The organism is Mammaliicoccus sp. D-M19, from assembly GCF_022386695.1.
Lineage (GTDB): Bacteria > Bacillota > Bacilli > Staphylococcales > Staphylococcaceae > Mammaliicoccus > Mammaliicoccus sciuri.
This window is the reverse complement of sequence record NZ_JAJNHW010000004.1, coordinates 57,672-115,342: the sequence shown is the minus strand read 5'-3', so window position 1 is coordinate 115,342 and position 57,671 is coordinate 57,672. Positions and strand designations below refer to the sequence as shown.

55 protein-coding genes, 1 pseudogene and 1 riboswitch are annotated in these 57,671 nt (G+C 33.2%); of the genes and pseudogenes, 37 read left to right on the top strand and 19 right to left on the bottom strand.

What is annotated here, in order from left to right:
- Positions 1-110: 110 nt before the first annotated feature.
- From LQ675_RS10210 to LQ675_RS10200, 3 genes are all read right to left on the bottom strand, one after another.
- Positions 111-1,241, bottom strand: a complete 1,131-nt coding sequence (locus tag LQ675_RS10210) for a zinc-dependent alcohol dehydrogenase family protein (protein WP_048540792.1) — start codon at positions 1,239-1,241, stop codon at positions 111-113.
- 26 nt (positions 1,242-1,267) lie between these two features.
- Entirely contained in the window at positions 1,268-2,116 is an 849-nt protein-coding gene (ahlS, locus tag LQ675_RS10205; protein ID WP_048540794.1) for an AhlS family quorum-quenching N-acyl homoserine lactonase, read from the bottom strand.
- A gap of 381 nt (positions 2,117-2,497) precedes the next feature.
- Complete coding sequence (locus LQ675_RS10200) at positions 2,498-3,133, bottom strand: FMN-dependent NADH-azoreductase (RefSeq protein WP_025906904.1); 636 nt, start codon at positions 3,131-3,133, stop codon at positions 2,498-2,500.
- A gap of 171 nt (positions 3,134-3,304) precedes the next feature.
- On the opposite strand from LQ675_RS10200, the gene LQ675_RS10195 reads away from it, so the two are divergent.
- Positions 3,305-3,895 (top strand): histidine phosphatase family protein, encoded by a 591-nt coding sequence (locus LQ675_RS10195; RefSeq protein WP_239727894.1) that lies wholly within the window; start codon positions 3,305-3,307, stop codon positions 3,893-3,895.
- A gap of 42 nt (positions 3,896-3,937) precedes the next feature.
- Here the strand turns inward: LQ675_RS10195 and LQ675_RS10190 are convergent, their stop codons facing one another.
- Complete coding sequence (locus tag LQ675_RS10190; protein WP_048540796.1) at positions 3,938-4,639, bottom strand: GntR family transcriptional regulator; 702 nt, start codon at positions 4,637-4,639, stop codon at positions 3,938-3,940.
- A gap of 154 nt (positions 4,640-4,793) precedes the next feature.
- On the opposite strand from LQ675_RS10190, the pseudogene LQ675_RS10185 reads away from it, so the two are divergent.
- From LQ675_RS10185 to LQ675_RS10145, 9 genes and pseudogenes are all read left to right on the top strand, one after another.
- Positions 4,794-6,683 (top strand): annotated as a pseudogene (locus LQ675_RS10185) (beta-glucoside-specific PTS transporter subunit IIABC).
- A 13-nt stretch (positions 6,684-6,696) separates the two neighbouring features.
- Entirely contained in the window at positions 6,697-8,139 is a 1,443-nt protein-coding gene (locus tag LQ675_RS10180) for a 6-phospho-beta-glucosidase (protein WP_239727893.1), read from the top strand.
- 281 nt (positions 8,140-8,420) lie between these two features.
- Positions 8,421-9,137 carry a YSIRK-type signal peptide-containing protein gene (locus LQ675_RS10175; RefSeq protein ID WP_239753251.1) on the top strand — a complete coding sequence of 239 codons (717 nt, stop codon included), beginning with the start codon at positions 8,421-8,423 and terminating at the stop codon, positions 9,135-9,137.
- 164 nt (positions 9,138-9,301) lie between these two features.
- Complete coding sequence (locus LQ675_RS10170; protein ID WP_088592162.1) at positions 9,302-9,697, top strand: acyl-CoA thioesterase; 396 nt, start codon at positions 9,302-9,304, stop codon at positions 9,695-9,697.
- Positions 9,698-9,712: 15 nt separating this feature from the next.
- On the top strand, positions 9,713-10,519 hold the full coding sequence (locus LQ675_RS10165) for a glutamate racemase (protein WP_107601813.1): 807 nt from the start codon (positions 9,713-9,715) through the stop codon (positions 10,517-10,519).
- 68 nt (positions 10,520-10,587) lie between these two features.
- On the top strand, positions 10,588-11,214 hold the full coding sequence (locus LQ675_RS10160; protein WP_048540705.1) for a LysE family translocator: 627 nt from the start codon (positions 10,588-10,590) through the stop codon (positions 11,212-11,214).
- A 635-nt stretch (positions 11,215-11,849) separates the two neighbouring features.
- Positions 11,850-13,640: an ABC transporter transmembrane domain-containing protein gene (locus LQ675_RS10155; protein ID WP_239727878.1), complete on the top strand. Its 1,791-nt coding sequence runs from the start codon at positions 11,850-11,852 to the stop codon at positions 13,638-13,640.
- Positions 13,624-15,387, top strand: coding sequence for an ABC transporter ATP-binding protein (locus LQ675_RS10150; protein ID WP_075578392.1), 1,764 nt, complete (start codon positions 13,624-13,626; stop codon positions 15,385-15,387). Before LQ675_RS10155 ends, LQ675_RS10150 begins: the two co-directional genes overlap by 17 nt.
- A gap of 94 nt (positions 15,388-15,481) precedes the next feature.
- Positions 15,482-17,482 carry a CocE/NonD family hydrolase gene (locus tag LQ675_RS10145; protein WP_075578393.1) on the top strand — a complete coding sequence of 667 codons (2,001 nt, stop codon included), beginning with the start codon at positions 15,482-15,484 and terminating at the stop codon, positions 17,480-17,482.
- A 142-nt stretch (positions 17,483-17,624) separates the two neighbouring features.
- Here LQ675_RS10145 and LQ675_RS10140 read toward each other — a convergent pair whose 3' ends face one another.
- Positions 17,625-19,580 carry a fructose-bisphosphatase class III gene (locus LQ675_RS10140; protein WP_048540709.1) on the bottom strand — a complete coding sequence of 652 codons (1,956 nt, stop codon included), beginning with the start codon at positions 19,578-19,580 and terminating at the stop codon, positions 17,625-17,627.
- A gap of 149 nt (positions 19,581-19,729) precedes the next feature.
- Between LQ675_RS10140 and LQ675_RS10135 the strand changes: the two genes are divergently transcribed.
- Positions 19,730-20,083 carry a DUF488 domain-containing protein gene (locus LQ675_RS10135; protein WP_107601815.1) on the top strand — a complete coding sequence of 118 codons (354 nt, stop codon included), beginning with the start codon at positions 19,730-19,732 and terminating at the stop codon, positions 20,081-20,083.
- 490 nt (positions 20,084-20,573) lie between these two features.
- Here LQ675_RS10135 and LQ675_RS10130 read toward each other — a convergent pair whose 3' ends face one another.
- From LQ675_RS10130 to LQ675_RS10110, 5 genes are read right to left on the bottom strand one after another with little or no spacing between them, the layout of a single operon-like run.
- Positions 20,574-21,572 carry a ThiF family adenylyltransferase gene (locus tag LQ675_RS10130; protein WP_239727866.1) on the bottom strand — a complete coding sequence of 333 codons (999 nt, stop codon included), beginning with the start codon at positions 21,570-21,572 and terminating at the stop codon, positions 20,574-20,576.
- Positions 21,572-22,339 (bottom strand): thiazole synthase, encoded by a 768-nt coding sequence (locus LQ675_RS10125; RefSeq protein WP_239727855.1) that lies wholly within the window; start codon positions 22,337-22,339, stop codon positions 21,572-21,574. Before LQ675_RS10125 ends, LQ675_RS10130 begins: the two co-directional genes overlap by 1 nt.
- A gap of 1 nt (position 22,340) precedes the next feature.
- A complete protein-coding gene (gene thiS, locus LQ675_RS10120; protein WP_025905802.1) occupies positions 22,341-22,541 on the bottom strand; it encodes a sulfur carrier protein ThiS in 201 nt (66 codons plus the stop codon).
- Positions 22,538-23,647, bottom strand: a complete 1,110-nt coding sequence (gene thiO, locus LQ675_RS10115) for a glycine oxidase ThiO (protein ID WP_048540713.1) — start codon at positions 23,645-23,647, stop codon at positions 22,538-22,540. Before thiO ends, thiS begins: the two co-directional genes overlap by 4 nt.
- Positions 23,640-24,224 carry a thiamine phosphate synthase gene (locus LQ675_RS10110; RefSeq protein WP_275590064.1) on the bottom strand — a complete coding sequence of 195 codons (585 nt, stop codon included), beginning with the start codon at positions 24,222-24,224 and terminating at the stop codon, positions 23,640-23,642. Before LQ675_RS10110 ends, thiO begins: the two co-directional genes overlap by 8 nt.
- Positions 24,225-24,300: 76 nt before the next feature.
- Positions 24,301-24,409: riboswitch (TPP riboswitch) on the bottom strand.
- A 230-nt stretch (positions 24,410-24,639) separates the two neighbouring features.
- Between LQ675_RS10110 and isdC the strand changes: the two genes are divergently transcribed.
- The 8 genes from isdC to LQ675_RS10070 all read left to right on the top strand — a co-directional run bounded on the left by isdC (position 24,640) and on the right by LQ675_RS10070 (position 31,240).
- Positions 24,640-25,335, top strand: coding sequence for a heme uptake protein IsdC (isdC, locus tag LQ675_RS10105; RefSeq protein WP_239727853.1), 696 nt, complete (start codon positions 24,640-24,642; stop codon positions 25,333-25,335).
- Positions 25,319-26,878 carry an NEAT domain-containing protein gene (locus tag LQ675_RS10100; RefSeq protein WP_239727841.1) on the top strand — a complete coding sequence of 520 codons (1,560 nt, stop codon included), beginning with the start codon at positions 25,319-25,321 and terminating at the stop codon, positions 26,876-26,878. The genes isdC and LQ675_RS10100 overlap by 17 nt, the downstream gene beginning before the upstream one ends.
- Positions 26,875-27,759: a heme ABC transporter substrate-binding protein IsdE gene (isdE, locus tag LQ675_RS10095; protein WP_048540717.1), complete on the top strand. Its 885-nt coding sequence runs from the start codon at positions 26,875-26,877 to the stop codon at positions 27,757-27,759. Before LQ675_RS10100 ends, isdE begins: the two co-directional genes overlap by 4 nt.
- A gap of 12 nt (positions 27,760-27,771) precedes the next feature.
- A complete protein-coding gene (locus LQ675_RS10090) occupies positions 27,772-28,746 on the top strand; it encodes a FecCD family ABC transporter permease (protein ID WP_075578398.1) in 975 nt (324 codons plus the stop codon).
- Positions 28,727-29,512, top strand: a complete 786-nt coding sequence (locus LQ675_RS10085) for an ABC transporter ATP-binding protein (protein WP_239727832.1) — start codon at positions 28,727-28,729, stop codon at positions 29,510-29,512. The genes LQ675_RS10090 and LQ675_RS10085 overlap by 20 nt, the downstream gene beginning before the upstream one ends.
- A complete protein-coding gene (srtB, locus tag LQ675_RS10080; RefSeq protein ID WP_048540720.1) occupies positions 29,496-30,215 on the top strand; it encodes a class B sortase in 720 nt (239 codons plus the stop codon). Before LQ675_RS10085 ends, srtB begins: the two co-directional genes overlap by 17 nt.
- Before the next feature lie 20 nt (positions 30,216-30,235).
- Positions 30,236-30,586 (top strand): antibiotic biosynthesis monooxygenase, encoded by a 351-nt coding sequence (locus LQ675_RS10075; RefSeq protein WP_239727830.1) that lies wholly within the window; start codon positions 30,236-30,238, stop codon positions 30,584-30,586.
- A 318-nt stretch (positions 30,587-30,904) separates the two neighbouring features.
- Positions 30,905-31,240 (top strand): hypothetical protein, encoded by a 336-nt coding sequence (locus LQ675_RS10070; RefSeq protein ID WP_058592234.1) that lies wholly within the window; start codon positions 30,905-30,907, stop codon positions 31,238-31,240.
- A 431-nt stretch (positions 31,241-31,671) separates the two neighbouring features.
- Here the strand turns inward: LQ675_RS10070 and LQ675_RS10065 are convergent, their stop codons facing one another.
- The 4 genes from LQ675_RS10065 to LQ675_RS10050 form a co-directional block, all read right to left on the bottom strand.
- Positions 31,672-32,055 (bottom strand): DUF3021 domain-containing protein, encoded by a 384-nt coding sequence (locus LQ675_RS10065; protein WP_048539982.1) that lies wholly within the window; start codon positions 32,053-32,055, stop codon positions 31,672-31,674.
- 13 nt (positions 32,056-32,068) lie between these two features.
- Positions 32,069-32,524 carry a LytTR family DNA-binding domain-containing protein gene (locus tag LQ675_RS10060; protein WP_239727828.1) on the bottom strand — a complete coding sequence of 152 codons (456 nt, stop codon included), beginning with the start codon at positions 32,522-32,524 and terminating at the stop codon, positions 32,069-32,071.
- A gap of 158 nt (positions 32,525-32,682) precedes the next feature.
- Entirely contained in the window at positions 32,683-33,237 is a 555-nt protein-coding gene (locus LQ675_RS10055) for a DUF4256 domain-containing protein (protein ID WP_048539983.1), read from the bottom strand.
- Positions 33,238-33,297: 60 nt separating this feature from the next.
- On the bottom strand, positions 33,298-33,651 hold the full coding sequence (locus LQ675_RS10050) for a winged helix-turn-helix transcriptional regulator (RefSeq protein WP_037589866.1): 354 nt from the start codon (positions 33,649-33,651) through the stop codon (positions 33,298-33,300).
- Positions 33,652-33,763: 112 nt separating this feature from the next.
- Between LQ675_RS10050 and hxlA the strand changes: the two genes are divergently transcribed.
- Positions 33,764-34,396, top strand: a complete 633-nt coding sequence (hxlA, locus tag LQ675_RS10045) for a 3-hexulose-6-phosphate synthase (RefSeq protein WP_025905795.1) — start codon at positions 33,764-33,766, stop codon at positions 34,394-34,396.
- A 1-nt stretch (position 34,397) separates the two neighbouring features.
- Entirely contained in the window at positions 34,398-34,937 is a 540-nt protein-coding gene (hxlB, locus tag LQ675_RS10040; RefSeq protein WP_048539985.1) for a 6-phospho-3-hexuloisomerase, read from the top strand.
- Positions 34,938-35,438: 501 nt separating this feature from the next.
- Here hxlB and LQ675_RS10035 read toward each other — a convergent pair.
- Positions 35,439-36,122, bottom strand: coding sequence for an LrgB family protein (locus LQ675_RS10035; RefSeq protein ID WP_048539987.1), 684 nt, complete (start codon positions 36,120-36,122; stop codon positions 35,439-35,441).
- The gene (locus LQ675_RS10030; protein WP_048539989.1) at positions 36,119-36,505 is read right to left on the bottom strand and encodes a CidA/LrgA family protein; all 387 of its coding nucleotides are present in this window, start codon (positions 36,503-36,505) and stop codon (positions 36,119-36,121) included. Before LQ675_RS10030 ends, LQ675_RS10035 begins: the two co-directional genes overlap by 4 nt.
- A gap of 150 nt (positions 36,506-36,655) precedes the next feature.
- Here LQ675_RS10030 and LQ675_RS10025 point away from each other — a divergent pair, with 150 nt between their 5' ends.
- The 6 genes from LQ675_RS10025 to pruA all read left to right on the top strand — a co-directional run bounded on the left by LQ675_RS10025 (position 36,656) and on the right by pruA (position 42,653).
- Positions 36,656-37,342 (top strand): 2,3-diphosphoglycerate-dependent phosphoglycerate mutase, encoded by a 687-nt coding sequence (locus LQ675_RS10025; protein WP_048539991.1) that lies wholly within the window; start codon positions 36,656-36,658, stop codon positions 37,340-37,342.
- Between the two features lie 205 nt (positions 37,343-37,547).
- Positions 37,548-37,748, top strand: a complete 201-nt coding sequence (locus LQ675_RS10020) for a cold-shock protein (protein ID WP_025905033.1) — start codon at positions 37,548-37,550, stop codon at positions 37,746-37,748.
- 149 nt (positions 37,749-37,897) lie between these two features.
- On the top strand, positions 37,898-38,410 hold the full coding sequence (locus tag LQ675_RS10015) for a thioredoxin domain-containing protein (protein WP_048539993.1): 513 nt from the start codon (positions 37,898-37,900) through the stop codon (positions 38,408-38,410).
- A 248-nt stretch (positions 38,411-38,658) separates the two neighbouring features.
- The gene (locus LQ675_RS10010; protein WP_048540109.1) at positions 38,659-39,987 is read left to right on the top strand and encodes an amino acid permease; all 1,329 of its coding nucleotides are present in this window, start codon (positions 38,659-38,661) and stop codon (positions 39,985-39,987) included.
- Positions 39,971-40,873 (top strand): homocysteine S-methyltransferase, encoded by a 903-nt coding sequence (gene mmuM / locus LQ675_RS10005; RefSeq protein WP_048539994.1) that lies wholly within the window; start codon positions 39,971-39,973, stop codon positions 40,871-40,873. Before LQ675_RS10010 ends, mmuM begins: the two co-directional genes overlap by 17 nt.
- 229 nt (positions 40,874-41,102) lie before the next feature.
- A complete protein-coding gene (gene pruA / locus LQ675_RS10000) occupies positions 41,103-42,653 on the top strand; it encodes an L-glutamate gamma-semialdehyde dehydrogenase (RefSeq protein ID WP_037589857.1) in 1,551 nt (516 codons plus the stop codon).
- A gap of 237 nt (positions 42,654-42,890) precedes the next feature.
- On the opposite strand, the gene LQ675_RS09995 is transcribed toward pruA, so the two are convergent.
- Positions 42,891-43,886: an LLM class flavin-dependent oxidoreductase gene (locus tag LQ675_RS09995; protein ID WP_048539996.1), complete on the bottom strand. Its 996-nt coding sequence runs from the start codon at positions 43,884-43,886 to the stop codon at positions 42,891-42,893.
- A 13-nt stretch (positions 43,887-43,899) separates the two neighbouring features.
- Positions 43,900-44,391, bottom strand: a complete 492-nt coding sequence (locus LQ675_RS09990) for a GNAT family N-acetyltransferase (protein ID WP_239727826.1) — start codon at positions 44,389-44,391, stop codon at positions 43,900-43,902.
- Positions 44,392-44,496: 105 nt separating this feature from the next.
- On the opposite strand from LQ675_RS09990, the gene LQ675_RS09985 reads away from it, so the two are divergent.
- The 10 genes from LQ675_RS09985 (at position 44,497) to LQ675_RS09940 (ending at position 56,862) form a co-directional block, all read left to right on the top strand.
- Positions 44,497-45,465: an ABC transporter substrate-binding protein gene (locus LQ675_RS09985; RefSeq protein WP_075578410.1), complete on the top strand. Its 969-nt coding sequence runs from the start codon at positions 44,497-44,499 to the stop codon at positions 45,463-45,465.
- Positions 45,466-45,587: 122 nt separating this feature from the next.
- On the top strand, positions 45,588-46,472 hold the full coding sequence (locus LQ675_RS09980) for a 5'-nucleotidase, lipoprotein e(P4) family (RefSeq protein WP_048540001.1): 885 nt from the start codon (positions 45,588-45,590) through the stop codon (positions 46,470-46,472).
- A gap of 168 nt (positions 46,473-46,640) precedes the next feature.
- Positions 46,641-47,861, top strand: coding sequence for a helix-turn-helix domain-containing protein (locus tag LQ675_RS15050; RefSeq protein ID WP_158259172.1), 1,221 nt, complete (start codon positions 46,641-46,643; stop codon positions 47,859-47,861).
- Positions 47,862-48,256: 395 nt separating this feature from the next.
- On the top strand, positions 48,257-49,579 hold the full coding sequence (locus LQ675_RS09970; protein ID WP_081359403.1) for a glycoside-pentoside-hexuronide (GPH):cation symporter: 1,323 nt from the start codon (positions 48,257-48,259) through the stop codon (positions 49,577-49,579).
- Positions 49,580-49,603: 24 nt separating this feature from the next.
- Entirely contained in the window at positions 49,604-51,400 is a 1,797-nt protein-coding gene (gene uidA, locus LQ675_RS09965) for a beta-glucuronidase (protein WP_075578412.1), read from the top strand.
- Between the two features lie 294 nt (positions 51,401-51,694).
- Positions 51,695-53,779 carry a BglG family transcription antiterminator gene (locus LQ675_RS09960; RefSeq protein ID WP_075578413.1) on the top strand — a complete coding sequence of 695 codons (2,085 nt, stop codon included), beginning with the start codon at positions 51,695-51,697 and terminating at the stop codon, positions 53,777-53,779.
- Positions 53,776-54,081, top strand: coding sequence for a PTS sugar transporter subunit IIB (locus LQ675_RS09955; protein ID WP_048540009.1), 306 nt, complete (start codon positions 53,776-53,778; stop codon positions 54,079-54,081). Before LQ675_RS09960 ends, LQ675_RS09955 begins: the two co-directional genes overlap by 4 nt.
- 15 nt (positions 54,082-54,096) lie before the next feature.
- Entirely contained in the window at positions 54,097-55,386 is a 1,290-nt protein-coding gene (locus tag LQ675_RS09950; protein ID WP_048540010.1) for a PTS sugar transporter subunit IIC, read from the top strand.
- Between the two features lie 13 nt (positions 55,387-55,399).
- Positions 55,400-56,257, top strand: coding sequence for a class II fructose-bisphosphate aldolase (locus tag LQ675_RS09945; RefSeq protein ID WP_075578414.1), 858 nt, complete (start codon positions 55,400-55,402; stop codon positions 56,255-56,257).
- The gene (locus LQ675_RS09940; RefSeq protein WP_075578415.1) at positions 56,254-56,862 is read left to right on the top strand and encodes an AAA family ATPase; all 609 of its coding nucleotides are present in this window, start codon (positions 56,254-56,256) and stop codon (positions 56,860-56,862) included. The genes LQ675_RS09945 and LQ675_RS09940 overlap by 4 nt, the downstream gene beginning before the upstream one ends.
- Positions 56,863-57,013: 151 nt before the next feature.
- Here the strand turns inward: LQ675_RS09940 and LQ675_RS09935 are convergent, their stop codons facing one another.
- Positions 57,014-57,370, bottom strand: a complete 357-nt coding sequence (locus LQ675_RS09935; RefSeq protein WP_075578416.1) for a transcriptional regulator, SarA/Rot family — start codon at positions 57,368-57,370, stop codon at positions 57,014-57,016.
- Positions 57,371-57,671 lie beyond the last annotated feature (301 nt).

Genomic DNA, 57,671 nt, shown 5'->3' with positions numbered 1-57,671 from the left:
TAGCGACCCGAAAATGGAGTTTCTGGACCGATAAAAATAAATACCGGTCCAGAAACGATAAATATGGACCGATACGAAAAATTATCGGTCCATATTTCTTATCTCAGTTATCAATTATTCATTTTGACTACTAATCTTGCGGCGTCTCCTTTTGCTAGTCGGTCGAATCCTTCATTAATTTCATCTAGAGGCAAAGTGTCTGTTAGTAATGAATCAATATCTAAGCGACCTTGTTTATAAAGCGCGATAAATCTTGGGATATCTCTCATTGGTACACAGCTACCTACATATGAACCTTTAATGGTTCTTTCTTCTGCTGCTAAAGTAACTTGTGGAAATGAAAATTCATGTTTAGGGTCTGGTAATCCTGTTGTTACTGTTGATCCACCACGTTTAGTGATTTTGTAAGCAACCTCCATTGCTGGCACTACACCGGCAGTTTCAAATGCATATTCAACGCCACCTTTTACATATTCTTTAACTTGTTCAACAACATCATCGTCTCCTGAATTAAAAGTTGCAGTTGCACCGAGTTTTTTAGCTAATTCAAATTTGCCTGGATTAATATCTAATGCAATGATTTCTCCTGCTCCAGCTAATTTAGCGCCTAAAATTGCATTCAAACCGATACCGCCTAATCCAACAACTGCAACTGAGCTGCCAGGTTTTACTTGTGCTGTATTAATAACTGCACCTATACCTGTAATAACAGCACATCCAAATATGGCTACTTTTTCAAAAGGAATGTCTTTATCAACTTTAACGATAGAGTGTTGCGAAACAACAGCATAATCTGCAAAGCCAGAAACGCCTAAGTGATGATGCATATTATCTTCATCATTATGTAGTCTTATGCCACCATCAAGTAGTTCTCCTTGCTCATTAGAAGCGGCGCCATTCTCACATAGTGCAGGTCTACCTTCACTACATGGTAGACAATGACCGCAGTTTGGAATAAATGTACAGACAACATGATCACCAACTTCAAAGTTTGTTACGTTGTCTCCAATTTCAATGATTTCTCCTGCCGCTTCATGTCCAAGTGCCATAGGAGTAGGGCGTGGTCTACTTCCATTAATAACAGATAAATCTGAATGACATAAACCTGCCGCTCCAATTTTAATGAGCACTTCATTTTGATTCGGTTTATTTAATTCAAGTGTTTCAATTTTTAATGGTTTACTTTCTGAGTATGGACTAGGTAAACCCATTTCGTGCAATACCGCTGCTCGTGTCTTCATTAGCTTTCACTCCTATATGATTAACATTATTCGTAATATCCATCTGTTGATTTTCTAAAGCCTTCAAATTGATTGCCATCATGGCCGAACCAAATTTGTGCATTTTTCTCTTTAGCGAGTTTTTTAATCTTTTCAACAGATCTTGCCCAACCAATAGAATCATATAAAATACCAGGTGGCTTTAAAATGTCTCCCATACTTTCAGCTGTGTAAATAGCATCTGAAGCCAATATCAGTGTTCCGAGTTCCTGAGTTTCTACTTCTAATCCAATCATGCCCCATGCATGACCACTACCAAAATTCAGTACTTTAACTCCTTTAACAATTTCTAAATTATCTTCATAAGGTTTAATCGTTTTCCATGTTAAATCATTTTTAATCCAAGCATCAATATCCGCCCAAATATAAGCACCAGCTTTTTGGTTACGCGCATAAGTCTGCATCGTTCCATTAAGTTCATCATCGTGCACAATTACAGTTGCGTTTGTAAAATATTCAAGACAACCCGCATGATCTAAATGAAGGTGAGAAGCTACGACATAATCAACTTCGCTTGGATCGACATTAATTTGTTCAAGTCTATTAGGTAAGTAGCAAGATTCATCAGCAGTATACGGGAATGCTTTTTGAGTTTGGTTAATCCATCTACCGTTTTCCCCCATAGAGTTAGGATTACAAGCTGTGTCGAACAAAATCTTTGCTTCAGGATGATCAATAAATACGGTGTAAATAGGGAATTCAAACATTTCATTAGGTGCATTAGGATTATCCAAAGTAGCTTGATTAGACCCAGCAATCATTAGATTCTTGTCCATTCTCATACGACCATTATCGAGCACATAAAGCTTTATTCCTTGATTATTTACATTTACCATAAATCATCACCTCAATCTTTAGTGTATAATTACATTATAGTTGTAATCGTTTTCAAGAACAATCAAAAAGACAAGTGTAAAAGAGATTGAATAGGGTGATGAGGTTGGAATACGGACCGATAAAAAAATTTATCGACCCGAAAAAAGGATTACCAGGCCGATAAAAAAATTTATCGACCCGAAAAAAGGATTACCGGACCGATAAAAAAATTTATCGACCCGAAAACAAGATTACCGGACCGATAAAATAAAATATCGACCCGAAAAAAGGATTTTCAGGCCGATAAAAAAATTTATCGACCCGAAAACGAGCTTTACAGGCCGATAAATGAAAACCTGAGTCATCGCATGATGACTCAGGTTCAATATTACAATATTAAATTAGAATGTTTGTCCTAATGCTTTTGCGCGTTCGATTGCGTCTGCTTTGATTTCTTCTGCTTTTTCTGGGTTAGCATTATGGCCTTCAACAATTAAACCGTCAAAGTCAGTAATTCCGTAGAAGTTCATCATTTGTCCGATGTAACGGTGACCCATTTCTAAGTCAGCTGCTGGACCTTCACTATAGTATCCACCACGTGCTTGAATGTGTAATGCTTTTTTATCTGGTAATAAACCAACTGGACCTTCAGCTGTGTATTTGAATGTTTTGCCAGCTACTGATACTGAATCTAAGTAAGCTTTCATAACTGGTGGGAATGAGAAGTTCCAGAATGGTGTAACGAATACATATTTGTCTGCATTAACAAATTGATCACTTAATTCGTTTAAGCGACGTACTTTACCTTGTTCGCCTTCTGAAAGTTCTTCGAAGCCTTGTCCTGATTGTAATTTACCCCAACCAGCAAATACATCTGCATCAATTTGTGGAATGTATGAATTGTATAAATCGATATGAACGACTTCATCATTTGGGTTTGAAGCTTTATAACTTTCGATAAATGATTTAGCTGTTGCCATTGAAAAAGAAACAGTTTCATCATGTGGATGAGCTGTAATAAATAATACTTGTGACATAATAATATTTCTCCTCTGTGATAAAAATTAAACTAACTATAATTATTATACTTAAATTTTTAAGCAAAGCAATAGGAATGCTCATGAAAATAAATGTTATTTTACACTTAAGTTTTAATAATGGTAGGATAAATGTAATGAAAGATAATTTGATAAGAGGGATGATGGTTTTTGAGTAAGAAATTATACTTAATGAGACATGGACAAACATTATTTAATGAGAAGAAAAAAATTCAAGGTGCATCTGATTCACCTTTAACACAATTAGGAATTGAACAAGCACGTATGGCAAAAATATATTTCGATGAATCGAATATTACATTTGAATCGTTATACTCATCTACACAAGAACGCGCGAGTGATACGCTTGAAATTATATGTCCAGAAAGGCCATATATAAGATTAAAAGGATTGAAAGAATGGAACTTTGGGCTTTATGAAGCTGAAAGTGAGACATTAAATCCACCACATAAGCCGGGTGAAAATTCTTATGGAGACTTCTTTGTTGATTATGGCGGTGAGTCTAGTGAAGAACTGCAAAGTAGGATGAATGAAACATTAACAGAAATTATGAATATAGACGAAGCCAATACAATTTTAGCAGTAAGTCATGGGGGAGCATTATATATGTTTTTACAATTATGGTTACCATTTGAAAAAGTTAAAGAAGTGAAATTCTCCAATTGTTGCATACTAGAATTTGAATTTGAAGACAATACATTTAAATTTGTACAAGCCATTAATCCGACAGAAATGGCATAAAAAACCGGGACAGCCATCGTACATGATGACTGTCCCGTTCTATTATTTAATTGAAGGTATATAGAATCTAGAATTTTCATAATGGAATATGATTTTAGAGTAGTCGAAAGGAATACCTGTGCTAGTGTAGAATATTTGTTCATATTCTAACGAAGGATCACCTTCATTTAGTTCTAAGTGTGTCGCATCTTCTTTATTTAATTTACCAATATTGAAATATATATCAGTGAATCCTACTTTGACTTTTAAGTTATTTTCAATGTAATGAAAGATCGAACCATTGGCAATTTCTTCATTCATGTATAAGACAACATTCTTACTAAAATAAGAAGTTTCAATACAGAATACCTCTCCATCAAGATATCTAACGCGATCTACAAGATAAACAGTATCATTGTCTTTTAACTTTAATTGTTGTTTAATATCATCTTCAGGTTGAATTTCCGCGACTTTTAAGATTTTACTCGTTACATCGTGCCCTTTAAATTCATCTGAAAATCCATCAGCAGTAAACAAGTTAACAAATCCATCTCTTTTCGGATTTCTTACATAGATGCCACTGCCTCTAGCTTGATAGATTAAACCTGTTTTTTCTAGATTTTTGAGAGCATTGATAATCGTACTCTTGCTCACGTTAAATTCACTTCTTAAAACTTCAACACTCGGTAATTTATCTCCAGCTTCATAATGCCCATTATTGATAAGCGACTCAATACGTTCAGCAATAAGCTCGTACTTAAGCATATTAATCCCCACTTTATGATAGATATTACCCATATTATAGCACTTGTTAAATTAATAACACCAACTAAATCTATACCTATCTTTACAAATTGTACCGGTATAATTATAATGTAAGTGTATACAAAATAGAATATAAATTAATTGAGGTGTAATTATGTCAAACAAGAACGAAAGAATTGCTAAAGAAATTCTTGATGTTATTGGTGGGGAAGATAACGTTCTTAAAAGTACTCATTGTGCGACACGACTAAGACTCGTACTAAAAAGATCAGATCCAACTGCTAAAGAAAAAGTTAAGAAAATAGAAGGTGTTGTGACTGTTGTTGAAAATAATGGTCAATTTCAAATTGTTATTGGAAATAATGTAAGTGATGTATATAAATCATTTGAAAAATTATTAGGTAACGCAAATAACCAGCAAAATAATGAAGCACCGGAAGAAAAAGGTAGTGTTCTAAATAGAATCATTGCCACAATGTCAGCAGTATTTGCGCCATTTATTTATATTTTAGCTGCTGCAGGTATATTACAAGGTTTACTTATCTTAATAAATTTGATTGTGCCTTCATTTGCTAAAACGGGAACTTATGAAGTATTTAACTTTATATCATGGGCACCATTTACATTTTTACCTATTTTTATTGCAATAACGGCTTCAAAACATTTTAACGTAAACATGTACATAGCTATTGCATGTTCGGCTGCTTTAGTCAGTCCTGATTTCTCAGCAATTCTTGAAAGAATCGGTGATGGGGAAACAGTGAGATTGTTTGGTATGCCACTAACTGAAACAGCATACACATAATCTGTACTACCACCATTACTTCTTGTTTGGATTTTATCTTACTTAGAAAAATTCCTTAATAAGACGATACATGAAGTAGTTAGACCATTGTTTGTACCATTTCTTTCAATAATTATTATGGTACCTGTGACATTGTTAGTAATTGGTCCTATTTCAACTTTAGCGGCACATGGTATTGCAAATGGTTATAATTCATTGGTAGAAATTGCGCCTTGGCTTGCCGGAGCAATTATAGGTGGTGTATGGCAAGTATTTGTAATATTTGGCGTGCATTGGGGTATTACACCAGTGGTACTTGCTAACTTTGAACAATACGGAAGTGATTCATTCCAAGCTTACCAAACAATTGCTGTTATAGCGCAAGTAGGAGCAGTTGTAGGGGTAGTCATTAAAGCGAAGACTCAAGAAGTAAAGAGAGTGGCATCATCTGCAGGTATAACAGGTATATTTGGTATAACAGAACCAGCAATTTATGGTGTTAACTTAAGATTTAAGAAACCATTTATTATTGCCTGTATTAGTGGTGCAATAGGAGCGTTTGTGGCAAGTTTCTTTAATCCGAAATATTACGCATACGCTGGATTACCAGGGCCATTAACAATTGTAAATGGTTATAGTGCTGATAATGCATCATCTATATGGGGAATTTTAATAGGTACTGCAATTGCGATTGTTCTACCTATAATATTAATTCAGATTTTTGGTTATGGTGAAGATACGACAGAACAAGTTGAAGATGCAGATGCTAATCAATCTAATGTAGTTGCTCAAAATGAAGAACTAGAACTAGATATTAATGCTCCAGTTGAAGGAAATCTTGTACAACTTGAAGATGTTCCAGACCCTGTGTTCTCAGAGGGGTTAATGGGTAAAGGTATTGCAATAGAACCAGCTAATAATACTGTCTGTAGCCCTGTTGATGGAAAGATTAGTATGATTGCACCATCTAAACACGCAATTGGAATAAATACTTTAGATGGAGTAGAAATATTGATTCATATTGGTTTAGAAACAGTAGAACTTAATGGTAAAGGATTCGAAGTATTAGTGTCAGAAGGCGAAACAATTTCAACAGGAACACCACTTATAGAATTTGATAAATTATCATTAGAAGAGCAAGGTTATAACACAATAACGCCAATTATAGTGACAAATAGTGCAGAATTTAGTGAAGTAATACCATCTACAAAATCAAAAATCGATAAAGACGATATTATTTTAAATATTATTAAAAAATAAAGGAGCGTTTCAAATGGCTAAATTAAACAAAGACTTTTTATGGGGTGGCGCTTTAGCGGCTAATCAATTCGAAGGTGGATATGATCAAGGTGGTAAAGGGTTAAGTGTTCATGATGTGATGACTGCTGGTGAGCATGGTAAAGCACGTGAAATTACTGAAAAGGTTGAAGCGGACAAATATTATCCTAATCATGAAGGTATTGATTTTTACAATAGATATAAAGAAGATATTGGTTTGTTCAATGAAATGGGATTAAAGTGTTTAAGAACATCTATTGCATGGACGCGTATCTTTCCAAATGGTGATGAAACAGAGCCGAATGAAGAAGGTCTAAAGTTCTATGATAATGTGATAGATGAGCTTTTAAAATATAACATTGAACCTGTATTAACGTTATCTCATTTTGAAATGCCATTACATTTAGCAAGAGAATATGGTGGCTTTAGAAATCGTAAAGTTGTAGACTTTTTCGTGCATTTTGCTGAAACTGTCTTCAATCGTTATAAAGATAAAGTGAAATATTGGATGACATTTAATGAGATTAATAACCAAATGGATACAAGTAATCCAATATTCTTATGGACGAATTCTGGTGTCACTTTAACAGAAGAAGATGATGCTGAAGAAGTATTATATCAAGTTGCGCATAACGAATTAATCGCAAGTGCACTTGCTGTATCAAAAGGTAAAGAAATTAATCCAAACTTTGTTATTGGGAACATGATTTCTCACGTACCTATTTATCCATATTCATGTAATCCTAAAGATATTTTAGAAGCGGAAGTTGCAAGTCGTTTGAGATATTTCTTCCCAGATGTTCAAGTAAGAGGATATTACCCAGGTTATGCATTAAAAATGTTCGAGAAAAAAGGTTACGACATTAAGTGGCAAGAAGGCGATGATGAAATCTTAAGAAATGGTACGGTTGATTATATCGGCTTCAGTTACTATATGTCTACAGTCGTTAAACATGATGCAGAACAAAGTGTTGATGGTAATGTTGTGAATGGTGGATTACCAAATTCAGTAGAGAATCCTTACATTAAAGTTAGTCAATGGGGTTGGGCAATAGATCCAATTGGTTTACGATATACTTTAAATGCTTTGTACAATCGCTATCAGTTACCATTATTTATCGTTGAAAATGGCTTCGGTACAACAGATGAATTTAAAGAAGACGGTACGATAGATGACCAAGAAAGAATCGATTACTTGAGAGAACATATAGAAGCGTCTATAGAAGCGGTTGATGAAGATGGTGTTGAATTAATGGGTTATACACCATGGGGCGTTATTGATATCGTGTCATTTACAACTGGTGAAATGAAAAAACGATATGGCTTAATTCACGTAGATCGTGATAATGCAGGAAAAGGAACATTAAAACGTACTAAGAAGAACTCATTCTATTGGTATAAAAATGTCATCGATACAAACGGTGAAGAACTTAAATAATAAAATAGTTTAATGAATTAATCTCTTGTTATATTAAATGACAAGAGATTTTTTTATGTTGTAAACAGGAAATTTTGTAAATATGTTCATACTTAAATTTATAAGGAAAATATATGTTGTATTAAACAACGTTGTACAACACAAATATTATATATAAATAATATGTTTTAAATTAAAGTATTGAATCATTTAAATTTACAAAATATAATATTTTGTGATAAGTGCTCAAATATATAAATGACTTATCAATAATTAAATTGATATATTAGGAGGAATGTAGAATGAAAAAGAAACCAAAATCAGGGAGCGGAAAAATAGATTTTATTTCTAATAGACTTAATAAATATTCTATTAGAAAATTTACTGTTGGTACTGCTTCAATTTTGGTTGGTGCAACATTATTATTTGGATTAGCTGATGAAGCGAAAGCAAGTGAGCAAACAAGTGAGAATTCAGTACTAGCACAATCAAAAAACAATGTAAATGATGGGGAAAATAGTGAAATAAGCATAGAAAGTCCATCATTATCAACAGAAAAACCAAGTTTAAAAGATGGAACGGTTGATAGACAAACAGAAGAAAAAGCACCAGAAGCTGAGTCAACAGAAGAAGTGAGCACAGAAAAAGCACCAGAAGCTAAAACAACAGAAGAAGCGAGCACAGAAAAAGCACCTGAAGCTGAAGCAACAGAAGAAGCGAGCACAGAAAAAGCACCAGAAGCTAAAACAACAGAAGAAGTAAGTACAGAAGAAAAGGCACAAGAAGTTAAAACAACAGAAGAAGTGAGCACAGAAGAAAAAGCGCCAGAAGCTCAAACAACAGAAGAAGTGAGCACAGAAGAAAAAGCGCCAGAAGCTCAAATAACAGAAGAAGCATCAGCAGTTGAAGACACAAATGCTAAGGGCAATTCAAATGTTCAACCAGCAGAAAATGAGAGAACTCAAGTTGTAGATACAGTTGCTAAAGATTTATATAATAAATCTGATGTTACAGAGTAAGAATAGATGATATTGAACACTATTTATCAGGGTATGTTCAATACCAAAAAGTATTTAAAGATTCCTAGTATTGCTAAAGGTTGATTTAATGAATAACTTTAAGTGATAATATGTATAAAGTTATTTTGAAATAATAAAATATGATGTATGAAGGAGTCTTTTTAATGCAAGAGAGAAAATTAGTCGCTGAAAAAGAAATCGAAATTAATGTTTATGATATTGATGCTATGGGCATTGTGAGTAATATTGTCTATGTAAGATGGTTTGAAGATTTAAGAACGGCTTTTATCAACCAATATATGACTTACTCAGAAATGATGAGATTTAATATATCACCAATATTGATGAGGACTGAGGCAGACTACAAAGTACCATTGACGATTCATGACAAACCGGTTGGTAGATGTTGGTTAGTTAAAGTGAGTAGAATGAAGTGGGAACTAGAATTCGAAATTGCTACTGAGGACAAAGTGCATTGTACAGGATATCAAAAAGGTGGATTTTATAATGTGGTGGATGAGAAAATAGCACAAACACCGAAAGTATTTTTAGAAATTTAAGTTAGGGTGGCATATATGACAAATAATCAAGATACGTTATTTCAACCTATTGCAGTTTTTGATGCGGGAATTGGCAGTTATTCAATTGTAGAATTGTTAAAAAAGACATACCCAAATCAAGATTTAATATATTTGGCAGATCGCAATCAGTTTCCTTATGGTCAAAAATCTATCGATGAATTAAAAACTTTGATTACGGAAACCATTCATTATTTAGAAAAGTGGAATCCTCGTTTGATTGTCGTGGCATCTAATGTACCAACGATTACAATTCTAGATGGTTTGAAAGATGAATTTGATACTGAAATCATAGGTGTGTATCCACCAGTGAAAGAAGCATTAGAAAAATCTTTTACTAAACAAATAGGTATTTTAGGTGTTCAATCTTTAATTGAAAGTGATGCATTAAATGAATTTATAGCCAATGAAGTTTCTTCAGGAAATGTATATCAATTTAATGCTTCTTCTTTAGTTGAATTAGTTGAAGACGGATCATTTATATCAGATAAATACCATACTTTAATAACTGTGAAGAATTTTATGGATGATATTTTAGACCAACATGAAGAAATTGATATATTCACATTATCTTCTACACATCTACCGTGGTTGTATAGTTATTTTAAGGAATTATATCCACATATCATGTTTATTGATCCTGCTCAAACTGTTATTGAACAAGCAGAATCATACACTTCCAACGGCCATGGAACGATTAAGACATTAGTAACCGAAAATGAGAACTATACTATAGAAGGTTTTGAATCCATACTTGAAAAGTTAAATATAGACTTGGACATTGAAAAAATTGAAATAAATTAAAATTTTCATTTTACAACTTTAGATTATATGTTAGTATATCTTAACGATTAATTTAAAGGGGGTAAATGATGTTTGATATCGTATCTTTTCAACTGTTTTTAATCACAGTGCTAATCATCTGTATCACACCCGGTATTGATATGATGTTTATACTAAATAGAAGTATTTCACAAGGTAGAGATGCAGGTATATATTCAGCATTAGGTGTTTCGGTAGGTGCAGTCGTTCATACTATACTGTCAGGATTAGGCTTGTCCGTTATCTTACAAACTTCCGTTGTTTTGTTCACGATTATTAAAATTGTCGGAGCAGTTTATTTAATTTATCTAGGTATACAAATGTTTATAAGTAAACAATCTTCAATCTCTATAAATAAGACCGTGTATCAGTCTCGTAGAAAATTATTTGTACAAGGTGTGATCACGAACGTTACGAATCCTAAAGTAGCACTATTCTTTATTTCCTTTATTCCACAGTTTATTTCAGTGGATAATCAGTATGGACCAATACCATTTTTAATATTGGGCAGTATTTTTGCAGTAATGGGTGCGATAACATCATTTATCATTGCTATCTTTTCAAGTAGTTTAACAACAAAATTAAGAGATAATATCGTAGCAGAAAAAATTATTAATAAAATAAGTGGAGCAGTATTTGTCATATTAGGAATAAGTCTATTCGGTACAAAATCATAAAGATGAATAAAATGGCTCGGGACATTGAATGATGTCCCGGCCATTTTTTTATATTGAGGAATAGTAGGTGGAATGAAGGGGCTTGTATTTATCAAGACGAGTGAAATAAGATAAATAGGAGGCTTGTATTTATCAAGACGAGTGAAACAAGATAAATAGGAGGCTTGTATTTATCAAGACATGTGAAACAAGATAAATAGAGGCATTGTATTTATCAAGACGAGTGAAACAAGATAAATAGGAGGCTTGTATTTATCAAGACATGTGAAACAAGATAAATAGGAGCCGTGAACATTGCAAGCGAGGCACGACTAGCAACATTGGAGCCTTGAACATTGCAAGTGGGACGTAACTAGCAACATTGGAGCCTTGAATATTGCAAGTGAGGCATGACTAGCAACATTGGAGCTGTGAATGTTGCAAGACTCCCGAAACAAGCTACATACCTCCTCCAAACCGCCGAACCCCCGAACCTCAGAACCCTCGCCACTTCATCTCCCTCACCTCTAAAATCTCGTATACGCCATTCGGATGATTTTTATATAAATGTATGAAAATTACGAACTTTCAATTTTTATATGAATTTTTTGTGCTAAAATTTTAAATGTGTAGTTATAAGGGGAGTGTGGACGATTATGAAGGTATTTGCAAAATTGGGCTGGTTTATTAAACAAGAACGGAAAAATTATATTTTTGGCATTCTCATTTTATTACTTGTTGCGCTGATTGATTTGTTGCCTCCACAAATTATTGGTCGTGTAATTGATGGTATTAGCTTTAATACTTTAACGGGAAAGACGCTTCTTATTTATCTCATCATTTTATTTCTTGCTGCTGTATTAACATATGTATTTCGATACTATTGGCGCATTATGATATTCGGGGCGAGTATGAGATTAGGGAAGATATTAAGAGAGCGACTGTATCACAAGTATACGTCGATGAGTCCTTCTTTTTTCCAAGAAAGACGCACTGGGGATTTAATGGCACATGCTACAAATGATATTAGAGCTGTTCAGAATACTGCAGGGGGTGGCGTTCTTACAATTGCTGATTCACTAATGTCTGGAGGTGCTGTTCTGATTACTATGGCGATTACAGTTGATTGGCGTTTAACTTTAATTGTTATGATTCCACTTCCTATTATGATTGTATTAACGAGTTATTATGGAAAGTTGCTTAACCGCGGTTTCAAAAAAGCACAAGCTGCGTTTAGTCAATTGAATGATAAGACTCAAGAGAGTATTGCTGGGATAAAAGTCACAAAGACATTCGGTTATGAAAAAGATGATCAAGCAGATTTTAAGCAACTTAGTGATGATGTCGTATACAAAAATTTAAAAGTTTCTAAAATTGATGCGTTGTTTGATCCAACCATTATGTCAGTAATTGGTGTCAGTTATTTTTTAGCAATATTCTTTGGCGCAAGAATGGTGATTCAAGATGATATTACAATTGGACAACTTGTTACATTTACAACTTATTTAGGGATGATGGTTTGGCCACTGCTCGCACTTGGATTATTCTTTAATATTGTTCAAAGAGGTCATGCATCATATGAAAGAATTAATGAAATTACCAATGTTCAAAATGATGTCGATATGGAAGTTAAGACTGATATGATTCCTGAAGGGGATATTCACGTCGACATTCAATCTTTTAAATTTCCAAACGATGATAATGTGGCATTACATGACATTCATTTCACGATTGAAAAAAGTACTACATTAGGCATTGTCGGTCGAACAGGATCAGGTAAAAGTGCAATCATTCGTTTATTATTACGCGAATTTGATACGAAAGAAGCAGATGAAATCATATACGGTCGTCATCCATTGAGTTATTTTGATATTCGTCATTTAAGAGCGCAATTCGGTTATGTACCTCAAGACCACTTTTTATTTTCGACTTCGATAAGAAATAACATTGCTTTTAGCGATCCTACTATCGATGATGACATCATTCATAACGCAAGTAATATTAGTTATATTCACCAAGATATATTAAGCTTTCCTGAAGGATACGATACAGTTGTCGGTGAGAGAGGTGTATCATTATCAGGTGGTCAGAAGCAAAGGATATCTATCGCAAGGGCATTAATTATGAATCCACCTGTACTGATATTAGATGATTCATTATCAGCAGTAGATGCAGAAACTGAAGAACATATACTTGAAAATATGCAGAACGTTAGACAAGGTAAGACCAATATTATTACAGCTCATAGAATGAGTGCTGTCAGTCATGCTGATATGATTATCGTGATGGATGAAGGCACAATCATTGAACGAGGTACACATCACGAGTTGATGAATCTTAAAGGTTGGTATTATGACACGTATCAATCACAAGCGTTACATGAAAAGCTTGCGAGTAGTCTAGATGAATTGGCAAAGGGGGATGACAACGATGGCACAAAATCATAATTTAACTGCCAAAGATCAGTTTGATGTACTCAAAAGATTAATTAAATATACGTTCCCCTTTAAAGGTATCATTGCACTTGCTTTCTTGATGCTGACGATTTCGACAGTTGCAAGTGTCGCAACACCTTATTTAGTAAAAGTATTTATCGATGATTATTTAACACCGCGTGTATTTCCAGAATCTGATATGACATTACTTATTGTGATATTCTTTGTCGTTCAAATCATCGGTGCTGTAACAACATATTGGAATGTATACTTATTTCAATATTTAGCTTTTAAAGTCATTCAACAATTAAGAATTGATGCTTTTGATAAAATTGGCCAACTAGGCATGCGCTATTTTGATAAAGAGCCAGGTGGTAGTATTGTATCAAGGTTAACGAATGATACGGAAGCCATTGTAGAAATGTTTATTGGTGTATTTTCATCATTTTTAATGGCATTATTTATGGTTATTTCAAGTTATGTCATGATGTTTATTTTAGATTTTAAATTGGCTTTAATGGCACTTGTATTTGTACCCATTATAGTTGTCATATTAGCACTTTATAGAAAATATTCTGCTATATACTTTTCTCAAGCGAGACAGCTTTTATCAGATTTAAATGCGAAGTTAGCTGAATCTATCGAAGGTATGAGGATTATTCAAGTATTTAATCAAGAAAAGAGATTACAAAAAGAATTTAATGAAATTAACGATGATCACTATGAATTTAATATGAAGACTGTCAAAATTGATGGCTTACTTTTGAGACCGGCAATCAGTATGATTTCTGTATTTGCGGTCATTATGATCTTAAGTTACTTCGGTATATTGAGCTTTTCTGGTGGCATTACAGCAGGTGTTGTATTTGCATTCGTACAATATATGGAGCGTTTCTTTGAACCGATTAACCAAGTCAGTCAAAATTTAAACGTACTTCAACAAGCACTCGTATCAGCGAGTCGTGTATTTAAACTTATCGATAATGATATGCTTGAACCCGAGCAACAAGAGTGTCAAGATTTTCATATTACTGATGGTAAAATTGAATTTAAAGGTGTAACATTTAGTTACGATGGCCAAAAAGATGTATTAAAAAATATATCATTTACCGCAAACCCAGGTGAAACAGTTGCACTTGTTGGGCATACAGGTTCCGGGAAAAGTTCAATTATTAATTTGTTTATGAGATTTTATGAATTTGAACAAGGTGATATTTTAATCGATCAACAATCGATTAAGCAAATACCAAAAAAGGAAATGAAATCTAATATTGGGCTTGTGCTTCAAGATGCATTTATTTTCTATGGAACGATTACATCAAATATAAAATTGTATCACCCGACGATGACTTTTGAAAAAGTGCAAGAAGCGGCTGAATTTGTAAATGCAGATCAATTTATCAATAAATTACCTGGGAAATATGAACATAAAGTAATCGAAAAAGGTAGTGCATTTTCAAGTGGAGAAAGACAATTGTTAGCATTTGCAAGAACAATCGCAAGTGATCCAAAAATATTAATACTGGATGAAGCAACAGCTAATATTGATTCAGAAACAGAAGCGCAAATTCAAGCATCTTTAGAAAAAATGAGAAAAGGCAGAACAACATTAGCGATTGCGCATAGACTATCAACTATTCAAGATGCCGATCAAATACTTGTATTGAATAAAGGTGAAATTGTTGAAAAAGGCACACATGACGAGTTGATTAAACAAGACGGTATTTATCACAAAATGTATTTACTTCAAAATGGATAAAAGCACGAACTGATCAGACGAAAGTGTCTGGTCAGTTTTTATATATGTAATTATGTATAATAAACAGTAATAGATAAATAGAGGAGGATTTTACATGGGTGTTTTTGATGTAGATTATAATAAAATAACTGAGCGAACACAATTTCCATATGAAATCGAAGTGATTCATCACACTTGGATAACGATGCAAGATGGTACGAAATTATCAGCTAAAATCTGGCAACCTAAGACTGACACTAAGACTAAAGGTGCGGTATTAGAATATTTACCATATAGAAAAGATGAATTTACAGCTTTACGGGATGAAATTAGACATAAATATTTTGCGGGGTTTGGGTATACTGCTATTCGAGTTGATATAAGAGGAACTGGGGATTCTGAAGGTATTATCGAAGACGAATATCCGTTACAAGAACAAGATGATGCATTGGACATTATAGATTGGATAACAAACCAAGAATGGTCAAATGGCTCAGTAGCAATGATCGGTAAATCGTGGGGAGGATTTAACGGATTACAGGTTGCTACGAGACAACCAGAAGCATTGAAGACCATTATCTCATTATGTTCAACGGATGATCGATACGCGGATGACGTTCATTATAAAGGCGGAACGCTTATGGCTTCTGATATGCTTTGGTGGGCTTCAACGATGTTTGCATATAATGCACGACCAGCTTTTCCGAAATATTTCGGTGATAATTGGTATGAAAATTGGTTAGATCGTTTAGAACATACACCACCGTTTGTGGAAGAATGGGTTAGTCATCAAACAAGAGATGATTATTGGAAGCACGGTTCTATCAATGAAGACTATTCAAACATTTCCATTCCGGTATTAACGATGAGTGGTTGGGCTGACGGCTACACAAATGCTGTGTTTCGTTTAATGCGTCATTTGAATGTTCCAAAGAAAGGTATTATAGGACCTTGGGCACATGAATTTCCAGATGTCGCAATTCCTGGACCTCAATTTGGATATTTACAAGAAGTTGTCGCATGGTTAGACAAATGGATGGAAGCGGATGAACATATTAACCATAAAGATGAATTTCTTGTTTATGTTCAAGATAGTGTAGAACCACAAACTTCATACGACTATCGAGAAGGAAAATGGCTAGATTTATTAAAAGAAGATATCAAGTCGAAAGATATTTTTAGTAGTATGACGCAAGAAATCACATTGAAAAATAATCAACAACATGGTCTTTATTCAGGCGTGTTCTGTCCTTTTGGCCAAGAAGGGGACTTACCTGATGATCAAACAATCGATAATGCTTTAGCATGCTCATTTATGGTTGAAACGTATGGTGAAACATTGAATGTCATTGGACAACCTGTCGCAAAGCTTCACGTTAAATCAGATTGTGCTTATGGCAATATACATGTGCGTATTTCCGACGTGCATCCTAACGGCAAGAAGACATTGATTACGAAAGGTCAGCTGAATCTAAATCACTATAAGAGTCATGAAACACCAGAGACACTACCGATTAACGAGTATATCAATGCAGAAGTACCACTAGATGTTATAGGCTATCAAGTACCAGCAGGACATAAAATAGAAGTGTCTATCTCACCTACATATTGGCCACAAATTTGGCCAAGCAAAGAGATAGCAAATATAAAATTGGATTTAGAGTATTCACAATTGATATTACCTTTAGTTAATCATTTTGAAGAAGTTCAATTAGATTATCCTTTATCAGAAACAGCCCGGCCTCTAGAAAAAATCATTCATAGAGAAGGGTCTCGAACGAGAGATGTGACGAAGCGGTTAACGACCAATGAATGGGAATTAAGAGATTATTCAGATGAAGGATTGAGAACGTTAAAAGATAGTCATATCACATATGGAACAGAGAACTTAAATATCTACACAATTAAAGAAGACGATCCATTATCAGCCAAAGTCCAATGTGATTGGAAAGTGATCGTTAAAGATGATGATATAGATACTGAAGTAGAAACATTTAGTACAATGACATGCGATGAAGACTATTATTACTTATATAATAAAGTCGTAGCTTATAATGAAGGCGAACAATGCTTCTCAAAAACATGGAAAAAGAAAATAGAACGGGACTTTACTTGAAGATGAAATTTGAATAGAAGAATAACGCACGAAGACTGAGAGATATCGTGCGCTAATATTTGAAAAGTCATATGTTCTTTTTCAAATAACATATAAGAAAAACCGCGAAAACTAACAGCTTACGTAAGTTTTCGCGGTTTTTTTAATCTATATAACGATATGACATTAATTCTTGTAACATTTGAATTTCTTCTTGGAGTTTGGCGCCGATGTTTGTATCTCGAACTTTCTTTCTTTCGAGTTCTTCATCTACAACACGTCGAACGGATAGTTCGTCAGCACCGTTGAGTAGTACATTTTCTTTTGTACCAAAGTGTTTGTGGGCAACGAGTTGCATACCAAATGAATTATACAATAATGTATAGCCTGCGATACCTGTTGTAGATTGATAAGCTTTTGAAAATCCACCGTCTATAACAATCATCTTGCCATTTGCTTTAATTGGATTTTCACCATCAATTTCTTTAACAGGTGTGTGACCGTTGATAATACGACCTTGTTCAGGGTCTAAATCAAATTCTTCTAACATTTTGCGACACATATCGCTATCTTCTCTTAAATAATAATAAGGGTTTTTTTCTTCTTTATGTGATACTTTATCTTTTATAAAATATCTTTCGAACGTTGTCATGGCACGTTTACCAAATAATGAAGAATATTTACCTGTCCATAAATACCAAATTAAATCTGTAGATAAATCATCTGTTTCATGTTTACGACTAAATGAATTTCTAATATGATATTCGAATTGGTCTAATAACTCTCGCCCATTATAGACTTTACCGTCAATTTCCATTTCTTCCATATTACCTTGTTCATCTACGGGTATACAGCCATGGATAAGTAAATTGCCATTATATTTTAAGTATAAGTTACCTTTTTTCATTAAAAAGTTCATATGACGTTTCAGTTTTTCGGATTCTTGTACAGAAAGTAGAAGTTTATTAATAACTTCCTCTTCTTCTTCGTTTAGTTGTGCTGGATTTGTTGGATCAACTGTTTCAAAGCATGTATTTTCTAACTGATACGTTTGACCGTAAATAGTAATCTTATTGTTATCGTAGTTTACTTTTTCGAGTAGAAGTCTTTCTTCCATATCAAATGAAGGACGACGTTTAATAATTGGACTTTCTAGTTTAAATTGAATGATGGCGATTGCTTGATGAATCTTAGTGATTTGAAGTTTTTCTTCTTCTGATAGTTCTTTGTCGGCATGTTTTTTTGGATGAAATGCAGTATTGTCGCCGTAATATTTTTCAGCTAAATTAACTAATGGTCGCAAATTAATTCCATATGCATCTTCAATGATATCTAAATTATCATAACGTGCGCATATTCTTAAAATGTTAGCTAAACATACTTTTGAACCAGCATAAGCGCCAATCCACAATACGTCATGGTTACCCCATTGGATATCAACAGAATGATAATTGATTAACGTCTCCATAATTTTATCGGGTTCAGGACCACGATCATAAATATCTCCTACAACATGTAAATGGTCAACGACTAATCTTTGAATCGTGTATGCTAAACCAATAATCAGTTTATCTGATTGGCCTAGTGAAATGATTTTTTGAACAATTGTTTCGTAGTAAGTCGTTTTATTGTTATAAACATTACTTTTATATAGTAACTCTTCGATTATGTATACGAATTGTTTTGGTAAAGCTTTACGTAACTTAGAACGTGTATACTTACTTGAAGCGTATGAAATAAGATGAATCATCTGTTGAATTGTTTCAATATACCATTCATTTAGTTCCGATTTCGATGCAAATTGATTTTTAACAAGTTTCAATTTTTCTTCTGGATAATAAACGAGTGCAGCAAGGTCGCTAATATGTTCTTCAGAATGTGTATCTTTAAATATGTCATTAATTTTAGCTCTCACATTACCAGAACCATTTCTTAAAACATGTTGGAATGCATGATATTCACCATGTAAGTCACTTACGAAATGTTCTGTGCCTTTAGGTAAGTCTAAAATAGATTGTAAATTAATAATTTCAGTTGCTACTTTTTCTTCTTCATCAAACTTTTCTGCTAATAAATTTAAGTATTTTGCTTTTAAATTCTGGATGTCGTATTGAGTCATAAAAAAATTCACTCCGTTCATCATTTCGAGATTTTTTATTTAGAAATTAAACCTACCATTTAAGATATAGTATAACACATTAAGCGTTTTCTTTTATGGTTTAAGATTCACTTCTATAGTCTAAATATATATAAAGGAGTCGATCATTCATGGTATGTAAAATAGATAGAATTTATAATAATCTTGATGAAAGAGGTATAAGAGTATTAGTGGACCGAGTATGGCCGAGAGGGCTATCTAAAGACAAAGCAAATTTAGATTATTGGTTAAAAGACATCGCGCCATCTAGTGAATTAAGAAAATGGTTCAATCACGAACCAAGTAAATTTGAAGCATTTAAAGAAAAATATAAACAAGAACTCGAATCAGGAGATCAACAAGAAGCTTTAAATAAACTAAAAGAAATTTATAAAGAAAATAAACAAACACTCATCATACTGTATGGCGCCAAAGACGAAAAACACAATCAAGCAATCGTGTTGAAAGAAATATTGGATGGGTGAGTCTTCGCTTAAGTACTAAATATAGCCAAGAGATAGGGTAAGTCATGGCTTAAGTACTGAATAAAGCCAAGAGATGACTCAAGTCATGCCTTAAGTACTGAATAAAGCCAAGAGATGACTCAAGTCATGGCTTAAGTACTGAGTAAAGCCAAGAGATAGGGTAAGTCATGGCTTAAGTACTGAATAAAGCCAAGAGAAAGCCCAAGTCATGGCTTAAGTACTGAATAAAGCCAGGAGATGCCCGAAGTCATGGCTTAAGTACTGAGTAAAGCCAAAGAGATAGTCCAAGTCATGGCTTAATGTCCGAGTAAAGCCAAGAGATAGTCCAAGTCATGGCTTAAGTACCGAGTAAAGCCAAGAGAAAGCCCAAGTCATGGCTTAAGTACCGAATAAAGCCAGGAGATGCCCGAAGTCATGGCTTAAGTACCGAATAAAGCCAAGACTTCACCCGCAATTGCCTCCTAGTCTTGGTCCAACTCCATCTTTCTCCCTACTTTATACACCTATTAAACTGTTGATATATATCTACTGCGGTTTCTTGTGATTCTATACCGCGTACGTTCATACGACCGTCTTTGAATAAGGTCATGGTCATATCATCATATTCTATAAATTTTACATATGCGTTTTCTTTAGCAATTTGTCCTGGAAAATGATGTGCTAATTCAAATGCGTGTTGTTTAAATCTAAACAGGAACGTATCTCCACATAATGCTTCTATTGATGAAAGGGGTGGTGTGTTTAATGCTTGATATATCCCTTGTTCACATACAACGCAGTCATTGTCTTTTAATAAATTGATATTTGTTGACCGTATGTTCATTTCAAATGTATCTATTGTTATGAGCTTTTTAGAAAAAGATTTTCCTGCAACATATCTGAGTAATTCTGACACTTCGTAACTGGCTACTTGTTGAACGACTGGTGGTAGCACGCCGTTTATAGCACAACTTTCTCCAGTTTGAGGTACGCTTTGCAAAATACATCTTAAGCAAGGTCCACTATAATCAATTGCATAAACGGTCCCTTTACTTCCGACTGCAGCGCCATATATCCATGGTATATTTAATTTATGGCAAACTTCATTGATTAAAAAGCGCATATCAAATTGATCCATGCCATCGATTACAATATCTGGTTGGACATTTTTAATAATGGTTTCAATGTTTTGTGTCGTTAATTCTTGGTTGATAGCATTCAATTCAACATGATGATTAATTTGTGTAACTTTCCTTTTTAAAGCAACGACTTTAGGGAGCATTTCCTGTGCATCATGTTCATCATAGAGTGCTTGACGATGTAAATTAGAAAGCTCAACAATATCCATGTCGATTATCGTTAATTGATGGGCGCCCATGCGAGCAAGTAGTTCTGCAACATGACTGCCTAATGCACCTGCACCCAATATCATTATACTGGTATTCTGCAATTTTTCTTGACTATGCTCGCCGAACTGTTGAAACTTCATTTGTCGCCCGTAACGTTCCATTACAAGAATCCTAATCCTTCAGTTGGGCTTGATGCTTGTGCTGTATATTTAACAGGAATTCTTCCTGCTTCATAACTCAATAGACCGGCTTCAATACCTAATTTCATCGCTTCAGCCATTTTTACAGGGTCTTTCGCACTAGAAATGGCAGTATTCAATAAAATTGCATCTGCGCCAAGTTCCATCGCGAAACAAGCATCTTTCGGTGAACCAATACCAGCATCCACGATAACGGGAATGTTAGATTGTTCAATGATATATCTTAAATTAAGTGGGTTATTAATGCCTATGCCTGTTCCAATTGGAGAAGCTAGTGGCATAATCGCGTGAACACCTAATGCTTCAAGTCGTTTAGCTAACACAACATCACACGAAATATAAGGACAGACAATATAGCCTTTATCTAATAATATTTCACATGCTTTATAAGTTTCGATTGGGTCTGGCAGTAAAGTTTTATCATCTCCAATGACTTCTACTTTAATTAAGTTGCAAAGCCCAGCATGATTGGCAATTTCTGCAATACGTACAGCTTCTTCTGCAGTATGTGCACCAGCAGTATTAGGAAAAGTAATAAAGCGATTTAAATCAACATTTGCTAATGGGTTAGGTAATGATTTGTCATATAAATTCATTCTTCTAACAGCAAAAGTCAGCACTTCTGCGCCTGATGCTTGGATTGCTTTAGATTGTATTTCTTCATCTTTAAATTTACCAGTACCTAATAATAATCTTGAGTTGAGTTCATATGGTCCTATTTTTAACATTTTATCCGCCTCCAACAAATTCTAGTAGTTCTAATCTATCTGATTCTCTAACAGTAATATCATTAAATTGTTCACTTTTAATGAGTGTATCGTTCCACTCGACGATGATTCTATCTTTATCTAATTCCAGAGAGTCTAGTAAATCTGACAACGTTAACGCATCTTCAAAATTAAATTCATCACCATTAATGATACATTTCATAAATGGACACACCTCCTCACTTTAAACGCTTCTAATAACGTAGGTCTTACTTCATAAACAATCCATTCAGCCATTAATTTGCCGATTATAGGTGACAGTAATATGCCATTACGATAATGGCCCGTAACAATATATAAATCTTCATCGATTTCATCCATAATGGGCCACTCATTATCAGTGTATGGTCTAATGCCCGACCATTTATGAATGAGTCGACTACTTGATAATAATGGAATGTATTTACATGCCTGACGCATTAACCAATTTTCTCCTTCAACTGATGTGCCAACAGTATAGTCATCTACATAACTCGTTGCACCCACTAAAAATCGATTGCCACGTTTCGGCACAATGTAACAGCCATTCGTCATGAAAAGTGTTTGTTCTAATTTTAAGTCTGGATGTTCTAACAGTAGAACTTCGCCTTTAACACCTGTTACTTTTGGCTCAATTTCATAGTCTGCTAATAACTGATGACTCCATGCACCTCCAGCAACAATGACCTTTTTGGAAAGTAAAATTTGATTTGCAGTGAGCACTTTAAACGAATCGTTTAAGCGATGTATGGATTTAACTTCAGTATGATAAATGCGTTCAATTCCTTTATACTCAATAGATTTCAATAAAGCTTTAGCATATTGATTGGCATTAATTTGGCCATCAAATGGAATATAAATCGCTTTATGATTATAGGAAATCGTATGATTTGAAAGGTGACGAAGTGATTGACTATTTAATGTAGTAACTGAACGATCACGTTTATTTAAAAAACGATATTGCTCAGTTAAGCTGTCGATATCATCTCGTGATGCGGCCATTTTAATTAAACCGTGTGCTTGATAATCAATATTGATATTCGTCTCTTTATATAACGTGTGACTGAGTGATTCGAAATAATCTCTCGAACGTAATGCAAGTTGATAAAGGGGTGTATCTTCAATAAATTCATTTTGTGCACCTAACATCCCACCAGCTTTATAAGATGCGTGTAATCCAGGAACATCTCGATCTATCACAGCGATAGACAACGAATCATTTTTAAGGGCTAATTCACGCGCAATAGACATCCCCATGACGCCAGAGCCAACAATTAACATGTCATACATATGCAAGCCACTCCTCTCTTAATAACTGAATTTCACGCGAACTTCGATCTCTGAAAAATGATATTGCACAAACACCTTCAAAGCCATGAGGCAACGACTTAATAGAATGCGTATCTATGCCACCAATTGCATAAACAGGAATATCTATAGATACTGCATCCTTTATGTCTTTAGAAGACCTTGGTTTAAGACCATCTTTAGAACACGTTTCAAACACGTGACCAAAGAATACGAAATCTAAAGACCACTCACGTGCGCGTTTCACAGTTTCAACTGAATGTGTAGACATACTAACGGATATATGAGGGTGAAGCTTTTTAAATTCAAATGCTTGCACGTCATCTTCACGAAAATGAATAAAATTTAAATCATATTTTTCAAGTATGGTCATATCAGAATGAATCATTAATTTCGTTTGCGAAAAGCCATTTGCTAATAAATAATCAAACGCCCAGCATAGATCATCATGTGTCATAGGCACTCTCAGTAATAACAAATCAATCTCTTCTGCAATCTCTATATAATGTTCTAAATCATCAACATCTAAGTCTTTATACGGTGTAACAGCAATAAACAATGAAATCACTCCAAATAAAAAACGCTATTTTTCTGGATAGAAAAATAGCGTAAAAATTTAATTATAAGTATAAGTAAGCTTATATACGCCACTTTCCTACGCCAGTATGAACTGGATCAGGTTCAAGGAATCCCGAAGTCACTACTTCAGTCTCAGCCTATAATAAGGCACTTCCAGTGGACATTTATTCAGTTATTACATCCATTGTACATATAAAAGTAAGAATGTTCAAATTTATATGTTATTTAGTTACAACCCAAATTATTCCATTCTATTAATTTTTAAATTTTGCGAAATAAAATTTTGATAACTAACTATTTATTAAAATAGAAAATAATATTGACATTGATAACTATTATCAATTAAATTATAAGGTGGAAGGAGAATTTCAAGAAATTTACAAAGGAGGTATATTATGAAAAGGTTTAAACAAGTTTTAAATATTGGGTTATTAGTACTTATTTTATTATCAGTAGGCGTAGGTAAGGTGGCTTCTGCTGATGTTAAGGATGGTACTTATGACGTTGATTACACAGTATTGAAACATGGTACTTCAGATGTTTCGATTGCAAATGATTATTTTAATAAACCAGGTAAGTTAGTAGTTAAGAATGGCGAAAAGCAACTTCAATTAACGATGAATCACAGCCATTGGATTAAAGGTATTACAGTTGATGGTTCTGCTGAAAGTATCGTAAGTGAAGACAAAGGTTCAGACGTTAGAACGTCTAGCTTTAAAGTGAATTCTACATTTGGCCAACTTGCTGGAACAATTGATGTTTATATCAATGAAAAAGTCGATGGTAAACCGTTCTTATACGATAACAAATACAAAATCACATTTGATGTGAAAGAACCTTCTGGCCAAGCTGCGGCAGTTTCATCTAGTGATGCTTCAAAGAATTCAACAGCAGCATCTTCTAGTTCAAATAGTAGTACACCAACTAATGGATCTGCAACTTCTTCACAAGATGTGAAAAATCCTCAAACGAGCGCAGGCACACCGGTAATGATTACAGTCCTTCCAATTGTTGCAGGTATGTTATTAATTGCTACGTTTATGTTCAATAAAAAATTGAAAAGAGGCATAATTAATGAAGAAAAGTGTTAAGTCATTATTAGCGTTTTCTTTATTATTCTCAACTCTTTCATTCAACACTTATGAACCGCTTAGTCATACAACAATGAAAAAAGTTGAAGCAGCAGAAGAACAAGCATCAGCAGTGGAAAGTAAGACAATTGATTTTGTAGTTAATAAAGATAAATCAAATGAAATATCTTATATGGATCAATATATGGTGAAACCAGCAAAGGTATATTTTGAGAATGGGGAAACGTATGTTGAGATGACTTTGAAAAGCGCTTCTTATTGGAAGTCATTTGAACTGTATGATGAATCAGGCGCAATTGCCATTCAAACAGTTAAAGAAGATCATCAAGCTGATACAAAAGTCATAAAGTTTAAAGTTAAACCAGGTAGCCAATCGTTTACTTCAAAAGTTCACATTGTTGTACCGGCAATCAATTATGACAACAAATATACGACTCATGTAAATTTTAAAGAAGTTATTCCTAGTGCACCGACAACTCAGAATTCAAATCAACAAGATACAGGAAAAATAGATTCAAACAATAAAGAGAAAGACGATTCAAACCAATCAACGACTGACCAAAAGCAGGATAATGCAAATCAGAATAATGAAGATACACAACAAGCACCTGCAAAGGATTCGAATCATGAGAAACCACAAACAGAACTTCCAAAGCAAGATACACCAAAGAACGATGAAAAGCCGATAACAAAAAAAGAAGTGCCAATTCCTGATAAAGTTAAAAATCCGACTGGCTCCAACCAAGGATCAACTATTCAAGAAAAAGCAACTTCAACGTTAGGTTACATGGTCTATAAAAATGGTTCAAGTGAAATATCTTATATGGACCAATATATGGTGAAACCTGCACGTATCGTTGAAGAAAATGGTAAACAATATGTTGAACTAACATTGAAATCAGCTTCATATTGGAAGTCATTTGAATTATTCGATCATGATAAGAAATTAAATGTCACAATCGTTTCAGAAGATCAATCTGCAGATACAAAAATCATTCGCTTTGAAAAGCCGAAAGATTTAAAAGTATTAACATCTAAAGTGCATATTGTTGTACCAGCGATTAACTACGACAATCATTACACAACACGTATTGAATTTGATAAAGAAGCGGCATCTGTCAATGTAAATACAGACACAAGTGATGAACAGCAACGATTTGTCAACACACCAAGTAAAGATGATGACACTAAAGGTCATGACTCTCAAAATGTTCAACACAAGCAGACAACACCGACAGATGACCAAAAATCCGAATCTTCAAATGCTTCATCTGGAGCAAATAGTTCAACAAATCATAGTTCATCACCTGTCACACCTTCAAATCAAGCTGCGACAAGTGGTAACAATGAAACAAGTACTACAAGTGCAGATAAAGTGAGTCCAAGTTTCGATCGTAATGCAGATGGTTCAACAAACATGAAACTCGTTAATCCTTCAACAAGTAGCAGTGGAGATGCGATGACATATGCACTTATATTCAGTGGTGCAGTATTGTTATTAGCTGGTTCATTCTTCTTAGGTAAGAAGCGAGCATCTAAATGAAAATCAAATCGCTATTAATTTTAATGATTATATGTAGCTGTCTACTTGCGGCTTGTAACATCAACTTTAGTAAATCATCAGAACCTTCAAGTAAACAAAAGAAAGAAGAATTTAGAATCGTACCAACTACTGTAGCTTTAACGGAAACTTTAGATGCATTAGATTTAGATATCGTAGGTAAACCGACAACTTATAAAGATTTACCGAAGCGATACAAAGATGTACCTGAAATTGGTCAGCCTAAGAAACCGAATGTTGAAGTTGTGAAATCACTTAATCCAACACATGTATTAACTGTTACAACAATTAAATCTGAGATGGATCCAGTGTTTGAACAACTTAAAATGAAAGGTACTTATTATGATTACGACAGTTTAAATGGTTTGAAGAAATCTATCACCGAAATGGGTAATACGTTCAATCGTAAAGAACAGGCTAAAAAACTTAATAAAAAGTTTGATAATGCCGAAGCTGAAATTAAAGCTAAGATTCAAGGTAAAAAACGCCCTAAAGTACTGATTCTTATGGGTGTACCCGGTAGTTATCTTGTAGCAACAGAACACTCTTATATTGGTGATTTAGTGAAAATTGCCGGAGGAGAGAATGTTATACAAAATGAATCAAGAGCATATTTAGCCTCTAATACGGAAGAACTTTATAAAGTCAATCCTGATATTATTTTAAGATTGCCACATGGTTTTCCAGACCAAGTAAGAGAAATGTTTAAGAAAGAGTTTAGTACAAATGATATATGGAAACACTTTGACGCAGTTAAAAATAATAGAGTTTATGATTTAGAAGAAATACCATTTGGCATAACAGCAAGTATTAAAGCTGACGATGCGTTAGTACAGCTTTATGACATTTTATATCATAAGTAAAGAGGTTAAAACATGAAAAAATATTCGCAACTCACGTTCTGGATCATGTTATGTATGCTTGTCATAACAATTTATATATCGCTTGTAAGTGGAAAGTTACCTTTAAGTATAGAACAAATCATCACGAAACTCACAACAGGTACTGAACCTCAAGTAGATGCAGTTATTGATTTACGTATGCCAAGAATATTCATCGCGTTATTTGTTGGAGCTGCTCTGAGTGTATCAGGGGCTTTGCTACAAGCGGTATTACAAAATCCTCTAGCTGAAGCGAATATTATTGGTGTGACATCTGGTGCACTTGTTGCACGAGGTGTCATACTTATATTTTTACCTACCTTGTATTTCTATTTACCGATATTCGTCTTTATTGGTGGGGTTATACCGTTTCTTATATTATTCCTATTAGTATCACGTTATCAGATTACTCCGATAAGACTCATATTAGTAGGTGTTGCGATATACGCCATGTTAAATGGTGTAATAGAACTTTTATCTATGAGTCCTGTTATGCAGTTACCAACAGGTTTAACGATGAAAGTATGGCAAGATGTCTATATAATTGCCGTCACTTCAACAATAGGGATTATATTTGCACTCATGTTAGTAAACAAAGTGAACTTGTTATCATTTGAAGATAAACAAGCGCATAATATTGGTTTTAATATTACGAAATATCGACTTATCATCGGTTTAGTTGCTGTATTTTTAGCAAGTAGCGCAACAGCTATCGTAGGTCAATTAGCATTTGTAGGCTTAATCGTGCCACATATTATAAGACGTATTGTTGGAACGAATTATAAAAAGGTCATACCATATTCCATTATATTTGGTGCATGGCTCGTATTATTAGCAGACACGGTAGGTCGAACAATAGCGCCACCTTTAGAAATACCAGCTAGTACGATTACGACTGTAGTAGGTGGACCATTCTTGATTTACCTTATTTGTAAAGGAGCGTATGTCCATGCGAACAGAGAACGTTAGTTTCAAATACCAGAGAAAGCATATTTTTAAATCGTTAAACATACAACTCAAAAAGCACGCCATTACAACTATCATTGGACCTAATGGATCGGGTAAATCAACATTGTTACAAATATTATCACGTAATTTAGAGCCGAGTGAAGGTATTGTTTACTTAGATAATCAAGCTATTTCATCATTAAATAGAAAAACATTAGCAAGGCAGTTAGCGACCGTACATCAAAATAACCGTGCGCCAGAAGATTTTACAGTTAAAGAAGTCGTACAGTGTGGAAGATATAGTTACCAATCCATATTGAAGAAAGATATCAAACAAGAAGAAGTCATTCAGCATGTGTTACATCAACTAGAATTAGAAGACTTTCAAGATAAACCAATTAGTGAATTGTCAGGCGGAGAATTACAACGTGTGTTTATCGCAATGTCACTTGCGCAAGAACCACAATATATGTTGCTAGATGAACCAACGACATACTTAGATTTAAATTATCAATATCAAGTATTGGATATTATCAGGTCACTTAAAGAGAACTTTAATATCACCATTATCATGGTGTTACATGATATTAACCAAGCGATAGAATATAGCGATGAAATCGTATGTATACATAACAATCAAGTCATCCAAGGACCTCCAGAAGAAGTCGTAACAGAATCCTTTATTTCACGCGTATATAATATCGATGCGAAAATCATCCATGACCCAGAATGTGGCATGCTGATTTGTAAGAGAAAGGGCAGAGCAACACGTGAAAATCATCATTAAAATCATTCAAATAGCATTAGTCGCTGTCATCATATGGTCTGGATATGTCATGTATCACAATAAACAAGAAGATAAAGAAGCGGAAGAACGCTACATTCATTTACAACAAAATTATACACAAATGACAAACACTAATACCGTGCGACCACAATTCAAACAACTCAGTAACATCAACAAAGATATTATAGGATGGATACATCTAGAAGGCACATCATTGAACTATCCAATACTACAATCAAAAGACAACAAAGACTACTTAAAGAAAGACTTTGAACAACAAGATAGTAGAAAAGGTAGTATCTTTATGGATTATCGTAATACACCTAAGCACGATAAAATGAATACCGTCATATATGGACATCACGTAGGTGATAACACCATGTTTGACGTCGTAGAAAAATATTTAGATCAATCATTTTATAACCAACATAAAACGATCCAGTACGATACACAATACGGCAAATATCAATTAGAAGTTATTAGCGCCTATGAAACGACAACAAAAGATAATTACATACAAACAGACTTTAAAGACAAAGCAACATATGAACAATTTCTAGAACAAACATTAAAAAAATCACAAATCTCAACAACAACAGAAGTTAATAAAGACGACAAAATCGTCACACTCTCAACATGCGAAGATCCATATTCACTCACATCAGGACGAATCGTCGTCGTAGCCAAACTCGAAAAAGTATAAAATAGAAAAGAGGCAATAACATGTTTATGGCAGAAAATAAATTACAACTCTATAAAGGGACAGCAGACGAAACAATAGAAAGATTCTATATGAGACAAGGAATAGAAACAATAGAAGGATTCAAGAAAATGTATGTTACAAAAACAAACAACCTCGAAGAATATGACGAAGTAAAAATACTTACAATCTGGGAATCAGAACAAAACTTTAAAAACTGGTTAAAATCAGACGTATTCAAAGAAGCACACAAGAACGTACGACATAACAGAGAAGATAACGAAAGCCCTATATTAGAAAACACAGTCACAACATATACAATCGGTTATCACTTTGATAACGAGGTAGAAGCGGAAGTTATAAACCCAGCATGACATTGAAGTCATGTTGGGTTTTTTGTATTTATTTTGAGAAAAATTTAATTTTTATATTACAATTTTTGAAGTTTAAGGTGTCTTAAATATTACTTTTACGTAAATTATGTTTAATAAATTTATTTGAGAATTTTACGATTTTGAACTACTTATTTCGAGATTTTTTGAAATTTTTTTGCTTATAAAACGTTGATTTAACGGGGTTTCATTGTATTTTAAACATTTTGTATAAAAAAAGTATAGAAATTTATTGACAATAAATGGGCATTGAATATAATAAAAGTATAACCTATAACATCCCTTAGAAAGGAGGCTAAAATGTACAATATTATTAAGTTTGAGTTTTACGATATTCAGGGATTTATTACTGAAGGTAAGATTGGCATGCATAGAGTGGAGGAACTGGTGATTCCTAAAGATATTAGTTTAGATGATATTTTGGATGATTTGGATGAGAGATATGGAGAGTCTCTTAATGATCAGACTGAATTTTTCAATTCTATTTTTGTCTTTGCATGCGTGAGATTGGAAGAAGACCAAAAGCATTTTAAGATTCTTAAACGAAGTTCTGCTTTGTTTGGTGAGACGATTGAGACTATTAATGAAATTTGTTTATATTTGAATCGTCATTTTGAAGATGCGATTGGTACTTAGATTTACATTGTATTTTAGCGTTGCACATACTTTTCATAGCACACTTTATGATTTGATATTGATTGATGGTTTTTGCGAAAGAGCTTGATTTTTGATTTGATATTGTACATTTCTTCTTTTCGGATAGGTTATTATAGGTTATAAAGAGGATTTAGTGTATTTACGAAATGTATAAGGGAGTTTTAGGTTTATAATTTTTCTGGCGTTAAAAATTATATTCTTTAAGATTTTAAGCACTAAATAAGAGAAGTTTTCATAATCAATGGGGAAATCGATTATGAGTTTAGAAGATATGAATAGATAATATATTTTAATATTGATTACACATTTGTGTAATACGGAATCTATATCGTGTGAATTACATTTATTTCAGTAAAATATGGAAAAACGGAAAATAAGGCCCTTAAGGAGTGAACCTTAAGGGTCTTTGTTTACATTTTTTTAAGTTTTGTATTTATTTTTTTGCTTTGTTGAATATTGAGATACATAAATACAAACCAGATAACGAGGAATATTAATGCGAAGGTTGTGAGGCCTCCGATAAGTGGTGCTGGTTGTAATGGTATCCAGTTATTAATTGTTGAAACGATAAAGAATGTAATGATACTACCACCTAAATGAATGATGAGCTTGAATAAGAGTGGTATTTGATCGATTTCATAAACTATTGGTAGAAATCCACAAATGGCACCGAATATATAAACGCTGAAGACTGCTTGGAAGTCAATTGTTACTTCAAATATTGCGATGAATATGAGCATAATACTGCTTCCTATACCGATACCTTGTAGAATAGATTTAAAGATTTTGTTCATAATGGTCTCCTCCTTATATACCTAATATTTCAGTTAAATTTTTAACATATCTTCTTGAAATGGTTACTTTTTTATTATTGGATAAAGTTGCATATAAATTCCCTGAGAATGACGGTGATACTTTCTTGATATGTTCTATATTTACGATAGACGATTTACTAATTTGTACGAACTTCTGCTTAGGCAAAGTTTGTTGTAAGGCAGTGAGTGACATTCGAGTTGTGAGTGTTTCACTGGTTGTTATGATGTTCAGTTGTTTATCAAAAATTTCTGCAAAAATGATGTCTTCCTTTAAAATAAGTGATGTACCTTGTGATGTTTTAATACCTATTTTATGGTTGGATGTTTCAAATTGTTGAATATACGTTAATAGGTTATGACCAAGTTCCTGTTCAAAGGTTTTGATTGAAATATCCGTCGTCTTTTGTGAAGTGTCGATGTTTAGTTGAACGTTGAATGGCTCTTTCATAGCATAACCTCCTTTGCTTATATGGTATGTTGTTTCTAAAAATTTGTCAGTAGTTATGTCATAACCGGTTTAATATACGGTGTAAGTGGTTAGGTAATGATTGTATAGAAAAAGCTTCCTGAACTTGTCTTCTTGAGACAAATTGAGGAAGCTTTATTTTATATTTTTAACATGCTTCTAAAACCTCTTGCGCCATAATAAGAATCAGCGCCATTATGGTAAGTGAATACTGTGTCATACCGTAAATCACAGAATAATGCACCACCAAGGTCTCTAATTTTTGTAGGTGTTTCAATCCAGCTTGATGTTTTCTTATCAAATTCACCGAGTGTTTGTAAATGTCTATATTGTTCTTCATTAAGTAATGTAACGTTCATTTCATGAACCATGTCCATTACACTTGTTTCTGGTTTGTGTTTCTTTCTAGATTCTAATGCTGCTCTATCATAACAAACACTTCGACGGCCTTTAGGACTTTCTTTAGAACAGTCTACGAATATATAAGCATCATCTTCTAATCCTATTACATCAGGCTCTCCTTCAGTTTGTTCCATTTGATTAAGTGACCATAATTTTTCTGGATGTTCATTTAATCGTTTTTCTACATCTGACCATTCTATATTTTTATGGCGTTCTGGAAATTTTTCGAATCGTTTTTGTAAAGTTGTAAGCAGTTCAGCTTGTTCTTCTTGTGAAAGTTTTTGAGTTGTCATAAAATACCCCTTTTTTATTTTATTGTAGCAAACTATGAAGCGATTAAAAGTAATATGTGATTAGGCTTTATCTTTAGTATTTAAAAAGTCTAAAAATTCGTCTCCCCAGTCACAAATGCCATTAACAACAGGTTCTAAATCTTTACCTATTTGTGTCAAACTATATTCAACTTTAGGTGGTACGACCGGATATACAGTACGGTTTACGATATGATCGTCTTCGAGTTCTCTCAACTGTCTAATAAGCATACGCTGATTAATATCTGGTAGTTTCTTTTCTAATTCATTGAGTCTAAGAGGTGACGCTTGTAATAAATGCCAGATGATTGGTATTTTCCAACGACCCCCAATAACAGATAATGCTAAGTCTTTAGAATTATAATATTCCGTTTCTTTATAGTTAATTAATACCATAATACAACCCCATTTCTTCACTAAGTGACATATTTGTCAGTATTGCATAATTTTATACATTGTATCACAATTATAAGTATAAAGTAATATAGATAAAGGAGATATGATTAATATGAAATTACAATTAGCAATTGATTTATTAAATAAAGAAGAAGCAGCTCAATTAGCGCAACAAGTTGAGGAATATGTAGATATAGTAGAAATCGGAACACCTATCGTTATTAATGAAGGATTAGGTGCAGTAGAAAAATTAAGTCAATCTGTTAAAGATGTTCAAGTATTAGCTGACTTAAAAATTATGGATGCTGCTGGTTATGAAGTAAGCCAAGCTGTTAAATTTGGAGCAGATATCGTAACAATTTTAGGTGTAGCTGAAGATGCTTCAATTAAAGGTGCAGTTGAAGAAGCGCATAAACATGGTAAAGAATTATTAGTGGATATGATCGCAGTTCAAGATTTAGAAAAACGTGCGAAAGAATTAGATGCATTAGGTGCAGATTATATCGCTGTGCATACTGGTTACGATTTACAAGCTGAAGGTGTATCTCCATTAGAAAGCTTACGTACAGTTAAATCAGTTATCAAAAATTCAAAAGTAGCAGTAGCTGGTGGTATTACGCCAGAAACAATTCAATCTGTTGCTGATGAAAATCCAGATTTAATTATTGTTGGTGGAGGAATTGCTAACGCAGACGATCCAAAAGCAGCTGCAAAATTATGTAGAGAAATTATCGAAGGTAAGTAATATGAGCCGTTATCAATTAATATTGAATGAACTCACGCAAACATTAAATCAAGTAGACTTGAAGGATACTGAGCAATTCGTAAATAGCTTGCAGTCAGAAGTTCCAGTGTTTGTAGCAGCTAAAGGACGCTCTGCATTTGTCGCGAACAGTTTTGCTATGAGATTGAACCAATTAGGTAAGAAAAGCTATGTAGTAGGTGAAACAAGTACACCTTCTATTAAAGAAGGAGATAAATTATTGATTGTCTCTGGTTCAGGCTCAACAGCTCACTTAAAATTACTCGCACAAACAGCAAAAGATATTGGAGCGAACATCATATTAATTTCTACAAAGGAACAATCACCAATCGCTGAAATAGCAGATGACGTGATCGTTTTACCAGCAGGTACTAAATATGATGAAAAAGGATCAGAACAACCACTAGGAAGTCTGTTCGAACAAAGCACTCAATTATATTTAGATAGTATCGTAATGGATTTAATGGAACAATTAAACGTAAGTGAAACATTTATGCAAAATAAACACGCGAATTTGGAATAATAAAAGAAACCGTCTGAAATTTTCAGACGGTTTCTTACTTTTTAGATAGAGATGAGTGTTGTTGGAGGTGTGAACATTGCAAGTGAGGCGTGACAAGCAACATTCAGGAGCCCAGTATTTATCAAGACTAGTAAAACAAGATAAATAGGCGGCTTGTATTTATCAAGACTGGTGAAACAAGATAAATAGGCGGCTCGTATTTATCAAGACTAGTGAAACAAGATAAATAGGAGGCTTGTATTTATCAAGACTAGTGAAACAAGATAAATAGGCGGCTTGTATTTATCAAGACTGGTGAAACAAGATAAATAGGCGGCTTGTATTTATCAAGACTAGTGAAACAAGATAAATAGGCGCCTTGTATGTTGCAAGACATCCCAAACAAGCAACATAGAGCGCCTCGTATGTTGCAAGACTCCTCAAACAAGCAACATAGCACCTCATACAGACCTACAAACTCACTCCAGCCTCTATCTTTGTATAATCTTCATCTCTAAATTCTCAATATACTAATATAACAAACAATGGTATCACGACTGAGCTGATTAGGGCTGTTAGAATCATGCCGATTGAACTGAAGGCTGCTGATTCGATATCAGTTTCTAATATTTTGGCTGTTCCAATAGCATGTGATGCATTGCCATAAGTGAGTCCTTTGGCAATGGATGTTTGGAATTTTGCTATTTTAATAAGATATGATCCCAACATACTTCCAATTAATCCTGTACCTATAATAAACAACACGGCTAAGCTGTCTATTCCGCCAATTTGTTGTGATACTTGTACACCGACTGCTGCTGTTATAGATCTAGGCAACAATGATGCAATCATTTCTTTCGAATAACCGAATATATTTAAAATCGTAAACATTAAAATAATATTAATCGTTATCCCAACTAATACACTTGTGATAATGACTTTAAAATGTTGAACAATCATTTTTCTATATAAATAAAGTGGATATGCTAAACAGACAACTGTGCAATTTAAAAAGTCATAAATCCATTGACCCCCTACCATATAGTCGTTGTAATTATATCCAAACAACACAAGTACGCATATAATTGCAATGGATGAAACGAGTGCAGGGTGTAGGATGGTGATCTTGAATTTTTTCTGTATAAATAATGCAAATATGTACATGACAATTGTTAAAAGAATCATTAAAAGTGCTTTAATCATCATGATTGATCACCACTTTCTTCTATATGATTGCTTTTTAACATTTTCTCAGCTATGTATCCTGATGAGAGTGCAACTATGCATGTACTTGCGATGACTAATACAATTAAAAAGATAAATTGCGCGTTTATTTGGTTAACTAAATTCATAGCACCAACGATTGATGGAATGAAAAAGAAAATCATCGTACTTAATAATAAATTTGCACCGTCTTTAATCCATTCTTCTTTTATAATTTTAAATTGTAATAATAAGAAAAGTATCACAAGTCCGATAATACTACCTGCAATAGGTATGTTTAATGTTTCTTGTATCCAACTACCTAGTACGGTAATAAAATAAATCATACATATTTGGAGTATGATTTTTATGAATTTATAAATCATGACAACTCAATCCTTTTAACATTTTATGATGATATTTATTATAGAACTGATTTGGATATTTTGAAATGCTATCGGAAGGTCTTTTTATTTTTAAAAATTTACAATTAGTGGTTCAATAGACTTAACAATTAAAAGATTGGAGCGAATCATATGCCAAAATTAATTTTATGTCGACATGGGCAAAGTGAATGGAATGCGAAAAATTTATTTACAGGTTGGGCAGATGTAGAGTTATCAGAGCAAGGGTATAATGAAGCGAGAATCTCAGGTGAAAAATTATTAAAACAAAATATCGAAATAGATGTTGTGTATACATCACTTTTAACAAGAGCAATTGAAACCACATATTTATTATTGAAGTATTCTCACCAACTTTGGATACCTGTTTACAAAACGTGGCGCTTAAATGAGCGTCACTATGGTGGTCTTCAAGGTAAAAATAAAGATCAAGTACGTGAAGAATATGGTGAAGAACAAGTTCATATTTGGAGACGTTCTTATGATACAAGACCTCCAGAAGCGGATGAAAAATTACGAGAAGAATACTTGAATGATAGAAGATATGAAATGTTAGATAGAAGAATCATGCCTGTTACTGAAAGTCTTAAAGATACATTGGATAGAGTTATTCCATATTGGATAGATCATATTTCAACAAGTTTATTAAACCATCAAACGACTTTAGTTTCTGCACATGGTAATTCTTTAAGAGCACTGATTAAGTATTTAGAAGATATTCCAGATGATGAAATTTCAAACTTAGAAATCAAAACAGGCGCACCATTAATATATGAATTAGATGAATCTTTAAAAGTGATAGACAAGTATTATTTATAGGTTTTAACACAGGATAAAAGTAAAATAAAAGTTTAATTTAACATAAAGCTTTACTTTCAATCATTTATAGCGTATAGTAGGTAGCAAGTGATATTTCGAGATTAAATTAATTGGTAGTTTTATTCATAGTTAATAAAGTCCATTTAAGTTTGAAGATTGATTATTGCAAATATACGTGCAAAAGCACAATAGGAGGACTTTTATTATGAATAAAGGTACAGTAAAATGGTTTAACGCAGAAAAAGGTTACGGATTTATCGAAGGAGAAAATGGTAACGACGTATTCGTACATTTCTCATCTATCCAAACTGAAGGTTACAAATCATTAGACGAAGGTGCTTCAGTTACTTTCGATATCGAAGAAGGACAACGTGGACCTCAAGCAGTTAACGTTATCAAAAACTAATATTTAACCATTAGTTAAACACTTCATAACTTTGTTATGAAGTGTTTTTTTGTATATCTTCAAATTGGTGAACAATTCTGAATATAATCATTCGCTTTATCGGCTGTGAAATGGTTAAATAAGTATAACAACATATAGGAGGTAACGTTATGACAGAAATCCAACATTTAACAGTAGGAAGCAAAGACGCAAACATAACAATAGAGGCATTTATTAATTTTGCATGCCCATATTGTTTAAATTATTTTGCAGCAGCTGACGAAGTTTTAGAACCTTATATTAATGAGAATAAAGTACAATATATCGTCAAGCATTTTGATAAGACGAAACAAAGACTGCTCAAAGGAACTGTTGCGAATATTTATTTGGATTACGATGACCCCGAAGAAAGTTTTAAAATAGTAAGACACCTATATGAAACACAAGACGAATGGACATTGAATTTTGAAACGATAGAAAGAAAAATGGAACATGAATTAGGATTATCACCACAAAAAAATGCAGACGATCGATCCTTAGCCATTATGCAAGAAACATTTGAAAGAGGGATTAAAGGCGTGCCAACCGTTTTTATAAATGATGAAAAATTTGAATTTAATCCTGTAGAAGATGGTAAAGAGACGATACAAGAAAAATTAAGAAATGCATTAGAAGGTATATGATGAAGTGGTGAGAACGCACGAAGACTGCAAGATATAGTGCGCAAAGGTACAAAATCAGGGTGTAACGCACGAAGACTTCTGACCTAAAACCTTTGTATAGTATGCTATAAAAACCATACTATACAGAGGTTTTTTTATATTTACAGAAAATTATAAGTTGACTGAATTATTCGAAAGATATAAAATTGAAGATATTTTTAATTTTAGAGAGAAGGTATATCGTGTCAAATCAGTCATATAAACGTGATATGAAACAACGACATATTATGTTATTAAGTTTTGGTGGTGTAATTGGGACAGGGTTATTTTTAAGTTCTGGTTATACATTGCAACAAGCGGGTCCCTTAGGTACGATGTTATCTTATGTGGTTGGTGCTATTCTCGTGTATCTCGTTATGCTATGTCTCGGACAATTAGCGATTGAACATCCGGTGACAGGTGGATTTCATGTATATGCTTCAAAATATATACATCCTTCAATAGGATATATAGTCGCTTGGTTTTATTGGTTAACATGGACAGTAGCACTTGGTTCTGAATTTACGGCAGTGGGTATTTTAATGCAGAAGTGGCTACCGGATGTACCTGTATACATATTTTCAAGTATTGCGATTATACTTGTCTTAGCTTTTAATATTGTATCTACGAAATTCTACGCTGAAGTTGAATTTTATTTTTCTTTAGTGAAAGTCTTAGCTATCATACTGTTTATTTGTTTAGGCGCTCTCACGTTATTCGGGCTTATTCACTACAGTGGTTATAGCGGTCTAGATACAATTAAATCACGATATACGAATCCAACATTTCCAAATGGTTTAGGCGCCGTATTCTTAACGATGTTAGCTGTTAACTATGCATTTAGTGGTACTGAACTGATAGGTATTGCAGCAGGTGAAACGAAAAATCCTAAAAAAGTAATTCCGAAAGCAATTAATGCAACGTTATGGCGATTAATTATTTTCTTCATTGGAACGATGGTTATTATTTCTATTCTCATACCGAGTTATCAAGGGAAATCATTAGAAAGTCCATTTGTTGTTATCTTTCAAAATATGGGTATCCCGTATGCTGGTGATATTATGAATTTAGTCATTATTACCGCATTATTATCAGCGGCCAATTCAGGGTTATATGCAGCTAGTCGAATGGTTTGGAGTCTTTCAAATGAAGGCATGTTCCCTAATTATTTTAAGAAACTAAACAAACATCAAATGCCGATACGCGCTACTATTTTTAGTATGTGTGGTGGTTTACTGGCATTATTCTCAAGTATTTATACTGCGGATACATTATATATCGTACTTGTTTCTATAGCAGGTTTAGCTGTCGTAATCGTATGGATGAGTATTTGTTTATCTTATTTCAATGCGAAACGAGCAAATAAACATTTGAAAATTCATCAAAGTGTACCAATCATTGGCTTTATACTTTGTTTAGTGTCATGTATTGGTATGATTTTTGATCCGAATCAATCACCAGCATTATATTTCGGTATTCCGTTTGCGATTATTGCGATTGTATTTTATTTTGTAAAATATCATAAAAAGGACGGTCAGATCATTGAGACTTCTGAATAAAATTAAACAAGAACGCACTTTAGTATTAGATGGTGGATTAGCCACAACATTAGAAGGTTATGGATGTGATTTGAATTCGTCATTATGGTCTAGTGAAGTAATCATTCATGAACCTAATAAAGTGAAACAAGCGCATCAAGCATTTACAGATGCAGGTGCTGATATTGTATTAACAAGTACTTATCAAGCAAGCTTTGCTACATTTGAATCTATTGGTATGCAAACGTCAGAAATAAAACATTTATTTGATGTTGCTGTCGAACAAATAAAAGCATCTGTGACAGATGAACAAGTTATAGTAGGCAGTTTAGGCCCATACGGCGCATATTTAAGTGATGGCTCAGAATATACTGGAGCATATGAAGTATCTATAGAAGATTATATTGACTTTCATCAAGCACGTATTCAAGCACTTATTGATAGAGGTATATATGATTTTGTATTTGAAACGGTGCCTAACTTTAATGAAATTAAATCAATCGTTGAACATATCATTCCTCAATATTCAGATGACATCACATTCTGGATATCATGTACCGTAAGTGATGAAGGTAATCTATCCGATGGTACTGAATTTGAGACAGTATGCCAATATATTAAAGACTATGAAGAGCGACTGCCTGTATTTGGCGTGAATTGTTCAAAGATTGAAAGTGTTGATAAAGCAATTAAAAAGGGATTAACAGCATTACCACAAGTCATTGCTGTTTATCCGAATGGTGGTAAGACATTTGATCCAGTAGAAAAAGTTTGGGTAGGTCAAGGAGATCATGCATTGCTTGCTCAAAAGTCTAAAGAGTGGATATCGCAAGGCGTTCAAATAGTAGGTGGATGTTGTGAAACAACGCCACAAGATATTCAACACATACATCAAGCTATTAAATAAAGTGTATAATTTCTCTATTTGAGTAATGATGAGGCATCTTGAGATGTCTCATCATTTTTGTATGTATGACTCTCTAAAGTACTGCTGTTATAGGGATTATAAGATTTTTGAATAATAATCATTTTTTTATGAAAGCCCTTTACTTGATAATTTTTAAAATACAATAGTAAAATGTTTTATAAGAGGTATTTATCTCTTATTAGGTTTATATTTTTAGGAGGTATGAAGGATGGTAGTAGAATTTCACAATGAACCAGCAACAGATTTTACAAATCAAGAGAATCAACAAGCGTTTAAAGATGCATTAATAAAAGTTAAATCTGAATTTGGGAAAGAAATTCCTCTAGTAATTAATGGTGAGAAGATTTATACAGATGATAAGTTTGAATCTGTAGATCCTGCAAACCACCAACAAGTACTAGGTACAATTTCAAAAGCTTCTAAAGAACAAGTTGACCAAGCGATGGAAGCGGCTAAAGAAGCCTATAAGACTTGGAGAAAATGGTCTCATAAAGAAAGAGCCGAATTATTAATCAGAGTCTCTGCTATAATTCGCAGAAGAAAACATGAACTTTCTGCATTAATGGTTTATGAAGCAGGTAAGCCATGGAATGAAGCAGATGGAGATACAAATGAAGGTATTGATTTTATTGAATATTATGCGCGTTCTATGATGGAATTGGCTAATGGTAAGCCAGTCTTTGATAGAGAAGGGGAGCATAACCAATATATTTATAAACCAATGGGTCCTGGTGTTACAATTCCACCTTGGAACTTCCCATTTGCAATTATGACAGGTACGACAGTTGCACCTATTATTGCAGGTAATACAGTATTACTTAAACCAGCAGAAGATACACCATTAATTGCATATAAATTAATGGAAATTTTAGAAGAAGCAGGTCTTCCAAAAGGCGTTGTAAACTTTGTACCAGGTGATCCTAAAGAAATCGGTGATTACTTAGTTGATCATAAAGATACGCACTTTGTAACATTTACAGGTTCAAGAGCAACAGGTACACGTATTTTTGAAAGAGCAGCTAAAGTTCAAGAAGGCCAAAACTTCTTAAAACGTGTTATCGCTGAAATGGGCGGTAAAGATGCAATTATAGTTGATGAAAATACAGATACTGATTTAGCAGCTAAAGCAATTGTAGATTCTGCATTTGGCTTTTCTGGTCAAAAATGTTCTGCATGTTCAAGAGCAATCGTGCACAAAGATGTTTATGATGAAGTTCTAGAAAAATCAATCGCATTAACAAAAGAACTTTCAATTAATCACACAGAAGGCGGTTCTGATGTATATATGGGACCTGTTATCAATAAAAAACAATTTGATAAAATTAAAAATTATATCGAAATTGGAAGTAAAGAAGGTAAGCTAGAAGTTGGCGGTAAGACTGACGATAGTAAAGGTTATTTCGTACATCCAACAATCATTTCTGGACTTAAATCAAGTGATCAAATTATGCAAGAAGAAATCTTCGGACCAGTTGTCGGTTTCACTAAAGGCGATAACTTTGAAGAATTATTAGAAATTGCTAATGACACAGATTACGGATTAACAGGAGCAGTCATTACAAATAATCGTGAACATTGGAGACAAGCATGTGAAGATTATGACGTAGGTAACTTATACTTGAACAGAGGTTGTACATCAGCAGTAGTAGGTTATCATCCATTCGGAGGCTTCAAAATGTCAGGAACAGATGCTAAGACAGGTAGCCCAGACTATATGCTAAACTTCTTAGAACAAAAAATATTATCAGAACAATTCTAGTATAGATTAAGAGAACCTGAGGCACACGATGTGCCTCAGGTTCTTTCTTTTTGATGCGTATTTTGATTTGTTAGGGACATAATTCCGAGAAATGTCTCTAAATGAGCGCTCATCTATCAACCAGAATTCAGAATAATGGAAGTTAGCGGATTCTAATTACTAGAATTCAGAATAATGGAAGTTACATCCCAGCACAGATCTCAATATACATCCCAAATCTTCTCCAGCAAATCTCATTTATGCCAAGATTTCTTCTGCTAGTAATTGATATGATTTTTTCTTGGCTTCGAAATCATAAATATTTGTTATAATCATAAATTCGTTAGTTTGATATTCTTCTGCTAGTTGATTAAGTTGCTTTCTTACTGTTTGTGGTGAACCTATAATACTTCTTTTTCGATTCGTCTTAATGAGTTCTAATTCTTCTTCTGTATAATCGTCTATATTGATTTCTTCTGGTGGTTGAACTTTTGTTCCTAATCCTTTACCTACGTTTAATAACCATTTGTCTTGTGAAATGGCTAATTGTTCTGCTGCTTCGTCTGTCTCTGCGCATACTACAAAAATACAAACAATGGCTGTTGGTTCTTTCATATTAACGGATGGTATAAAGTCTTCATAATAGCGCTTCATTGCGATTTCTTTATATTTAGGATTTATAAAGTGACCGAATACAAATCCAATTCCTAGTTGTGCTGCGTTTCTAGCACCATTTTCAGTTAAACCTAATAACCACATTGTTGGTGGATTGTCTATGCGTGGTCCTGCTTTAACGAGTCTAAATTTATGATCTCTAGGTAACGAGTTATGCAAGAATCCTTGTAAGTCAGATGCTTGTCTGTAAAAGTCTTCAATTGGTTTAATATGATCATCAGTTAAAGCTTTTTGTGTAATTGGAGAACCACCTGGTGAATTACCAAATCCTAAGTCGATACGGTTAGGAAATAATGCAGATAAAGTCTTACCATTCTCTGCAATTTTATAAGGGTTATATTGTGGTAATAATATGCCACCAGAGCCAACTCGAATATGTTTAGTTGAAGCTGCAATTTGAGTCATCAAGATTTCTGGTGATGAACTTGCAAGACCACTCGTATTGTGGTGTTCAGCAACCCAATATCTGTGATAACCTAACGACTCAGTCCATTGTGCTAATGCGATAGTATTTTGTAATGTTTCTTCAGGCGTACTTCCTTTAGAAATGGGTGCTTGATCTAATACACTTAATTTCACGTTATAACGCTCCTTATAATTGACGTTTGTATTTTAATGAAATGTAGTTTTCATTTTCTGGTAGAGTATACATTGGTTTTTCATATTGGTATTTAAATTCTTTGGCTTCATAAAAAGGAATTCCCATATGGTTTCCTTTACTTACTGAAACCCATTGTTCTGTGGCACCTCTTCTTATTTGATCTTCTGTAATAATATTTAATAAACACGAACCGATGCCTTCTCGTTTACGCGTTGGATCCAAGTATAGGACATATAATTCAGAGATATGTGGTTCTCTAAAACCGCCGCCACCAGCGCCAACAATTTGTCCATTATCTTCAGCAACAAACCATCCATTCCAATATTGATCAATATGCGTTATTTCGTTAGAAACCCGTTGTTCATTATAAAATTCATTAATAATTTGTGTGATGTATTTTTCAGGTAGTATATCTTTATATGTCACACGATATCCATCAGAACAAACTTTTATAATACCTTGTACATCATTAATTGTGGCCATTCTATACTCCATATGTTTCACCTTCATAATTTATTTAATTCTAGTATATCTTATCTTTAAAAATTTTAAGCATTTTTGCTTATGTGTCTGGTTATTTTTTAGAAAATGTATATAATTGATAATGTATATCAATTAGAAAGTGGGAAGCATAATTTGAAAAAGCTTATTATAGGATTGTTAAGTTGTATTTTACTTCTAAGTGCGTGCTCAAATAGTTCAAATGATACGAAAAAGTCAGAATCGAATGAAACAAAAGATTACAAACTAGAGAACGGGAAAACGATTCAAGTTCCAAAAAAACCTAAGAAAATTGCTGTCTTAACAGCTTTTTATGTAGGGGATTTTATTGAATTAGGTATTAAGCCAATTGCTGTTCCGGATTGGGCAAAGGAATCATCTATTATTAAACCACATTTAGATGGTGTAGAATTCGTTGGTGATGGGAATGTCGAGCAAGTAGCGAAACAGAAACCGGATTTAATTATTGCGGATTCAATGGATAAAAATCTTAAAAAATATCAAAAAATTGCACCGACTGTTCCTTATACTTATACAAAGTATAACCATAAAGAAATATTAACAGAGTTAGGGAAGTTAACTGGTAAAGAAGATAAAGCTAAAGATTGGATCGACAAGTGGAATAAAGAAACAGCTAAAGATAAAAAAGAGATTCAAAGTAAAGTTGGCGATTCAACTGCATCAGTATTTGAACCAGACTCAAAAGAAATCTTTATATATGAAAGCACGTGGGGACGTGGATTAGACATTGTACATGATGCATTTGGTATGCCAATGACTAAAGAATATGAAGCTAAAGTTAAAAAAGGCGGAAAAGGTTATGAATCTATTTCTAAAGAAGAAATATCAGATTATGCCGGAGACTATATCTTCTTAAGTAAACCATCATACGGTAACTTTGATTTTGAAAAAACAGCAACTTGGAAAAACTTAGACGCTGTAAAAAATGACAGAGTTATTACGTATAAAGCAGAAGATTATTGGTTTACAGATCCACTTACATTAGAACAACTTAGAGTAAAACTTAAAAAAGAAATTCTTAAAAAAGCTGAATAATATAACGGGATTCCAGTATAGATGAACTTTCAAATTAATCTATACTGGAATTTTTTTGAAAGTTGAAATAAATATTAATTAAATGTAAAGTGGATGTGAAAAAATAAAAAGGGGATGAAAGTATGAAAAAATTAATTGCAAGTTCAGCTTTAGTTGTATTATTAGGGGGTGTAACAGGTGTTTCAAATGCTGATCATGTATTAGCTAATCAAACAGCAACTAAAGAAGTTAAGAAAGATAAAGTTACTAAAAAGGATTTAGCAGAACAAAATGTAATGAGTGTTGCATGGTATCAAACGTCAGCTGAAGCAAAAGCATTATATCTACAAGGTTATAATACTGCTCAAGATAAATTAGATGAAAAATTAAAGCACCATAAAGGTAAAAAGAAACCTGCCATCGTATTAGATTTAGATGAAACAGTTCTAGATAATTCACCTTATCAAGCATACGCATCGCTCAAACATAAGACTTTCCCTGAAGGTTGGCATGAATGGATTGCAGCAGGAAAAGCAAAGCCAGTATATGGGGCTAAAGAATTTTTACAATATGCTGATAAAAAAGGAGTAGAAATTTTCTATGTGTCAGATAGAGACCAAAAAGAAGATTTTAAAGGTACTTTGAAAAATATGAAAGACCTTGATATGCCACAATCAGATAAACATCATATACTACTAAAAGGTGAAAATGAAAAAGGTAAAGAAGAAAGAAGAGCCAAAGTACGTAAAAATCACGATTTAGTTATGTTATTTGGGGACAACATACTTGATTTTGATGATCCAAAAGAAAGTACATTAAAATCAAGAACTGAATTTGTTAAGAAACATAAAAAAGACTTTGGAGAAAAATATATTATATTACCAAATCCAATGTACGGTAGTTGGGAAGCAACACTTTATAATGGGAATTATGACCAAAGCCCAGAAGATATTAATAAATTAAGAAAAAAAGAACTCACATACTATAACCCAGAAACAAATAAATTAGAAAAAGATAATAAAAAATAATAACTATAAAAATTGCCTGTTATAGCCTGATTTGAAAAGGTTATGATAGGTGATTTTTTTATTCTATCAAGCTTACTTTCAATCCACCTTATAAATTCAATACTAAACACCAAAAGAGTATTATACGTTAAAATAACAATAGGATGGTTTGATGAGGGGAGGGTTATTGTGGAGAAGACTTTATTGCAATGGCATAGGGATGTTGCTGAACAAATTTTGAGTATCCATTTAAATGTGATTAATGTTGAAGATATTGAAGATGTTGTTAAAGTACTTGCGACTCCATTTGATAATGTGAAATCGAAAAAGTTTCAACGAAAGATTTATAAATGGATAAAGGGTCTAAGTTCTAAAAAGATTTATCATATGATTAATGGTTATGGCATTCATTTTATGGTGATGAAATTTCATAATATAAACGAGATTATTTTGTTTGGACCGTTCGTATTAAAGCGCCCGTCTGAGAAAGAATGTCTAAATATGTTAGAAGAACAAAGGCGTTCTAGTGCTGACTTGAAAATATTAAAACATTATTTAACGGGGATTTCTACAGGTCATTATCAACAAATTGTTCGCTTTGCTAAGTTAGTCGGTCGCCATGTTCATCAACAAAAAAGAAATTATGATGTTGTTGAGGTGCATATGGATGAAACGGATCAAGACCAAATCATTCACCGACCGATATCGAAGACTTATTTACTTAAAGAATTAGAGGAACGTTATAAACTTGAAAATCAAATGATGCTGGCTATGCAATATGGGAGAGTTGAGGAAGTACTAGAATTAAATAGGAAGTTAAATGATAAAGTTCAAGGTTTAGAAAGACTAAGTACTAAACTGGATAACTTCTTATATGCTGCTACATTAACGAATACACTAGGTAGAAAAGCGATTGAAGCGGCTGGGGTAGATTATTTAACGATTGATGATATGTCCAAATCACATGCGAGAATGATTGCCAATGTGTCTGATGATAAAGAAAGGACATTATTGTTAGAAGAAATTTGCTGCAATTATGCGAAAGCTGCACAGAAAGTTCATGCTATTCAATATTCAGCACATGTTAAATCAGCCGTACAATATATTCATAAATACATTCATACTGACATTTCACTAGATGATATTTGTGAAAATCTAGGTGTATCGACATCATATCTTTCAAGATTATTTAAACAAGAAGTCGGTAAAAGTGTGATTCAATATATTAATGAGATTCGTTTAGACCTCGCAAAAGACTTACTGATTAAGACAAATATGAATATACAAGAAATTGCAGCGTATATCGGTTTTCAACATACACATTATTTTATTAGTTTGTTTAAAAAAGTGTATGGTCAAACGCCATTAAGCTATAGAAAATCTTTAAAAACTGAAAATTCACATAATTAAGTTCGTAATTATGTTATGAAAAACAAATTAGTGATATTTATATATATGATTTATCGTATAAAATAAAAAGAAAATTGTCACTTATCGTATCATTTTATGGCAAGTGGTGTATCTAGAGATTGTCGCTGTAATCATTGATATATAAGTGTTTATAAAGGCTTTTGAATTTTTGTAACAACGTTGTTATTTTGAGTGATGATTTTCATCGAATGCTAATAGAATTATAATGAACTCGTAGATTCAAGTTCATATATGTAAGCGCTTACCCAAATTATTGAGGAGGTGTTGTTATTAGTACTGTAAAAACAACAACTAGTCACCAAGCAAATAAAGGGAAAACAAAAATTGAAACGTTTAAAGATATTAACAAACCTAAACTATCTTTAAGAGAGAAAATGGCATATGGTGCCGGAGATTTTGGTAACGGACTTATGTTTGATTTAGGTTTAATTTATTTACTGAAGTTCTACACTGATGTATTAGGTATTTCATCATTCTACGGAGGTTTAGTGTTCTTAGTTGCTAAACTTTTTGATGCTTTTGTCGATACGGGTGTTGGAGCATTAGTGGATTCTAGAAATAAAATCGGTCCAAAAGGTAAATTTAGACCATTTATATTATATGGTACTTTACCACTTGCATTTTTAACGATCGTTTCATTTATTTCACCAGATTTTTCTGATCAAGGTAAAATTATTTGGGCGTTTGCGACATATTTATTATTTAATGTTGCATACTCAGTCGTGAATATACCATATGGTTCATTATCTGCTTCTATGACTTTGAATTCAGATGATAGAACACAATTATCTGTATTTAGGAATTTCGGTTCTCAAGGCGCGATGTTTATAACAGGTATCATTGTTATTCCAATGATATCGCTCTTTGATAGTGTATCTGTTGGTTATCCAGTCGTAATCGGTGGTTTAGCACTGATAGGCGTGATATTCCATATTCTATGTTACAAGGGTGTTAAAGAAAGATTTATAGTTGAAAGAGATGAAAATGAAAAGAAAGGCAGTGAATTGAGAGCGTTTAAAGGGCTCTTTAAAAACGGACCTTTTATCGTATTAATTATATTTACATTGCTCAGTATTACATCACTCTTTTTAAAACAACAATCACAACTGTACTATTTCCAATATGTATTAGGCGAACAGAATTTAGTAGGTATCGTAAGTATTTTAAATATTATCACGTTAATTCCGGCATTATTCTTAACAACTTTTCTTAATAAAAAATTTGGTAAGAAATATACAGCGATTATCGGGCTTTTAGGGTTTGCGATTGCTGAAGCGGCAAACTTTTTAATCAGTGGTGAACATGTGATAACATTCTTAATTATTAACTGTATATCACAATTTTTCCTTGTTATACCGAATACAGTTGTTTGGGCTTTTATCAGTGATATTGTAGATTATTCACAATGGAAGACAGGTGTTAGATCTGAAGGGATTATTTATTCAAGCTATAGCTTTGCGCGTAAAGTGTCACAAGCATTAGCTGGCTTTATTCCTGGTATGGCTTTAACGATTATCGGCTATCAACCGAATGTACAGCAAACAGCAGGCACAATACATGGATTGAAAATACTTTATTTCATAGTGCCGGGTGTTGCAGTATTATTAGCGCTCATCATATTTGGTATGTTCTATACGCTTACAGATAAAAAACATAAACGAATTGTTTCAGAACTCGCATTATTTGAAAAACTATAATAAATAGATAAAGGAGAATGTTATATGCTATATCCAATTATGACAGAAACGAGAAACGTGATTGATTTATCAGGTATTTGGTCTTTTAAATTGATTGAATATAAAGGTGAATATGACGTTACAACTGAAATTGATACAGATTTACAAATGGCTGTACCAGGTTCATATAACGACCAAGGTGTTGTAACATCTATTAGAAATCATGTCGGTAAAGTGGTCTATGAAACAACTTTTACAATTCCAAACGTATTACAACAAGAAAGACAAGTGCTCAGATTTGGTTCAGCTACACATGAAGCAGAAGTTTTTGTGAACGGTCAAAAAGTCGTGTCACATCGAGGTGGATTCTTACCATTCGAAGTTGAAATCAATGATGTTGTACAAAAAGGGAAAAACCGATTAACAGTTATCGTCAATAATATTCTTGATGACTCAACACTTCCAGTTGGTAATTTTAAAGAAGTCAAAGATTCAAAAGGAAATATTAAAGCAGTCAATGAACCGAACTTCGATTTCTTTAACTATGCAGGTTTACATAGACCAGTCAAAATTTATACAACGCCAAAAGAACATTATATTGAAGATATTGTCATCGTACCGCATATAGATGGTCAAAATGCACAAGTAGAATATACGGTTAAAGCAACAGGTAACCAATCTATACAAGTTGATATTATAGATCAAGATGGTCGTATTGTAGCTTCTCAAAATGGTGCGGAAAGTACGGTAGAAATTGAAAATGTTCATTTATGGCAGCCAGGTGATGGTTATCAATATACATTAGCAGTTTCTATTAAAGCTGATGATGAAGTCATAGATTATTATGAAGAACCATTTGGTGTGAGATCAATTGAAGTGAAAAAAGGACAGTTTCTCATTAATGGTGAGCCATTCTACTTCAAAGGATTTGGTAAACATGAAGATACTTATTATCACGGAAGAGGTTTGAATGAAGTTTCTAATATTCAAGATTTAAATTTAATGAAATGGATAGGTGCCAACTCATTTAGAACTTCGCATTATCCATATTCTGAAGAAATGATGCGTCTTGCTGATGAACAAGGTGTAGTCGTGATTGATGAAACAACAGCAGTCGGTGTGCATTTGAATTTCTCAGCAGCATTAGACGGTAGTCAAAATACAGATACATGGGAGAAAATTAGAACTAAAGAAGATCATGAGCAAGTGATTGAAGAATTGATTACTCGAGACAAAAACTTAGCATGTGTTGTGATGTGGTCGATTGCGAACGAACCAGACTCTGCTTCATTAGGGGCAAAAGAATACTTTGAACCACTAGTAAATCTTGCAAAAGAACTAGATCCACAAAATAGACCATGTACGATCGTGACATTACTGAATTCATTACCAGACGTGTGCCAAGTACAAGACTTAGTAGATGTTATATGTCTAAATAGATATTATGGATGGTATATACAAAGTGGTGATTTAGAAGCGGCGAAAGAAGCATTGCGACAAGAATTAGACGGTTGGCTAGAAAAACAACCAGACAAACCGATCATGTTCACAGAATATGGAGCAGATACAGTGGTTGGTTTACATGCAATAGATGATATTATGTTTACAGAAGAGTACCAAGTTAAATATTACGAAGCAAACCATGAAATAATTGATCAATGCCCTAATTTTGTAGGAGAGCAAGTATGGAATTTCGCAGACTTTGAAACAAGTAATGGTGTTATTCGCGTACAAGGAAACCGTAAAGGTATCTTTACTAGAGAAAGAAGACCAAAAGCAGTCGCACATTACTTCAGAAAACGCTGGAATAACATACCAGACTTCGGATATAAGAAGAAATAGAAGAAATAGAAGAAATAGAAGAAATAGAAGATATAGGTGAGAAGTAGGTGTCGTTAGGGACAGCATTCCGAGAAGTGTCCGTAAGAGGTGTCCCTCTAATTACCAGAATTCAGAATTCTGACTCTAAATTAATATATAATAAGCGTCTTATTCGTTAGTAACCACTAGCGGGTAAGGCGTTTTTATTACGCTTTATTAAAACGCTTACATTTTTTCCGTTTTTAATAAGAATATAAAAATACTAACAATTGTTAAAGTATAAATTTACAATATTAATTAAGGGAGATGTTAAAAATGTTAAAAAGTCGGCCGATAAATATTTTGAATGTTTTTCTTAATAGTAAAGAAAGTGTTTCTGCTAAGGAACTCAGTATTATGTTCAACAAAACAGAAAGAACGATTCGAAATGATTTACGAGATATTAATGAATTTCTGAATACTTATGAATTTTTGGAAATTAATAATCAAAGTGGTTCGTTTATTTTAAATTTAACTAACTCGGAAAGGGTTAAGTTAAAAGAGATTGTTTCTGGGAGGGTTGAAGAGCAAACTTATAATCCTGTATATCGTAGAGCATATATTTTGAGTCATGCTTTAATGAATCATTCGCATCAAAAGATTTATGAGTTATGTGAAGACTTACAGATTTCTAAAAGTACGATGGACAAAGATATGAAATTACTTCGCCAAGCGTTAGATAAGTATAATTTGAAGATTGTTTCTAATGTTTCAACTGGTTTATCTATTGATGGAAACGAAATCGATATTCGTACTTTTTTATATGATTATCTCGTAAGAAGAATAACTGAAGATAAAGTGGTTATTGACGATTTGTATGATCAATATAACCCTTTAGTTGCTTACATTGGTTTGAACCATATCAATAAAATTAGAGACAACTACTCTAAAGTTATTGCGATAGAACAAAATGATATTAAATTATCCGTGATTATTTTAACAGCTATTTGGATTTGTAGAGTTCAGAACGGTCATATATTAGATACTGAAAAAGATGATAAACAGAAAGAACTCAGCATTATCAATATATTTGTAGACGAAGTAATGGATTGGAATTTTCAAGAAGTGAGTTTAGGTGAGTTTAATTATATTTACAATAGGCTGGATGTACTCATAGGTAATAAGAAGCAAGTGTCAGATGATAAACATGACGCATTGTCTCAGCTTGTCAGTCTTAAGTTGATAGAATATGTCGAACATGAATTGTCGATTGATTTTAATGGTTATCAAAGTTATTTATTTGAAGGTTTGAATAAACATATATCAGGCTTAATAAGTCGGTTACAACAAGGGATTCAAATCTATAATCCACTAAAAGAAAATATTAAAAATAGTCATTACAAGTTCTTTAAAACCATTAAAAAATATTCTATGAACCGATTGAATCGTTATATTGATTTAGATTTTACAGAAGATGAAATAGCCTTTATTACTGTTTACTTTTCAACGGCATATTTTAAATATGTACAGCAAAATAAACATTTCTTTAATGCTGTTATTGTCTGTAGCTTTGGTATTGCAACGAGTAATTTATTAGCTGAAATTTTAAAGTCGCACTTTAACGTAAATATCATAAGAATATTAGCCTCAAACGAAGAAGCTTTTATAGAAAATGATGATGTCGATATTGTGTTTACGACAATTGATACTGAATTTAATAAACCGACTTGTTACGTTAATGCCATTGTGAATGAAACAGATATAAAGAAAATAGAAGGATTTTTAGAACAACATGCTTATTTATCTAGAAATAACGAAAAGGTAAAAAGAAATGAAGTTTCCTTATTCAAAGATATATCTATTTGGTTAGAGAATAAAGGAATGAAATTAAATGAAACAGATTATAAAGATATGAAACATTTATTCGAAACAAACAATTTTAATTTCAATGATAAAGAGGTGCAGCCTATGTTAAATGAAGTATTGGAAGATCATCACGTACTATTAAACGAAACTTGTACAGATTGGAAAAATGCAATCAAAAAAGTTTCTAAACCACTTTTAGAAGATGGCATTATCACATCACAATATCAAGATGCGATGATTCAATCAGTAGAAGAATATGGTCCGTATATCGTAATAGGTAAGCACATTGCTTTAGCACATGCCAGACCAGAAGAAGGCGCTAATGCACTTGGTGTCAGTATTGCGACACTTAACCCAAATATAGAATTTGGAAATGAAATCAATGATCCAGTGAAAATTATATTTTGCTTATCCGCTACAGATTCATTTTCACATTTAAATATTATGAAAAGTATTGTTTCACTTGTAAGAAATGAAGAAAAAGTTAATCGCTTATTAAGCTTTGATGATAAAAGTCAATTTATCGATTATTTATTAAAGGAGGAAATATCATGAGTAAATTAAATATATTATTCGTTTGTGGAGCAGGTTTAGGAAGTAGCTTTGCGTGTCAAATGGCAGCTGAGGATGTGTTGAACAAGTTAGGTGTTGAAGCAGATTTAGATCATGACACAATCTCATCAGCAGTATCTAGAAATGCGGAAATTATCATTACGGGAGAAAACTTTAAATCACAATTTAATAACTTTTCAATTGATGAAAATACAACTTCTATTGTGTATTTAAAAAATATTGTCTCAACTGAAGAAATTGAAGAAAAGCTTTCACCAGTATTAAAAGAAAAAGGGATCATTTAATAAGGAAGTGATGCTATGCAAATTATAAACTTTATTATACAAAATATTTTGACGCAAGCAGCAATAATTGTCGCTTTAATTGCAATGTTAGGTTTGATATTACAAAAGAAAACGCCCGGTCAAATTATATCGGGTTCATTTAAAACATTGCTCGGATTTCAAGTATTAACTGCAGGTTCAGCTATTATTGTAGGAAGTTTAACTTATTTCGGGAAAATTTTTTCACAAGGTTTTAATATGGAAGGCATTGTTCCTTCAATTGAAGCAATAAATGGTCAAGCAATGGGTGATTTAGGACTCGGAAGAGAAATTGCTTTTACATTTTTAGCAATTTTTATTTTTAACATTTTGATCGCAAGATTTACACCATGGAAATATATTTTTCTAACTGGTCAAGCATTATTATGGATGGCAACAATGACGACGATTGGTGGATATTTTGCAGGTTTAAGAGGTCTTTCACTCGTTATTATTGGCGGTTTAATTGGTGGTATATTCGCGACAATGATGCCAGCTATTGCTCAACCATTTGTAAGAAAAATCGTGGGTGGCGATCATATTGCTTTAGGTCATTTTTGTACACTTGGCTATGTATTTGAAGCAGGTGTAGGATACGTATTCGGCAAAAGAGGAGAAAATAGAAAATCAGTAGAAGATTTAAAGCTACCTAAGAACTTTGAATTTTTACAGGACACATATTTATCTTTAATGGTCGTTATGGCACCACTTTTTTTAGTAACTGTATTATTTGCAGGAGAAGACTTCTCATCTAAATTATCAGGTGATACAAACTATATTATGTATGCATTTTTACAATCTATTCAGTTTGTAGTTGGTGTCTATGTACTATTAGCAGGTGTGAGATTACTATTAGGCGAAATTGTTCCAGCATTTAAAGGTATTGCAATGAAATTAGTACCTGATGCAAAGCCCGCCTTAGACTGTCCAGTACTATTTCCTTTCTCACCAAACGCTGTGATTATTGGATTTATTACAACGACTATCGGTACAGTTATTGCGATGTTCTTATTCCCAACTATCGGATTAGCAATGATTATACCTGGTATACTGACAAACTTTTTCGCAGGTGGTACGGCAGGTATATTTGGTAATTTAACAGGTGGTTTAAGAGGTGCCATTATTGGCGGTATCGCACACGGGCTGTTTATTACATTATTACCGGCACTATTAGTAACCGTCTTAAGTAATATGGGATTTGTTAATGCAACCGCTACAGATGTTGATACAGTTGCAGCAGCATTATTCTATGCATGGATTATTGGACCATTAATGAAAGCATTCTAAAGGAGCGAATATTATGTATATTAATTTGAAAGAAGCAACAGCAAAAGCAGAACGTCTAAATTGTACAATTGGTGCTTTTAATGCACATAATCTAGAAATGTTACCAAGTATAATTGAAGCAGCAAAAGAAGCAGGCAGTCCAATCATTATTCAAACAAGTGTGGATACTGCTAAATATATTGGATATAAGACTTTAGTAACCGTTACTAAAAGCATCGCAAATTCGGAAATGGTAGATGTTGTACTCCACTTAGATCATGCGAAAGACTTTAATGATATAAAAGAAGCGATTGATGCAGGATATTCATCTGTCATGTTTGATGGTTCATCATTACCATTAAAGGAAAATATCATGAAAACAAAAGCAGTTGTAGGTTATGCACATCAACATGGAACATCTGTTGAAGGTGAGCTCGGTATTATTGGTGGTACAGAAGAAGGTATTACAATAGATGGTTCTGAAGTAAGATACACAGATCCAGAAGATGCAAAGTATTTTGCAGAATCAACAGGGGTAGATGCGTTAGCTGTTGCAATTGGTACGAATCATGGGCAATTTAAATCAAAGACAAATGTCAATATTCCATTGTTAGCTGAGATTAATGCAATCGTAGACACACCGTTAGTCGTACATGGTGGTACAGGTGTTAAAGAAGAAGATGTTCCTGAACTCATTGATAATGGTATAAGAAAGTTTAATGTGGGTACAGAATTACTTGTTACTTGGACAGAAACGGCCAAAAAATATTTTGGAGAAACGAAGGTCAATAAGTCTTTAAGACATAATATTATTCCTTGTAATGAAGCGGTGAAAAATATCGTTGCGCATAAAATAAATCTCTTTATGAATAAAGAACGTGTTAAAGTATGAAAGAAAAACAAAAGTCTATATTAATATTGGCCGGTTCACCAGGTACAGGAAAGACTTACTTAGCAAATCAAATTATGAAAGCAAATGATAATTGGCACATCTTGTCTTATGACGATATTAAAGAAAGTTATTTTGATAAATATGGATTTAATAATTTGTCTGAGAAAGCAACACTTGGTGACAAAGCTTGGAAAACATTTTATATTCAATTAGATGATTTGTTTCAACACTCTAAGAAAGTCATCATTGATTATCCTTTTAGTTATAAACAAGAAGACATGTTAACAAGTATGATAAATCAATATCAATACAAGCCTAAGACGTTAATTTTGTACGGAGAGATGCATGAGCTTTATAAGAGGCAGAAAGAAAGAGATCTTGATAACGCCAGGCATGTAGGACATATTGTTACATGTTATAAAGATGGTGATTTTCCGAATACACCAGATGATTTAGATGATTTCGAACAATTTAAATCTAAGTGCGAAGATCGACAGTATGACCGTTTCCATATCGGTAATTATAAGCGAATAAATGTTACGCACTTTGAAGATGTTAATTTAAATGAAATTTTATCATGGATAAATCATAATATAGAAAATTAAAGTAATTTAAGGAACAAAGTATATAGAAATGTCCGTGACGAGCCTCGTTCTAACAACCACAATTCGAAATAGTGAAAGTTAGCGAGTTCTAAGTCAATAAGGAAAGGCTGGGTGAAATTTTTATTACCCAGCCTGTTTGGTTGGAAATTTTTTATTTTGATGTTTCTTCAACTTTAGATAAATTTTCATAAGTGATACTTTTGCATTTGTTTAATGTTTTATTAATAGCCTCGTAATTGATATTTTTTAAAATGATAGAACGCTCATCTTGAGGGTCTCTTACTTTATTGAAGTATTTCAGTTCTTCGAGTGATTTTAATGCTCCTGTTAATTCTGAAGAAGAAGGTTCAAACATGAGTCTGCGTAATTTACGTACGTAGACTTCCTCTTCATTGATTTCGTTAAGATAGAATAATGTGATTAAATCCATGCGTTTTAAATGCATTTCATCAAAAATTCTATTAAAAATTTCTTTTTTGAGTAGTTCATAATGAATAATGTTGTCCATGTTATCCTCCTGATTTTTCATTTTTAAATTTAATATTTCTTATGAGTCGTTAATATGTTGAAAAAATCGATAATACAATGTTTTAAAATTGTTGGAATTTCAAAAGACGAAATAGTTTACTCCTAAATAATACCAAAAAATTAACTGCTTACGCAATATAATAAGTGAAAAATCATATGTAATTTATTAAAATAAAAAGTTATAAAAAATAATTGTATAATACAAATAAATCAATAATTATCTTGTGTGAAATCGAAGTATTCAATTATGAAAAATAAAAAATCTCGAACAATTGTTCGAG

Excerpts from the sequence above, each read along its gene's own strand:
- LQ675_RS10210 (WP_048540792.1), bottom strand. The coding sequence starts at position 1,241 with ATGAAGACACGAGCAGCGGTATTGCACGAAATGGGTTTACCTAGTCCA.
- ahlS (WP_048540794.1), bottom strand. The coding sequence starts at position 2,116 with ATGGTAAATGTAAATAATCAAGGAATAAAGCTTTATGTGCTCGATAAT.
- LQ675_RS10200 (WP_025906904.1), bottom strand. The coding sequence starts at position 3,133 with ATGTCACAAGTATTATTTATTACAGCTCATCCACATGATGAAACTGTT.
- LQ675_RS10190 (WP_048540796.1), bottom strand. The coding sequence starts at position 4,639 with ATGCTTAAGTACGAGCTTATTGCTGAACGTATTGAGTCGCTTATCAAT.
- LQ675_RS10180 (WP_239727893.1), top strand. The coding sequence starts at position 6,697 with ATGGCTAAATTAAACAAAGACTTTTTATGGGGTGGCGCTTTAGCGGCT.
- LQ675_RS10175 (WP_239753251.1), top strand. The coding sequence starts at position 8,421 with ATGAAAAAGAAACCAAAATCAGGGAGCGGAAAAATAGATTTTATTTCT.
- LQ675_RS10170 (WP_088592162.1), top strand. The coding sequence starts at position 9,302 with ATGCAAGAGAGAAAATTAGTCGCTGAAAAAGAAATCGAAATTAATGTT.
- LQ675_RS10165 (WP_107601813.1), top strand. The coding sequence starts at position 9,713 with ATGACAAATAATCAAGATACGTTATTTCAACCTATTGCAGTTTTTGAT.
- LQ675_RS10160 (WP_048540705.1), top strand. The coding sequence starts at position 10,588 with ATGTTTGATATCGTATCTTTTCAACTGTTTTTAATCACAGTGCTAATC.
- LQ675_RS10155 (WP_239727878.1), top strand. The coding sequence starts at position 11,850 with ATGAAGGTATTTGCAAAATTGGGCTGGTTTATTAAACAAGAACGGAAA.
- LQ675_RS10150 (WP_075578392.1), top strand. The coding sequence starts at position 13,624 with ATGGCACAAAATCATAATTTAACTGCCAAAGATCAGTTTGATGTACTC.
- LQ675_RS10145 (WP_075578393.1), top strand. The coding sequence starts at position 15,482 with ATGGGTGTTTTTGATGTAGATTATAATAAAATAACTGAGCGAACACAA.
- LQ675_RS10140 (WP_048540709.1), bottom strand. The coding sequence starts at position 19,580 with ATGACTCAATACGACATCCAGAATTTAAAAGCAAAATACTTAAATTTA.
- LQ675_RS10135 (WP_107601815.1), top strand. The coding sequence starts at position 19,730 with ATGGTATGTAAAATAGATAGAATTTATAATAATCTTGATGAAAGAGGT.
- LQ675_RS10130 (WP_239727866.1), bottom strand. The coding sequence starts at position 21,572 with ATGGAACGTTACGGGCGACAAATGAAGTTTCAACAGTTCGGCGAGCAT.
- LQ675_RS10125 (WP_239727855.1), bottom strand. The coding sequence starts at position 22,339 with ATGTTAAAAATAGGACCATATGAACTCAACTCAAGATTATTATTAGGT.
- thiS (WP_025905802.1), bottom strand. The coding sequence starts at position 22,541 with ATGAAATGTATCATTAATGGTGATGAATTTAATTTTGAAGATGCGTTA.
- thiO (WP_048540713.1), bottom strand. The coding sequence starts at position 23,647 with ATGTATGACATGTTAATTGTTGGCTCTGGCGTCATGGGGATGTCTATT.
- isdC (WP_239727853.1), top strand. The coding sequence starts at position 24,640 with ATGAAAAGGTTTAAACAAGTTTTAAATATTGGGTTATTAGTACTTATT.
- LQ675_RS10100 (WP_239727841.1), top strand. The coding sequence starts at position 25,319 with ATGAAGAAAAGTGTTAAGTCATTATTAGCGTTTTCTTTATTATTCTCA.
- isdE (WP_048540717.1), top strand. The coding sequence starts at position 26,875 with ATGAAAATCAAATCGCTATTAATTTTAATGATTATATGTAGCTGTCTA.
- LQ675_RS10090 (WP_075578398.1), top strand. The coding sequence starts at position 27,772 with ATGAAAAAATATTCGCAACTCACGTTCTGGATCATGTTATGTATGCTT.
- LQ675_RS10085 (WP_239727832.1), top strand. The coding sequence starts at position 28,727 with ATGCGAACAGAGAACGTTAGTTTCAAATACCAGAGAAAGCATATTTTT.
- LQ675_RS10075 (WP_239727830.1), top strand. The coding sequence starts at position 30,236 with ATGTTTATGGCAGAAAATAAATTACAACTCTATAAAGGGACAGCAGAC.
- LQ675_RS10070 (WP_058592234.1), top strand. The coding sequence starts at position 30,905 with ATGTACAATATTATTAAGTTTGAGTTTTACGATATTCAGGGATTTATT.
- LQ675_RS10065 (WP_048539982.1), bottom strand. The coding sequence starts at position 32,055 with ATGAACAAAATCTTTAAATCTATTCTACAAGGTATCGGTATAGGAAGC.
- LQ675_RS10060 (WP_239727828.1), bottom strand. The coding sequence starts at position 32,524 with ATGAAAGAGCCATTCAACGTTCAACTAAACATCGACACTTCACAAAAG.
- LQ675_RS10055 (WP_048539983.1), bottom strand. The coding sequence starts at position 33,237 with ATGACAACTCAAAAACTTTCACAAGAAGAACAAGCTGAACTGCTTACA.
- LQ675_RS10050 (WP_037589866.1), bottom strand. The coding sequence starts at position 33,651 with ATGGTATTAATTAACTATAAAGAAACGGAATATTATAATTCTAAAGAC.
- hxlA (WP_025905795.1), top strand. The coding sequence starts at position 33,764 with ATGAAATTACAATTAGCAATTGATTTATTAAATAAAGAAGAAGCAGCT.
- hxlB (WP_048539985.1), top strand. The coding sequence starts at position 34,398 with ATGAGCCGTTATCAATTAATATTGAATGAACTCACGCAAACATTAAAT.
- LQ675_RS10035 (WP_048539987.1), bottom strand. The coding sequence starts at position 36,122 with ATGATGATTAAAGCACTTTTAATGATTCTTTTAACAATTGTCATGTAC.
- LQ675_RS10030 (WP_048539989.1), bottom strand. The coding sequence starts at position 36,505 with ATGATTTATAAATTCATAAAAATCATACTCCAAATATGTATGATTTAT.
- LQ675_RS10025 (WP_048539991.1), top strand. The coding sequence starts at position 36,656 with ATGCCAAAATTAATTTTATGTCGACATGGGCAAAGTGAATGGAATGCG.
- LQ675_RS10020 (WP_025905033.1), top strand. The coding sequence starts at position 37,548 with ATGAATAAAGGTACAGTAAAATGGTTTAACGCAGAAAAAGGTTACGGA.
- LQ675_RS10015 (WP_048539993.1), top strand. The coding sequence starts at position 37,898 with ATGACAGAAATCCAACATTTAACAGTAGGAAGCAAAGACGCAAACATA.
- LQ675_RS10010 (WP_048540109.1), top strand. The coding sequence starts at position 38,659 with ATGAAACAACGACATATTATGTTATTAAGTTTTGGTGGTGTAATTGGG.
- pruA (WP_037589857.1), top strand. The coding sequence starts at position 41,103 with ATGGTAGTAGAATTTCACAATGAACCAGCAACAGATTTTACAAATCAA.
- LQ675_RS09990 (WP_239727826.1), bottom strand. The coding sequence starts at position 44,391 with ATGGCCACAATTAATGATGTACAAGGTATTATAAAAGTTTGTTCTGAT.
- LQ675_RS09985 (WP_075578410.1), top strand. The coding sequence starts at position 44,497 with ATGTATATAATTGATAATGTATATCAATTAGAAAGTGGGAAGCATAAT.
- LQ675_RS09980 (WP_048540001.1), top strand. The coding sequence starts at position 45,588 with ATGAAAAAATTAATTGCAAGTTCAGCTTTAGTTGTATTATTAGGGGGT.
- LQ675_RS09970 (WP_081359403.1), top strand. The coding sequence starts at position 48,257 with ATGGCATATGGTGCCGGAGATTTTGGTAACGGACTTATGTTTGATTTA.
- uidA (WP_075578412.1), top strand. The coding sequence starts at position 49,604 with ATGCTATATCCAATTATGACAGAAACGAGAAACGTGATTGATTTATCA.
- LQ675_RS09960 (WP_075578413.1), top strand. The coding sequence starts at position 51,695 with ATGTTAAAAAGTCGGCCGATAAATATTTTGAATGTTTTTCTTAATAGT.
- LQ675_RS09955 (WP_048540009.1), top strand. The coding sequence starts at position 53,776 with ATGAGTAAATTAAATATATTATTCGTTTGTGGAGCAGGTTTAGGAAGT.
- LQ675_RS09950 (WP_048540010.1), top strand. The coding sequence starts at position 54,097 with ATGCAAATTATAAACTTTATTATACAAAATATTTTGACGCAAGCAGCA.
- LQ675_RS09945 (WP_075578414.1), top strand. The coding sequence starts at position 55,400 with ATGTATATTAATTTGAAAGAAGCAACAGCAAAAGCAGAACGTCTAAAT.
- LQ675_RS09940 (WP_075578415.1), top strand. The coding sequence starts at position 56,254 with ATGAAAGAAAAACAAAAGTCTATATTAATATTGGCCGGTTCACCAGGT.
- LQ675_RS09935 (WP_075578416.1), bottom strand. The coding sequence starts at position 57,370 with ATGGACAACATTATTCATTATGAACTACTCAAAAAAGAAATTTTTAAT.